Source organism: Pseudomonas sp. S2_C11, assembly GCF_054668395.1.
Window position 1 is genome coordinate 3,547,844 of record NZ_CP162765.1, and the last position, 57,671, is coordinate 3,605,514.

Below are 57,671 nucleotides of genomic sequence, written 5' to 3' on the forward strand. Positions count from 1 at the left end.
TCGTCTACGCATTCGGTAACACGACCCTGCACTTGAGCGAAGCACCCAGCATCCAGGCACGCCAGGCCCTGGAGCAGCTCATTAAAAAACGCCGCGCGCACAAACTGACCCGAGCCAGCGCACCGTTATCGTCCTGTGAAACACCACTATTTGCCAAGGTCCAGCCATTGGACACGTTCAAGGCAAAGGTGCGGGTGAGCCTGAACAAACCGCAACGCAACGGGCGCTTCGACTGGCCTCTCGAAGAGCTGATGAATTCCCTCGAAGCTCAGCGCCGGGGCGTGGAGATGCCTCCACTGAAGGGCTATGGCTATACCCGCAGCAGACTCGGCCTGACCGAGGAGTTCTTCCTGCTGACTCACCTGCTCGAAGGCTATATTGATGGGGCCGAGTGCATCAGACGCAATCCCGAAAACATCGAAGCCTTTATCCTCGACGCGTTTCAACTGCTCAGCTCGCTCGCCAGCAAGAACATCACCCACATGGATTTCTGGGTGGGCAACATCATGGTGCCCGAGCAAACGCAAAGGCCACTCAAAGCCATCGACTTTGAAAACTGCTTCGCAGGCCCGACCGCGCACGCAAGTGAAACCCTCGGTTTTCAACTCGGCTTCTTCTATCGTCGGGATATCTACAAATTCATCACCGAAGCCGCCTACGATCGCCTGGTCGATCAATATCTCAGCGCGCTGCCCGGTCTGTCGAGAGACAGGTTCGAGGCTGTCTATCAGTTGAGCAAACATGAATACGTCGGTCGCAAGCAACGCCGTGAAGTCTTCCTCTCTGGCAGATTGATCACCGGTTGACGCCCTCCCTGGCAACACTTTGAAGCAAGTGCCCGGCCTGCAAATCAGCGGAGCAATACGGTAAACTCGCGCCCCCCGCCGTATGGAGCCGCTTATGCGCGAAGCCTTCCCCCCTGGAAAAAGTACCGCACCAGCTGCTCTACCTGATCTATGGCGACAAAGACGTTTATCGGCGCGAGGCGAAATTCAGCATCCTCACCGCCCTTGCACAGCTGCAGCCAGATGAATCGTTGTGCATCCGAGTGCTGACCGATCGTCCGCAGGACTATGCCGGCTGGCCGGTCGATACCGTCACTTTGAGCGAGCAGACCCTGATCCAGTGGCAGGGCGAAAACGGCTACCACCACCGCCGCAAAGCGTGCGCCATTGCGCTGGGCCTGACACTCGCCGAAAAAACCCTGTTCGTCGACACCGACACGCTGTTTCTCGATTCGCCGCACCGGCTGTTCAGCATGATCACGCCCGGCCGTTACGTGATGGACCGCTTCGAATATGACTGGAGTTACGTCTGTAACCGGGCGGACTACGAAAAACTCGCGCGCTGCCTGCAAGTCCACGGCATCTCGTCGACGAACAGCTTCAAGCTCTACAACAGCGGCTTGTGCGGCGTCACCGATGGCGATGCAGCGCTGCTGGAGAAATCGGTCCGGCTGATCGATGAGTGGACGCAGGGTTCGTTCGACATCCATACGATCGAACAGATTGCACTGTCTTTTGCCATGCGCGACCAGCCGATCCAGGAAGCGAAGAAATTCGTCTATCACTACTTCGCCGACAAAAACTTCTTCCACGCCATGCAGAAACATTTTTTCGCCCGTTACGGCGAGGCCTTCCACCCCGAACTGCCAGAGCTGTGCTCCGAGGTTCCGCGCAGCAAACCCGTTCCCTCAACCTGGGACCGTCTGCGCATCAAGTGGAAGCTGCGCAAAAAGCGCGGCGGCATGAAGAAAGTCGGCCGGGCGTTGCTGTTCGGCAGTGCTGCACCTGCCCATCCGTATTACGAGATCTGCCGTCACGAATGGTGGGAATCGGCGTCGCGGGAAATCCTGCGTTGGGACAGCGTCACGCAAAAGGCCTTCTTCGGCAGCGGCAAGGGCTGGCCGAAGCACCTGCCGAAACCCGCCAGAAAGGATGATCAACAAGCCATCATTGCCTACCTGCGCAAGCGCATCGATCAGCACTCCTGAGCGTGCTTGCGCAAACCACTTGCCCAATGGCGCTGAGTGATGCGTTAAACTGCCGCCCATTGCTGTCTGGAGTTTCTTATGCGCGCAGAGTTGAACCAGGGCCTGATCGACTTTCTCAAGGCCTCCCCTACCCCGTTCCACGCCACCGCCAGCCTCGTGCAGCGTCTGGAGGCCGCCGGTTATGTGCGCCTCGACGAGCGCGAGCCATGGTCCACCGAGGCCAACGGCCGCTATTACGTCACCCGTAACGACTCCTCGATCGTCGCGATCAAAATGGGCCGCAACTCGCCACTGCACGACGGTATCCGTCTGGTCGGCGCTCACACCGACAGCCCGTGTCTGCGGGTCAAGCCGCAACCGGAACTGCAACGTCAGGGCTTCTGGCAACTGGGCGTCGAAGTCTACGGCGGCGCACTGCTGGCGCCGTGGTTCGACCGCGATCTGTCGCTGGCCGGCCGCGTGACCTTCCGCCGTGACGGCAAGGTCGAGAGTCAGTTGATCGACTTCAAGGCACCCATCGCGATCATTCCCAACCTGGCCATTCACCTCAACCGTGAAGCCAACCTGGGCTGGGCGATCAACGCGCAGACCGAACTACCGCCGATCCTGGCGCAATTCGCCGGTGACGAGCGCGTCGATTTCCGCGCCGTGCTCACCGACCAACTGGCCCGCGAACACGGTTTGAACGCCGATGTGGTGCTGGATTACGAGCTGAGTTTCTACGATACGCAAAGTGCTGCAGTGATCGGTCTGAACGGTGATTTCATTGCCGGTGCGCGTCTGGACAACCTGCTGTCGTGCTACGCCGGCCTTCAAGCGTTGCTCACCGCCGAAACCGACGAGACCTGCGTGCTGGTCTGTAACGACCACGAAGAAGTCGGCTCGTGCTCGGCATGCGGTGCCGACGGCCCGATGCTCGAACAGACCCTGCGCCGCCTGCTGCCGGAAGGCGACGAGTTCGTCCGCACGATTCAGAAATCCCTGCTGGTCTCCGCCGACAACGCCCACGGCGTGCATCCCAACTACGCAGACAAGCACGACGCCAACCACGGCCCGAAACTCAACGCCGGCCCGGTGATCAAGGTCAACAGCAACCAGCGCTACGCCACCAACAGCGAAACCGCCGGTTTCTTCCGCCACCTGTGCATGGCCGAAGAAGTCCCGGTGCAAAGCTTCGTGGTGCGCAGCGACATGGGCTGCGGCTCGACCATCGGCCCGATCACCGCCAGCCATCTGGGCGTGCGCACCGTCGACATCGGCCTGCCGACCTTCGCCATGCATTCGATTCGCGAGCTGTGCGGCAGCCATGACCTGGCGCATCTGGTCAAAGTGCTCAGTGCGTTCTATGCCAGTCGCGAATTGCCATAAAGGCTGAAAAGCTTCGCGAGCAGGCTCGCTCCCACAATTGAACTGCATTTCATTGTGGGAGCCAGTCATCTCCCCTTGGAATGCAAATCAACCTGTGGGAGCTAGCCTGCTCGCGAAATCGCCTGTGCAGACAGCAGAATCCTCCCGGCCTGATGCATTCCTGAGCCACATCACACCCCGCCTCGAAAACCCGCCTAGACTGCAAACATCCCCCACAGACAAGGCAGTCTTCATGATCTCGATGTCCTCCTTCCACGCCATGCTCATTCCCATCCTCAGCGGAATGATCCTGCTGGCCATCGGCTTCAACTTCCGCGACAAGAACGCCGGGGTGTTCGCCATGTGGATCGGTATGCTGATGATCCTCGCCACGGTGGTCTACAAGATCCTCGCCAAACTCAACGAATGACCGCGCCCGGCTCGCATTGAGCCAAAGGGCCTCGTACACTCCAGCGCATCCGCCTATCGCGAGGTTGTCTTCTGGTGTTCGCTCGTCTTTTTGCTTTGCCCGGTCTGCTGCTTGTCTGCCTGATGACGCTGCTGCCGCTGGCGCCCGCCCAAGCGGTCGGTCTGCCCGGCCTGCTCAACACTTCCAAACCGCAGCCTGAAGCCGTGGAACCCCTCGGCCAGTCACTGGACGAAGTGATCAAGTCGCTGGAAAACGACAAGCAACGCGCGCAGTTGCTCAGCGATCTGAAGAAGCTGCGCGACGCTACGAAGAAAGCTCAAGCCACCCCGGAAGAAGGCGTACTGGGCCTGATCGGCGGCACCCTCGCCAGCTTCGAAAAACAGTTTTCCGGCGCCGACAGCCCGCTCACCCGCTGGTCCAACGAATTCGATCTGGCCAAGGACGAACTGACCAGCAAGCTGCTGCCGGCCAATGAATGGCTGCCGATCATCTTCGGTTTCGCAGTGATCCTGATGGTCTGGAGCCTGCTCGCCGCCGCGCTGATCTGGCTCAGCCACCGCGTGCGTCTGCGCTTCGGCCTCACCGAAGAACTGCCGCAACACCCCAAGGCCCTCGACATGCTGCGCTTTGCCCTGCGCAAGCTCGGGCCGTGGCTGATCGCGTTGGTAATGACGGTGTACATGAGCTACGTGCTGCCGTCTTCCCTGGGCAAAAGCCTGGCGATGGTGCTGGCCTATGCCTTGGTGGTCGGCACCTGTTTCTCGGCGATCTGCGTGATCGCCTTCTCCCTGCTCGACGGCCCGCATCGCCATCGCGCGCTGTACATCCTGCGTCATCAGGCGTTTCGGCCGCTGTGGCTGATCGGCAGCTTCGCCGCGTTCGGTGAAGCGCTGAGCGATCCGCGTCTGGTCGAGAGCCTGGGCGTACATCTGGCGCACACCGCCGCGACCACGGCCAATGTGCTTGCGGCGCTGTCGACCGGCCTGTTCATTCTGCGATTCCGCCGACCGATCGCGCACCTGATCCGCAACCAACCGCTGTCGCGGCGCCTGACCCGCCGCGCCCTCAGCGACACCATCGAAATCCTCGGCACCTTCTGGTACGTGCCGGCACTGGTGCTGGTCGGCATCTCGCTGTTCGCCACGTTTGTCTCCGCCGGCGACACCAGCACCGCGCTGCGCCAGTCGCTGATCTGCACGGTGCTGCTGGTGTTGTGCATGGTTATCAACGGCCTCGTGCGCCGCCATTCGCTGAAACCGCAACGCGGGCCGAAACGCCATGCGCTGTATTCGGAGCGACTGAAAAACTTCTTCTACACCCTGACGCATTTGCTGGTGTGGCTGATCTTCATCGAACTGGGCCTGCGCGTCTGGGGCCATTCGCTGATCGCGTTCGCCGAAGGCGATGGCCATGACATCAGCGTCAAACTGTTCAGCCTGATCGGCACGCTGATTTTCTCCTGGCTGATCTGGATCCTCGCCGACACCGCCGTGCACCACGCCCTCACCCGCTCGCGCAAAGGCCTGGCGAATGCACGGGCGCAGACGATGATGCCGTTGATCCGCAACGTGCTGTTCGTGGCGATTTTCATCATCGCGCTGATCGTCGCGTTGGCGAACATGGGCATGAACGTCACACCGCTGCTGGCCGGTGCCGGCGTGATCGGTCTGGCCATCGGCTTCGGCGCGCAGTCGCTCGTCGCTGACCTGATCACCGGCCTGTTCATCATCATCGAAGACTCGCTGGCCATCGACGACTACGTCGACGTTGGCGGCCACCTCGGCACCGTCGAAGGCCTGACCATCCGCACCGTACGCCTGCGCGATATCGACGGCATCGTCCACACCATCCCGTTCAGCGAAATCAAAAGCATCAAGAACTACTCGCGGGAATTCGGCTACGCGATCTTCCGCGTCGCCGTGCCATACAACATGGAAATCGACGACGCGATCAAACTGATGCGCGACGTCGGCCAGAAGATGCGCAGCGATCCGTTGCAGCGCCGCAATATTTGGTCGCCGCTGGAGATTCAGGGTGTGGAAAGTTTCGAGTCCGGCAGCGCGATTTTGCGCGCACGGTTCAAGACTGCGCCGATCAAGCAGTGGGAAGTTTCCCGGGCGTTCAATTTGTCGCTGAAAAGGCAACTGGATGAGGCGGGGCTGGATCTGGCGACGCCAAGGATGAGTGTGCAGGTGATTACGCCTGGGGTGGAAATCAAAAAGGAAAGCTGAACAGAGATGGCCCCCTATTGGCAGGTAATACCAATAGGGGGCTAGTTTTATCTGGCTTTGAAACCAGGTTTTCCTTCGGCGGCCCGCCACCTTTTGACTTCCGCCACAATATTTTCCGGACCGCTTTTTCCCGATTCTGGGTAGTAGATTAAATCGGAACCCGCTGGATGTTCGCTCAGTCGTTCAAACTCCATTACAGCTGAGGTTTGCCCCTTCTCAGTCGCGTAATCCGATTGGTATATCTTTTGTACGAAATGCAAGAATTGCTCTTCGGACATTTCATTGATCATTAATTTTTTCATTACTCGCCTCCCTTATGAACTGCCAAATGCTGTTTCGGAGTTAGCAACCGCAGGTTGTCAATATCGTACAACTGCCCACCATCCGATAACGATGAGACGTGGTGCAACTCAAACTTCACTCGTTTACCAACCCGATCGCCCGCTTTCACATACGGTGATCGGCCTTTGCTCATTGCACTGAGACTACCTGGATCAAACGACATCGCCAGTTCCGCATCAGCGCTCACCGCTTTCCAGAAAGTCTCCCTGAATGCCCTGAAATCCTTGAAATTCTTGCCTCGCAATTGATCTGCAATTTTTGAGGGAATTGCCGCCCCCTCACCTTGCGTAGCCGCCTCCAGCCATCCACCCGCAACCGGCGCTCCATGACCACTCGCCACCCCTGGATCATTGCGTCGATCCCGGAACATGACGTACTGCGGTGGCAGGCCCGATTCCGACGGGAAGACCAGAATGAAGTCGTCGAAACGAATGCTGCCCCGCCCTGGGTGAGCGTCGATCCGTCCTTCAATCGGTACGAGGTTGCCGCCGATATATCGCGGTGGGGACGGATTCTCGATGGGGAACAGCGTTGAACTGTCTGCCGGCGTTACTGCGGGAGTCCAGACCGCGGTTGTCGGCGGGATGTCAGTGAGGGTCGCGCTGTAAGTGTTGTTCCCTGCGTTGAAATCAGCTGCAACCACGCGAACGCCGGAAGGCCGTTTTGTCCCCGCTACCGGAACGACAAGCAGTTCGGCGAGAGAGCCCGTCAGCGGCCGGGCGCTCAAACGTACCGGCAGATTCAGTCGTGCTCTTTCGCTTGCCAGCTTGCCCAGATCAGGCAGTTGACCGGGCAGCAGATCTGCCAGTGGGAGGCTGAGCAGAAAGCGTTCAGGCAATTCCCCATTACCCAACACCGGGGAGTAGACAAACGCACTTACCCCCACCATCAGACCGGACGCCGTGCCGGCAGCCAGCCCCGATAAACCGGCCACCGCCGCGCGAATCGAAGCGGTAAAACCCGCCATCAGGTTGTCGGCAATCGCGACCGCACCAGCGGACGTCGCAAATACCAATTGGGCGTGGCTGGTATTGCCCTGAAAGCGCAACAGGCTACTGTGCCCACCGGAGGTGTCCTGCCGGCGCTTTTCCTCAGCAACCCTGCGTGCTTCGGCCTCAGCCTCAAGCGCTGCCTGTTCCTCGGCACGCTTGCGCTCTAGTGCCTCAGCCGCCAAACGGGCCTGTTCCTCTTCGAGCCGCCTGATTTCATCGGCCGCGGCCTGCCACGCCAGCTCCTCCGCCTGCCGCCGCGCCTGCTCCTGAGCGACGCGGGCCTGTTCCTGTGCAACCTGCCTGGCGTATTCCGCCGCCAACCGCGCCTGCTCCTGAGCGATCCGCTCGGCTTCCTGCGCTTGCACCACGGCAATCATGCCCTTGACCGTGGCCGACTGGCTGTTCAACACGCCAAAGCCTTCAACCAGTAACTTGGCGTTGAACAGAGCGCTATAAGCCTGCCGTACGCTGACGCTGGCGCTTCGCCGATTGACTTGCGGTAAGCGGCCTCCGTTGAAAAAGGTTTCAACCTGGGCGTGGCCGAAACGTTCGATGGCCACGTCCTTGGCCACCAAAAGCGCACCAAACTTCCTGGCGATCAGGGAATCCCTGAATTGCATCTCCCGCGCCAGCGCATCCAAAGGCGGCAAGACACTTTGATCACCTGCTGCCCGCACTTCTGCCAGTTCATTTTCAATGACCTGAGCAATATTCCTGGAAGTATCTTTATAGATACTTTCCATATCGAGTATTTCACCCAACGGCGCAAAGTTAATGCCTGGTCCCGAGCCGTCCCCTGCACCTAAATAATGTAAATATTCATCTTGTTTATCCGGACGCACAACAATCGGCGGAAGCGTTATTCCATTACGCTGCATTTATAAGTCCTCCATGGACAATAGTTTTGTCGCACTGACCCGTTACCCTCAAACAGCCAATAACGTGACCGGCACCTGGAGAAATTTATGGAAATAGATGTTGTGCGGTGCGGTACATGGTTATCGCCCGCGTTTTATCTGTCACGCCGGACGAAACTGATAAAGCGGTAGGAGTTTTCGCTGATAACTTATGCTCAAACGTAAATCTGTCGGAGCGCATAGCGCTTTCCGGACCCGATCGCACTTGCGTGCAAAGCCTTTGTCACAGGCAAGGAAGCCAACAACAATAATCAAGGAGAAGCCCATGCAACTGACGCGTATTGCCCAGACCCTTTTGCTCACCCTGGTCGCCAGCCACGCCAGCGCCGCGACGATGGACAGCGCTCGCACGCGCATCGCCGAGCAGGCGCAGAAGCTCGAACCGGAGCTGCTGGAAACCCGCCGCGACCTTCACGCTCATCCGGAGCTCGGCAACACCGAAAAACGCACCGCTGAACTGGTCGCCAAACAGCTGCAAGCCATGGGCCTGGAGGTCAAAACCGACGTCGCCCGCACCGGCGTCGTGGCTGTCCTCAAGGGCGCCCTGCCCGGCCCGACCGTGGCCCTGCGCGCCGACATGGACGCGCTGCCGGTCAAGGAAGTCTCCGACTTGCCGTTCGCTTCGAAAGCCAAAGGCACGTATCTGGACAAGGAAGTCGACGTCATGCACGCCTGCGGCCACGACGCCCACACCGCCATCCTGCTCAGCGCAGCGAAAATTCTGACGGGCATGCGCGACACCCTGCCCGGCACCGTCGTCTTCTACTTCCAGCCCGCCGAAGAAGGCCCGAGCGACTTCATTCCCGACGGCAAAAACACCTGGGGCGCGAAGATGATGGTCGAGGAAGGCGTAATGAAATCGCCGAAACCAGACGCGGTGTTCGGGCTGCACGTCTGGGCCGGCGTCCCCGCCGGCCAGATCGCCTACCGCCCCGGCCCGACCCTGGCCAGCTCCGACGACCTGCGCATCAAGATCCATGGCAAACAAACTCACGCCGGCCGCCCCTGGGATGGCATCGACCCGATCACCGTCGGCGCACAAACCATCGTCGGCCTGCAAACCGTGGTCAGCCGCCGCACCGACATTTCCTCTTACCCGTCGGTGGTCAGCATCGGCACCATCAACGGCGGCACCCGCTACAACATCATCCCCGAATCACTCGACATGACCGGCACCATCCGCTCCTACGACTACGGCATCCGCCAGAAACTGCACAGCGACGTACGCCAGACCATCGAGAAAATCGCCGAAAGCGGCGGCGCCAAAGCCGACGTCACCATCATCGAAAAATACGACCCGACGATTAACAACCCTGCACTGACCGAGAAAATGCTGCCGACATTGAAGTGGGCGGCCAAGGATGATGTGGTGCAGGGACCGCTGGTGGGTGGGGCGGAAGATTTCTCGTTCTTCGCCAAAGAGGCGCCGGGATTGTTTGTGTTTCTCGGGGTTACGCCGCGGGATCAGGACATGAGCAAGGCCGCGCCGAATCACAATCCGGGGTTCTTTGTGGATGAGTCGGCGCTGGTGGTTGGGGTGAGAACATTGGCGTCGTTGGCGACGGATTATCTGTATGGGAATGCGGCGGTGGGCAAGTAGGAAGGGGTGACTGTGGGGGCGCTTTCGCGAGCAGACTCGCTCCCACAGGGATTAAGTACATCCGACAGAGATTGGTCGGCTGACAGGCCGCCTTCGCGAGCAGGCTCGCTTCCCACAGAAAAGCGAAAGCAAAAACAAAAGATCGCAGCCTTCGGCAGCTCCTACACACGATGAGCGTTAGCTCGAGCACCGCTTTTGATCTTGATCTCGGAGCCCGTCGGCAGGCTGAGTGGAGGGATTGATCCGGGCGTGGGAGCGCAGCGACCGTACGACGCAGTCGTACACAGCGAGTGTAGGTGCAGCGAAGCAAACCGGAGCCGCTGCGCCAGGATCGATCCCGCAGCGAAGGAACCCCGAGCCCCAGCGAGCGGGCCGAACGTCAGGGCGCAGCCTTTTGGTTACTTTTTGGCGTTTGAAAAAGTGACCCGCCGTAAGGGCGGAACCATAAGAAGCCGTTACCGCAGCAACGGATATTCACCCAAACCCCCAAAACCTGGTCGGCCCAAAGGCCGCCAAGGTCAATAAAGATCAAACCACATCAACCCCTACGTGAATCGCATCATGCCGCCAAAACTCCAGATCACAATCAATCAGCCGCCCATGCTGATCATAATTGACCCGAGCAATCCTCAATCCCGGACTCCCCACCGACACCCGCAAAGCCGCCGCCGCATCGACAGATAAAGACGTAGGCACAATCTCAAACCGCACCCGCCCATAGTGCAAATCGAAATGCCGCGCATACAACTCAGTGATCGACTGATTCAAATCGAACTCAAGAATCCCCGGAAAAAACTGCGGATTCAGATAGTGCTCCACATACAACACCAGTCGCCCATCAATGCGCCGCGAGCGGCAAATCTGAATCACGCTCGACAAAGCCGGCAGTTGCAACCACGCACACACCGCCGCCGAAGCCGGCTGCAACCGCGCCGAAATCACCTCGGTCGAAGGTTCGCGCCCCTGCGTACTGACCATGGCGTGAAAGTGACTGCGCTGCATCAGGTTGTACGCCAGACGCGGCGGCGACACGAACCAGCCGCGCCGCTCCTCACGATAAATCTGCCCTTGCGCCTCCAATTGCAACAGCGCTTCACGCACAGTGATCCGCGTCGTCCCGAACAACTCGCTGAGCTTGCGTTCAGCGGGCAACTTGCTCCCGGCCGCCAGCAAACCATGATTGATCTGCTCCTGCAGCACCTGACCAATCGCTGTCACCGCTTTCGTTGCCTCATCGCGCATCAACGTTACCTATCTGGACTAGACCAGCACTGTTTCAGGGCAAATCCGGGCGCTGCTCAGAGCGCTTTCGTGTGTTGCAAGCCTAGGCAGTGCAGATGACCGACAGATGACAAAAACTACCCAACGGTCGTTTTCACGGCTTGCAATACATCGGCCAAGTCCCTTGCGTATCGGGCCTGCGTCATGGTCTACGCTTGTTTGGCAACGGCCAATCCCGGGCGGAGAAAAGATCAGCCACAAGGCCATCGACATCAAAATGTCATCCAGCCCGCCTAAATTGGCTCAGGTATTGCTGACCTAGACCAACCCAACCGCAATCGCAGCGTTGAACACGACCAAGGAGCTTCGGAATGAAACAGCTTTTCCTGGCAACACTGTTAGGCTCGACCATTGCAATGTGCAGCGCCGCCATGGCGGCCGACACCGATCTGAAAACCCTCGAAGCCGCTGCGAAAGCGGAAGGCGCCGTCAATAGCGTCGGCATGCCCGACAACTGGGCCAACTGGAAAGGCACCTGGGATGATCTGGCTGCGAATTACGGCTTGAAACACATCGACACCGATATGAGTTCGGCTCAGGAAATCGCCAAGTTCGCCGCTGAAAAAGACAACGCCACCGCCGATATCGGCGACGTCGGTGCTGCCTTCGGCCCGATCGCGGTCAAGCAAGGCGTGGTGCAACCGTACAAGCCAAGCACTTGGGATCAGATTCCGGACTGGGCCAAGGACAAGGACGGCAACTGGGCACTGGCCTACACCGGCACCATCGCCTTCATCGTCAACAAGAAGCTGCTGAACGGCTCCGACGTGCCGACCAAATGGGCTGACCTGAAAACCGGTAAATACAAAGTCTCCATCGGCGACGTGAGCACTGCTGCCCAGGCCGCCAACGGTGTCCTCGCTGCCGCACTGGCCAATGGCGGTGACGAGAAAAACATCAAGCCTGCACTGCTGTTGTTCGCCGACCTCGCCAAACAGGGTCGTCTGTCGATGGCCAACCCGACCATCGCCACTATGGAAAAAGGCGAGATTGAAGTCGGCGTGGTCTGGGACTTCAATGGCCTGAGCTACAAAGCCAAGATGGCCAACCCGGATGATTACGTAGTGCTGATTCCATCCGACGGCTCGGTGATTTCCGGCTACACCACGATCATCAACAAGTACGCGAAAAACCCCAATGCCGCCAAGCTGACGCGCGAATATATCTTCAGCGACGCCGGCCAGACCAACCTCGCCCGCGGCAACGCCCGGCCGATCCGCGCCGAACACCTGCAACTGCCGGAAGACGTGAAAGCCAAGCTGCTGCCGAACGAGCAATACAAAAACGTTACGCCAGTCAAGGACGCCGACGCGTGGGAAAAGACCTCCAAAGCCCTGCCGCAGCAGTGGAACGAAGAAGTCATCGTAGAGATGAAGTAATCCTGTGATCCCCCTGTTCGGGATCCGCTGAAGATCCGAATGTGGGAGCGAGCCTGCTCGCGAAGGCGGCGCGTCAGTCGACATCACTGTTGAATGATGTATTGCATTCGCGAGCGGGTTCGCTCCCACAGGGGATCGGGTTGATTTCGGAATATCTGAATTTCGCGGAGTTCTTGCCCCTATGAAGCACAACGTCATCCTTGTCGTGCTCGACGGCCTCAACTACGAGGTTGCGTGTCACGCCATGGGGCATCTGCAGGCTTATGTTGGCGCAGGACGCGCGGCGCTCTATCAACTGGAGTGCGAATTGCCCGCCCTGTCCCGACCGCTTTACGAATGTATCCTCACCGGCGTGCCACCGATCGGCAGCGGCATCGTCCACAACAATGTCTCGCGCTTGTCCAACCAGCGCAGCATCTATCACTACGCCCGCGATGCCGGGCTGAAAACCGCCGCTGCGGCGTATCACTGGGTCAGCGAGTTGTATAACCGCTCACCGTTCGTGGCTGCGCGCGACCGCCACACCGACGATCCGACATTGCCGATCCAGCACGGGCATTTCTACTGGAACGACCATTATCCGGATTCGCACCTGTTCGCCGACGCGGAGAACCTGCGCCTGCGTCATGCGCCGGATTTCCTCCTGATCCACCCGATGAACATCGACGACGCCGGGCACAAGCACGGCCTCGACAGCTCGCAATACCGCAACAGCGCGCGCTCGGCTGACGTCATCCTCGCCGACTATCTGCAGACCTGGCTCGACGCTGGTTATCAGGTGCTGGTGACCGCCGACCACGGCATGAACAACGATCGCTCGCACAACGGCCTGCTGGCGGAAGAACGTCAGGTGCCGCTGTTCGTCCTCGGCGAGGCGTTCAGCCTCAACCCTGATGTCACACCGAAGCAGACCGAGCTCTGCGGCACGGTTTGCGAGCTGCTCGGCGTGCCCCACGACAAACCTGTGTGCCGGGAGCTGCTCAAGTGAATGCCATGACTCGCGGCAAATGGCTCGCGGCGCTGTGTCTGGTGCCTTTCGCGCTGTTCTTTATCGTCTTCGAAATCGCCCCGCTGGTCTGGGTGATGATCAACAGCCTGGAATCGGAAGAGTCCGGGTGGGGCCTGGCCAATTTCAGCAAGATCTTCGGTTCGAAGTTCTATCGGCAGGCAATCCAGTACAGCCTGGAGATCAGTTTCTGGTCGAGCGTATTCGGCATCATCATCGCCGTGCTTGGTGCGTATTCACTACGCCGCGTCGATTCGAAGCTGCGCAACTTCGTGAATGCCTTCGCCAACATGACCAGCAATTTTGCCGGCGTGCCGCTGGCGTTCGCGTTCATCATCCTGCTCGGTTTCAACGGCAGCATCACCATCATGCTCAAGCAGTCGGGGATCATTCAGGACTTCAACCTGTATTCGAAAACCGGCCTGATCATCCTCTACACCTACTTCCAGATACCCCTTGGCGTGCTGCTGCTCTACCCGGCGTTCGACGCTCTGCGTGAAGACTGGCGCGAGTCCGCCGCACTGCTCGGCGCCAACGGCTGGCAGTTCTGGCGGCACATCGGCCTGCCAGTATTGACCCCGGCGTTGCTCGGCACGTTCGTGATCCTGCTGGCCAACGCCCTCGGCGCCTACGCCACGGTTTATGCGCTGACCACCGGCAACTTCAACGTTCTGCCGATCCGTATTGCGGCGATGGTCTCCGGCGACATTTCCCTTGATCCGAACCTGGCCAGCGCCCTGGCCGTGGTGCTCGTGGCGCTGATGACCATCGTCACCGTCGTGCATCAATTGCTGTTGAAGAGGAGCTACCATGTCTCGCGCTGAATCCGGCCCGGCCGGCGTCTACCACCGCGTCGTGGTCTATCTGCTGTTCGCCATTCTGCTGTTGCCGCTGCTGGGCACGCTGCTCTATTCGATCGCCAGCAGTTGGTCGGCGACCATTCTGCCGAGCGGCTTCACCTTCAAGTGGTACATCCAGCTGTGGAGCGATCCGCGCTTTCTCCACGCATTCGGGCAGTCGCTGATCGTCTGCGTCGGCGCGCTGGTGTTATCGGTGGTGCTGATCCTGCCGCTGCTGTTTGTCGTGCATTACTACTTTCCGAAACTCGATGCGCTGATGAACATCCTCATCCTGCTGCCCTTCGCGGTGCCGCCGGTGGTGTCCTCGGTGGGGCTGCTGCAGCTCTACGGTTCCGGGCCGATGGCGATGGTCGGCACACCATGGATTCTGATCGGCTGCTACTTCACCGTGGCGCTGCCGTTCATGTACCGCGCGATCACCAACAACCTGCAAGCGATCAACCTGCGCGACCTGATGGACGCCGCTCAACTGCTTGGCGCCAGCACTTTTCAAGCGGCGTTTCTGGTGGTGCTGCCGAACTTGCGCAAAGGCCTGATGGTGGCGCTGCTACTGTCTTTCTCGTTCCTCTTCGGTGAGTTCGTGTTCGCCAACATCCTCGTCGGCACGCGCTACGAAACCTTGCAGGTGTACCTGAACAACATGCGCAACAGCAGCGGTCACTTCACCAGTGCGCTGGTCATTTCGTATTTCTTTTTCGTGCTGGTCCTGACCTGGATCGCCAACATCTTGAACAAGGACAAAAGCGAATGAGCTACGTCAGCGTCCAACACCTGCAGAAAAGTTATGCCGGCACCACGGTGTTCAGCGACATCGATTGCGAAATCAACAAAGGCGAGTTCGTCACCCTGCTCGGCCCGTCCGGGTGCGGCAAGTCGACTTTGCTGCGTTGCATCGCCGGCCTGACCCCGGTGGATGGCGGCAAGATCCTCCTCGACGGTGTCGACCTCGTGCCGTTGAGCCCACAGAAACGTGGCATCGGTATGGTCTTTCAAAGCTACGCGCTATTCCCCAACATGACCGTCGAACAGAACGTCGCCTTCGGCCTGCGCATGCAAAAGGTCAACGCCGATGACAGCCACAAGCGCGTCTCTGAAGTGTTGAAACTGGTTGAACTGCACGACTTCGCCAGCCGCTATCCGCATCAACTGTCAGGTGGGCAGTGCCAGCGTGTCGCCCTCGCCCGGTCGCTGGTCACCCGCCCGCGCTTGTTGCTGCTCGATGAGCCGCTGTCGGCGCTCGACGCACGGATTCGCAAACACCTGCGCGAACAGATTCGTCAGATCCAGCGCGAACTCGGCCTGACCACGATCTTCGTCACCCACGATCAGGAAGAAGCGCTGACCATGTCGGACCGGATTTTCCTGATGAATCAGGGCAAGATCGTCCAGAGCGGCGACGCCGAAACCCTCTACACCGCGCCGGTCGATGTGTTCGCCGCCGGCTTCATCGGCAACTACAACCTGCTCGACGCAGATGCCGCCTCGAAGCTGTTGCAACGGCCGGTCAACCATCGCATCGCCATCCGCCCAGAGGCCATCGAACTGAGCCTTGACGGCGAACTCGACGCGCAGATCCGCAGCCACAGCCTGCTCGGCAACGTCATTCGCTATCGCGTCGAAGCACGCGGCGTGGAACTGGTGGTCGACGTACTCAACCGCTCCGCCGCCGATCTGCATCCCGACGGACAACGCCTGGCACTTTCCATCGATCCGACGGCCCTGTGTGAGGTAGCCTGATGACTTTGCTGACGTTGAAGAGAGAACTGCACTGATGGCCCTGGCAATTTTTGATCTGGACGAAACGTTGATCCACGGCGACTGCGCCACCCTCTGGAGCGAGCAGATGGGGCGCCTGGGCTGGGTCGATCCCGAGTCGTTCATGCGCAAGAACAACGAACTGATGGACGCCTACAGCCATGGCAAATTACGCATGGAAGATTACATGGCGTTCAGCCTCGAACCGCTGATCGGCCGTACGCCAGAAGAAGTCGAGCACCTGGTCGGGCCGTGGGTTGAAGACTTTATCGAACCGATCATCTTCAGCGACGCGACCAAAACCATCGCCGCGCACCGCAAGGCCGGCGACCGGATTCTGGTGATCTCGGCGTCGGGCACGCACCTGGTCAGACCGATTGCCGATCGACTCGGCATCGACGAGATTCTAGGGATTGAACTGGAAGTCGCGCACGGCGTTTACAGCGGCCATACCGTGGGCACGTTGACCTACCGCGAAGGCAAGATCACTCGCCTGCTGGAATGGCTGGACGCCGAAGAAGAAAACCTAGAGGGCGCGAGTTTCTATTCCGATTCGCGCAATGACTTGCCGCTGCTGTTGAAAGTGGATTTTCCACACGTGGTCAATCCGGATCCGGTGCTACTCGAGCACGCGGAAAAATCCGGCTGGCCGATCCACTTCTGGAAATAAAAGCAAAAGATCGCAGCCTTCGGCAGCTCCTACTTTTGGAATGCGTGCCTCTGTAGGAGCTGCCGAAGGCTGCGATCTTTTGACCTTGCTTTGCTGTCAGCTCAAACCCTCATTGATCACCAGCACCAACTTGCCCGCCACCGTATTGCTCGCCAGTTCGGCAAACGCTGCTTCGGCATCCTTCACCGCAAAGGCTCTGGCCAATTGCGGACGCAAGCGGCCCTCGGCAAACAGCGGCCACACATGCTGGCCCAGATCACTGAGCAGATCGGCCTTGAATTGATCGCTACGGCTGCGCAACGTCGAGCCGAGCAGTTGCACACGCTTGGCCAACACCTGCGCCAGATCCAGTTTCGCCTCGCGCCCGCCCATCAAACCGATCAGCACCCAACGTCCGTCCAGCGCCATCAGCTTGAGGTTCAGCGCCGCATAATTGCCGCCCACCGGGTCGAGAATCACATCGAACGGCCCGAAGTCGCGCAGGCTTTCAATTTCATCGGTGCGCACCACGCCGCCCTGCGCACCCAACGCTTCGCAGTAAGCCAGGCGTTCGGCGGAACCGACGCTGACCCAGCACGGGTTGCCGAAGGCTTTGCACAGCTGAATGGCGGCTGAACCGATTCCACTTGCGCCGGCGTGCAGGAGAATTTTCTCACCGGGTTTCAGCGCTGCAAGTTGAAACACATTCAGCCAGACGGTGGCGTACACCTCGGGCAATGCCGCCGCCTCGATCAGCGAAACACCTTCGGGCACGGGCAGCACATGCCGTCCGTCGACGACCACCTCTTCGGCCATGCCGCCCCCGGCCAGCAAGGCGCAGACCCGGTCACCGACTTGCCAGGACGAGCCCGCGCCGACCTCGCTGATCACCCCGGAGCACTCAAGACCAAGCACTTGGCTGACCCCGGGTGGTGGCGGATAAAGCCCCACTTTCTGTAATAAATCGGCGCGATTGAGGCCGGCTGCCGCCACCCGGATGCGGACTTGTCCTACATCGCACGTCGGACTCGGCTCTTCAACCCATGCCACTTGACCTTCAACGCCTTGCAATGCCTTCACACTGCCTCCATAGTGAGTCTGGACTGAGCCCGAAGCTGTAGCGCCGGGCTTTTTGCATTATGCGACCGGCTCTCAAAGAACCGGCGACTTCAAAGACGGCCTAATATGCGTTATCAATTGTCCCCGCGTCGAATCAGCATGAAGCATCTGCTCCCCAGCACCGCCCTCGCTCTTTTCATCGGTATCGGCCTGTTGCCGGTGTCGGGCACCACATTCGCAGCCAACAGCTGGGACAAGTTGCAGCCTGATCGCGATGAAGTCATCGCCAGCCTGAACGTCGTCGAGTTGCTCAAGCGTCACCACTACAGCAAGCCGCCGCTCGATGATGCGCGCTCGGTGATCATCTACGACAGCTACATCAAGCTGCTCGACCCGTCGCGCAGCTATTTCATGGCCAGCGACATCGCCGAATTCGACAAGTGGAAGACCCAGTTCGACGACTTCCTCAAAAGCGGCGACCTCAACGCCGGGTTCACCATCTACAAGCGCTACCTGGACCGCGTCAAAGCGCGTCTGGACTTCGCCCTTGCCGAGCTGAACAAAGGCGTCGACAAGATGGACTTCAACACCAAGGAGACCTTGCTGATCGATCGCAAGGACGCGCCTTGGCTCAAGTCCACCGCGGAACTCGACGACCTCTGGCGCAAACGCGTCAAGGACGAAGTGCTGCGCCAGAAGATCGCCGGCAAAGACCCGAAGCAGATCCAGGAAACCCTGACCAAGCGCTACAAGAATCAGCTGGCGCGCCTCGACCAGACCCGTGCCGAGGACATTTTCCAGGCGTACATCAACACCTTCGCCATGTCCTACGACCCGCACACCAACTATCTGTCGCCGGATAACGCGGAAAACTTCGACATCAACATGAGTCTGTCCCTTGAGGGCATCGGTGCCGTGTTGCAGAGCGACAATGATCAAGTGAAGGTCGTGCGTCTGGTGCCGGCTGGCCCGGCGGACAAGACCAAGCAAGTCGCTCCGGCCGACAAGATCATCGGCGTTGCCCAGGGCAACAAGGAAATGGTCGACGTGGTCGGCTGGCGTCTGGACGAAGTGGTCAAATTGATTCGCGGTCCTAAAGGCACCGTGGTGCGTCTGGAAGTCATTCCGGCGAGCAATGCGCCGAACGACCAGACCACCAAGATCGTGCCGATCACCCGTGAAGCGGTGAAGCTCGAAGATCAGGCCGTGAAGAAGTCGATTCTCAGCCTGAAACAGGACGGCAAGGACTACAAACTTGGCGTGATCGAGATCCCGGCCTTCTACCTCGACTTCAAGGCATTCCGTGCCGGCGATCCGGACTACAAGAGCACCACTCGCGACGTCAAGAAGCTGCTGACCGAGCTGCAGAAGGACAAAGTCGACGGCGTGGTCATCGACCTGCGCAACAACGGCGGCGGCTCCCTGCAGGAAGCCACCGAGCTGACCAGCCTGTTCATCGACAAAGGTCCGACCGTACTCGTGCGTAACGCCGACGGCCGTGTCGACGTGCTCGAAGATGAAAACCCGGGCGCGTTCTACAAAGGCCCGATGGCGCTGTTGGTCAACCGCCTGTCCGCCTCGGCCTCGGAGATCTTCGCCGGCGCCATGCAGGACTACCATCGCGCATTGATCATCGGCGGCCAGACTTTCGGTAAAGGCACTGTGCAAACCATTCAGCCGCTGAACCACGGCGAACTGAAACTGACCCTGGCCAAGTTCTACCGTGTCTCCGGGCAGAGCACCCAGCATCAGGGTGTACTGCCGGACATCGACTACCCGTCGCTGATCGACACCAAGGAAATCGGCGAAAGTGCCCTGCCGGAAGCCATGCCGTGGGACACCATTCGCGCGGCGATCAAGCCGGCGGCCGATCCGTTCAAGCCGTTCCTCGCCCAGTTGAAGTCCGAACATGACTCGCGCACCAACAAGGATGCCGAGTTCGTGTTCATCCGCGACAAGCTGGCCCTGGCGCAGAAACTGATGGAAGAAAAAACCGTCAGCCTCAACGAAGCCGATCGTCGTGCCCAGCACGCCGACATCGACGCCAAGCAACTGGCGATGGAGAACATCCGTCGCAAGGCCAAAGGCGAAGAACCGCTCAAAGAGCTGAAGAAAGAAGACGAAGACGCACTGGCCGCTGCCGAGCCGGACAAGGTCAAACCGGAAGACGATGCCTACCTGAGCGAAACCGGGCGCGTACTGCTGGATTACCTGAAACTGAGCAATCAGGTGGCCAAGAAGTAAGTGATGGCAATTTAGTGCTGGCGATCCACGGATCGTCATCAAACAGTCATCATTCTGTCGTGCAATAAAGGACCGGGAGCAAGCGCTCCCGGTCCTTTTTTTATCGCCAGAGACTGCCATGACCACGACCGAACAGCTGAGCGCCTTGAGCTCGATCCTGACTCAAAGCGGTTTGCACAGTCTGTTCCAGCCGATCATCTGTCTCTCCGAACGCCGCATTCTCGGTTACGAAGCCCTCACCCGTGGGCCGTCCAACAGCCCTCTTCACTCGCCGATTGCCCTGTTCGCCGTTGCACGACAGGCTGGTCGATTGAGTGAACTGGAAATCGCCTGCCGACAAAGCGCCTGCCGCCGCTTCAACGAACAGCAACTGCCGGGCAAGCTGTTCCTTAACGTGTCTCCAGAATCCTTGCTCGAAGCCGCGCACCAACCCGGGCGTACGTTGCAACTGCTGCAGGACTTGGGCATTGCGCCGAGCCAAGTGGTCATCGAGCTCACCGAGCAGACGCCAATCGATGACTTCCAGTTGCTGCAAACCGCCCTGCATCACTACCGGGCGATGGGTTTTTCCATTGCGCTGGACGACTTGGGCGCAGGGTATTCGAGCCTGCGCCTGTGGTCGGAATTGCGTCCGGATTACGTGAAGATCGACCGGCACTTCATTGATGGCATTCATCAGGATGCGTTGAAAAGAGAGTTTGTCGGTTCGATTCTGCAAATTGCCAAAGCCTCGCGCGCGCAAGTCATCGCCGAGGGCATCGAGCTACCGGAAGAACTCGCGGTGCTGACTGAAATGGGCGTCGACCTGGTGCAGGGCTACCTGCTCGGCCGCCCTCAGGAACATCCGTCCCGCGACGCTCGCGCGATGATGCCCAAACACGACAGCAGCGCCGTCGCGCTGAATGACGAAGGCAGCGACCTCAGCGCCCTGCTCAACGACCAGCCCGCCGTGCAACGCGATACGCCCACCGCGACGGTACTGGAAGCCTTCCGCCGCCAGGCCAACCTCAATTCGCTCGCGGTGCTCGACGAACAAGGCCAGCCCTGCGGCATCGTCCATCGCCACTCGCTGTCGGACGCACTGCTCAAACCGTTTGCCACCGATCTGTTCGCGCGCAAACCGATCAGCCGCCTGATGAACGATGATTTCCTCGCCGTGGAAATCAGCCAGTCGCTGCAGCAAGTCAGCCGCCTGATCACCAGCCGCGCCCGCCAGCGCATCGAAGAAGACTTCATCATCACCCTCAACGGCGGTTATCTAGGCCTCGGCCGGGTGATCGACGTGCTGAAACTGATCACCGAACTGAAAATCCAACAGGCGCGCTACGCCAATCCCCTCACCCTGCTGCCGGGCAACGTACCGATCCAGCAGTGCCTCACCCGCCTGCTGCAACAGGCCCGCGAATCGATCATCTGCTACGTCGACATTGACAGCTTCAAACCCTTCAACGACATCTACGGCTACGGTCGCGGCGACGAAGTCCTGCTCTGCCTCGCCCAATGCCTCAACGAACGCATCGACCCCACCCGCGACTTTGTCGGTCACATAGGCGGCGACGACTTCCTCCTCGTCCTCGGCCCCGAAGACTGGCGCAAACGCCTCAACCAACTGCTCGACGATTTCCAAAGCCAATGCCGCCGGTTCTATCGGCCTGAACACCTTGAGGCGGGATGTTTTATTGCGCCGAATCGCCAGGGTGTGCGGCAGGAGTTTGCGTTGTTGTCGTTATCGATCGGGGTGGTGCATTTGCGACCTGAAGCTTGTGCAGCGCTTGATGCCAGCCAGCTTGCGGAGATGGCTTCGCAGGCTAAGCATCATGCGAAGGGGGTTGTGGGGTTTAGTGTGTATTTGCTCGATGCTATAGCGCCTCCGGCCCAGACATCACAGCTAGTTGGTTAAACCCCAGCACAGTAGCGCATCATGAACTCCATGTAGTTCACAATCATAATCTAGCGATCACATGCCCCTCTTTCAAGACACGGAAGGGTAGTAAGTAGTCACGACTAATTCTCAATCTATCGGATAGTCGCAAGCCCAAGGGGGAACGAACAACTCTGGATTGATCCCATTCAATTCAAGAAAGGCATTTATTTCGTCCTCCGTCTCCATTTTTTTCAGTTTTGTAATTGTGGTATCGCTAGCACCAAAACCATCTCTGGTTTCCAAAATATGAACTGGCACGGTGAACTCAATGAAGACGAACTTAGAGCTCTTGGAATCCTCAAAGAAGTCGTAATAGCGTTCTCCTGGGTGCCTATCCATAAAATTCAAGTGATACACAGCATAAATGGCAGCCCATTTCCGAAGCGAACGATCATGCGAAGGCATCTCTTGGGCTATCTCTGTGTAATTTCTAGCTTCCAGCCCCCACCATACTTTTCTAGAAATCACTTTGTAAATGCTCATTTTTCCGTTTGATGAGGCTCGCCCCATATTACTCTCGTGTGAATTCGTTAGTTCACAGACTCCATCAACATCGCGTTGTGTGCTCTACGCCGGCGGTGGCAATGGACTAATCAAATCGGATACCCGCACCGCCATGGGGGGCAGAATAATTCCGGATTGATCGCGAGCCGTTCCAAAACCGTATAGATATCCTCCTCAGAATTAACGGGCACAAAGTTTAATATCACGACATCCCGATCATCAATACCATCGCTGGAGCCAATTTCTTTAATAGCCAAAGTAAACACTACAATCGAAAACCTAAACCCTTTCGATTTATGAATAAAATCGTAATATTGATGCGGATCGCCTGAGAAAGAATATTTGTATATAGCATATATTGAGACCCATTTTCGACTTGAGTGATCTTTGCACGGAAGTTCTTGTGCAATATTGTCGTAGCTCGTCCCTTCGAGTCCATACCATACGCTACGAGCGATTTTCTTCTGCTGTTTCATTTTTGAAGTGAAAATGAGTTTGGCCAGTAAAACATGGAGTATCGGATCGGTAGACTATGGCTTGAAATATTTCTTGCTTATTAAAACTCGTCCCCACCAAGTCGTCCCAACATTGTAAGAGCGTGAAAAATTTAAGCAGCAGCTAATTTATCAATTCTGAGCAACCGCCTAACTTGCCGCCCCTTTCACCAACAGACTATAACCCTCACATTCTAATGGCAATCACCATGTAGACCTATCTTCGCGAGCAGCCTTATCAATATCCTCCCTCCAAACTTCAGCAGCCAAACGGTACACATCCGAAAAAAAACAGCGGGGACTCTCCAACGAATACCATTCTGCCCTAGGCCAACTGCAGGTTTCGCTTTCATCAATATCGAATAAGCTTTCAAAGTCATAGGCCGAATCGCTTAGCGCTTCTTCTAACGCCTCGAACAAAACAAACTTATGCCTGTATGAAAGATAGGGCAAGTTCAAACAATACTTCCTTATTAGCCTCTCTCTATCCTCTGATATATCTGGGTTATATGCGCCCAGCTCCATGCCGAGAGTTTCCTCCCGATCATAAACGTCCAAGACACCAACAAACCAAGTAAACCTTGGCTTGAAAAGCTCGTCCAAATACGGATCTTTAATCATATTTTCTTCTCCGAGGGATAACCCGTGAATGGCTCTTGGGTGTTGATTTTATCGAATTTAACCTCAAACCAATTCATATTTTCATTCAAAATCGGGTTTTCAGGATCGTTCCTATTCGGCTTCCAGCCACGCCCTGCGCCGGGCAACTCCAACCTGACAATTGGAGTCTCATTGTGATCTTTACCAGTATGTCTGATTAAGCCATGTTTATCTTTCGTCATCGCCTTGTTCAATGCTCCCAAATGCATGCGCCAGTTATGAAACTGTGAGCTGGGATTTCCCCTTGGAGGAAATGGAGTGATTCCAGTGTGAGGATCAGTGCCATCGATAGCGCGCTGTTTTAGAGCATGATCAGGAATTTCGGGACCGTGTTTCCTTACCGTGTGCATGTCATAACGTTCTTCGTACTCATAAACGCGCCGTTTCGCATTCTCCTCAGCCACTTCATCAATCCTCGCCCGTCGTTCCTGCGCCGTCATCTTTGGCAGCGGGGGCGCTCCCTCTTCGACGACCACGCGACCAGCCTCGTACCGCATAGGACGTCGCGGCGCTGACGGTGGACAAATGCAACTCAACCCCAACGGATCAACCCACCCCGTCGGATTCGGCACGTACTGGTACTGGTTCAACCCACCCGCGAGCTTCACCGGATCCGGCGTCAGGTACCGTCCCAATCTCGGGTCGTAATACCGATGGCGGTTGTAGTGCAATCCGCTTTCCGCATCGAAATACTGCCCCTGAAACCGCAGCGGTTGGTCGAGGTAATCCTCGCCAGCGAGGGTGACGGCGGCGACTTTGCCGTAGGCGTCGTATTGCGCGGACCAGACGATTTCGCCGCTGTAGTCGGTGAGTTCCTGCGGGGTGCCGAGGTGGTCGAGTTGGTAGTAGAAGGGGCAGGCTTTTTTCGGGCCTTTGCCGTCGAGCATCGCCAGTGGGCGGAAGGTGCCGGGTTCGTAGAGGAAGCTGCGGTATTGCGTGGCGCTGCTTTCGGCGACGAGGTGTTCGCCTTGCCAGAAAAATTCGGTGACGGCGCCGTCGATTGTTTTGCGGATGCGCCGGCCGAAGGCGTCGTAGTGATAAGTGGCGGTCTGGCCGTCGGGGCGGGTCAGGCCGATCAGGCGGTGCTGGCAGTCGTAGCGGTATTCGGTGACCAGGGTCTGGCCGTGGCCTCGGCGTTCGCGGATCAGGTTGCCGAAGGCGTCGTAGTCGTAATGGCGGTCGCCTTGCATCAGCAGGCGGTTGCCCTTGATCTGCGCGGGACCGGGGCGGTCCTGCATCAGCAGGTTGCCCGCCGGGTCGTGGGCGAAGGATTCGGGCAGTTCGTCGCGTGAGTGACGTACGCGGATCAACCGGTCAAGGGCGTCATAGCCGTAGGTGCGCTGGCCGTGGCGACTGTCGGCGATGTGCTCGAGATTGCCATTGGCGCTGTAGGCATAATCGCGGCGGTACAGCGAGGCGTGGCGATGGCCTACAGCGTGGGCGAGCAAGCGGCCCTGATTGTCGTAGGAGTATTCGCTGAGCAGCAAACCTTGCTGGCGTTGCTGTTCGCGACCGGACTGGTAGACGTGGCGCGTGAGCGGCGTGCCATTGAGGTCGATGGCTGACAGCGCACCGCCCTTGGCGTAGTGATAATCGAGCTTGCTGTTGTCCGGCAGACGCAGGCGTTTGAGCTGACCGCAGGCGTCATAGGCGTAGCGCAAGGTGCCCCAGCCCTGATGCTCGGTGATCAGCCGATCCTGACGGTCGTACTCGAAGGCCAGTGGATGGTTCTGCCCGTCATCAACGGCAACCAAGCGCCCGAGGCGGTCGTAGTCGTAGCGGATCTTGGCGCCATCGGGCAGGGTTTTGACCAGCAAACGCCCGGCCTTGTCGCGCTCATAGTGGGTAACCAGACTGGGGCCGAAATCACCAAACTCGGTCTTCTCCAGCAGGTGCCCGTTGAGGTCGTAGGCATACGCCGTGCGCCGCCCATCAAACCCGGTTTCCTGTCGGATCAATCCGGTCGGCGTGTAATCCAGTCGGTACTTTTCTCCGGACTCGTTTTCAATCTCGGTCAGCAACAGCCGCGCATGGTCATAGCGGTACTGCACGCGGGTGCCGTCAGGATTGATCCGCCGCGAGACCAGGTGCAGGTCGTCGTCATATTCGTAGCGGGTGATGCGCCCGAGCTCGTCGCGCTCAGCGGTGATCTGGCCGTAGGCGCCGTAGCTGTAGGCGCGCGTGCTGCCCGTAGGAGAAGTCGTCAGGATCAGTCGGCCGGCCGCGTCCCACTGCTGACGACTGACAACACCAAATTCGTCCTGGGTGGTAATCCGCCGTCCCAGCGCATCGTAGGAAAAGCGCCGCACGCCGCCATCGGGCAGGGTTTCTTCGATGAGCTGACCGAGCTCGTTCCACACCCAGCGGTGGCGGCTGCTGTCCGGATAACGCAGCGACAGCAATTGCCCGCGCAGGTTGTAGTAGTAATGGGTGACCTGGCCGTCGGGATCGACCGCTTCGGTGACGGCGCCTTCAGCGTTGCGCCGGTAGATCCACACCGCATCACCACGGCAACGCTTGTAGAGAAAACCGTTGCGGTACTCGTAGGACGTTGGTGCATCGTCCGGCGGAATCAGCGCGATCAGCCGTCCGACCTCGTCGTAGCGGTATTCGGTAACCGCGCCCAACGCATCCTGCTCGGCGATCAACCGGCCCTGCTGGTCATAGGCCTTGAGCTGCTCGCCACCATCGGCCGCGACCTGCCGCACCAGCCGTGCGCGCTCGTCGTGGACGTAGACTTCTTCGGTACCGTCGACGTAATGCACGGTCACGCTGGCGTCGTCATCGTTCCAGACGTAACGGGTGTTCATCTGCGAGAACGACGCCCAGTGCCTCACGCAGCGCGCCGCTTTGCCCTCGCGCTGCCACTCCCAGAAGAAGCTCGCGCCGCCGGTCAGCTGGCGCTGGAGGATGACGTGATGGTCGTCGTAGTCGTAGCGTTCGCTGTCGCCGACCGCGTTGGTCGCGGTCAGCAGGCGTTGCCGGGCATCGAAGCTGTAGGTGGCAAGGGTTTGCTCGGTGGTCCACTCGCCCTGGACGAACACCTGATAATCAATCGCCACCAGCTGCGCGCGGTCATAACGCAACAGCAATGAGCGGCCGGCGCCGTTGTCCAGACGCTGAATGCGGTCGGAGCGATCGCGTTGCAGGGTCAGACGATTGCCGTAGACATCGCTGATCGCCGTCAGCCGGCCGGCGCGAAAGTGATAAAAGCGCGCGCTGTCGCCGGCCAAAACCAGAATCAGTTCTTCCGGCTCATCGCCGAGAAAGATCGCCGCCCGCGACAGGCTGTTGTGAATGGCTGGGCGCGCGACGTTGGGCAGGGGAAAACGGGTGCGGCGGTTTTCGTGGTCGATCCAGATCACGCCATCGCCGTCGAAGGCCAGGCGATGGGCCAGCGTGTGGCTCCAGCCGAAACCCAGGCCGATGTCGATCTCGACCGCGCTGCTGCGGTACAAGCGGGTGAACTCGAAGGGCAGCACGCCGTCGAGCACGGCGTCGGTCAGGGTCAGCAGTTCTTCGCCGGTGACCATCGACACCGGGCAGCCGTTTTTGCAAGTATTGGGCACGCAATCGGCGGCATCGCCGTTGGGGTTTTTCGCCTGGTCGGGGACGTCGTAGTGCTGTTCGTCTTTCTTCAACATGGCGTTGCGCTTGGCATCCCAGCGCAACTGCAACCGGCCCTTTTTCACCCCGGCGGCGATGCCCCGAGCGGCAACGGCTTTGTAGCGGTCGACGTATTCAATGAAGGCGCTGACGATGCTGAACAGCGCCTTGACCAGACGCCTAGTGACGTTGAACAGCTGCGTTGCGCGGTCAGCCAGACGCAGCGTCAGATAAGCGATCCCCGCCCCCGCTCCGACAAACGTCAGCACCACGCTGATCAGCACATCGATGATCAGTTGCACGATCATCATCGACGCCACTTCAGCAGATTTGCCGGCAATCTCGCTGGGCGGCAGCATGTCCAGCCACAGGCTTGCCGACCGCAGCAGCAAGCACATCGCCGCTTCGTCACTGACCAGCAACTGCAGCTTTTCCATGAGATTTGGCGCGGTCTGTGCCAGCTCGATCAGCTCAGCCGCGCCACTGCCCAAACGCTCGGCGAACTTGCCGGGTTCCTGAAGAATTTCCGAGAGCAGTCCGAGGCTGTCCCATACCCCCTCGATGGCCGCCCAACTGCCGGCGAGCATGCCGTTGCTGGCTGCGGCCGCTACCGACTGTGACCACTGCGGCTTGAAACCTTGCCACTCGCTACGCAGCCAGCCGTCCAGCTCGCCGGTCAAACCGTCATAGGATTCGAACAGCTTCGCGACTTGATTGGAGGTGACAGCGCTGTGCACAAGAACGCGGTAGAACTTGCCCTCTTCACCTCTGAATTCGCCCTTGCCCTGCTGATCAAGGGTGACCGGCGCGGTCTTGCCGCTATCCACGTCGACCACATCGACGGAAATGTTGCCCAGCGGGATGTCGTAGACCGATTCGAACTTGCTCTCGATCTGCATGAGCCCGCCCTGCGGGCACTGGACAACGCTGGAAGAAAACTCCTCGTCGCTGCTACTGACCGCCGTGCTGCTATCGCCGAAGCGGATGATCCGCTCCATGCCCACCAGCGATGGCAGGTCTGCTGCCTCGCTGATCTGGTCCACCCTGCGACTGAGCCAGTGATCAAGCTGTTTGCGGTAGAGGCTGAGCGTTTGCGGAAAGCTGTCGAGTTCCTGCTCGATGCGCGCGATGGCTTCCATCAGCACACGCGAGCAAACAAGGTGGACTGAAAAACGGGCTGAAGCATGAGCGGTCCCTCGCGCAAGAAATTAGTCGCGGGAACTGTGCGGGGGATCAAAGAGGAAAGAAGTCAGGCGAGTAGGCAAAGGATGTAGGACTAATCTGCAATCCAGCATCAAGCGAAAAACGTGCAGGCAGAAACGTAAACGCGGCGTGAGGAAAACCTCACGCCGCGTTTACTTAGAAGACATACATGGAATTACTGCGTTGAATCACCAGCCTTCAGCTGTTGCAGCTTCAGCTCGGCCAACGGATGCCCGGCCTTGGCGGCCATGCTCCACCAACGAGCGGCCTCAACGGGATCCGGCGCCTTGCTCGGGGTACCGGCGAGGCTGATGACGCCGACTTGATACGCCGCTTTACCGTCGCCGGCAAACGCCGCCAGACGCAGTAAACGCACACCCTCTTCACGCGCGCCCAACCCGACGCCGCGAAAAGTCAGAATGTGCCCATAAAAGCTTTGAGCATCGACATCGCCGAGGTTGGCCATGCGCGCGAACTGGCCTTCAAGCCAGCGCCAGCCACGCGGCTGGCGAACGAACCACGACCAACGAAACAGCCGGCGGGCCAGCCAATAACCGGCCCGCGCCTTGAGGCGCAGAAACACTCAAGCCTCCGCCGATTCCGGGTATTCGTATTCGAAGACGCGCACCACTTCCGACGCATGCCAGGACGCCGCTGCAACGCCATCCGACGGCCCGGAAAAGCGCCCCAGACGCTCGACACATTCAAAAAAACCGGTACGCGGCAAACGACTGGCGCCCTGACTGATGACCAGCGAACTGCGCAACGGCTGCTCGGCTTTGGCATCCAGTGCGGCCAGATGCTCCAGCGCAGCCGTCAGTGTCTGCATCGCCGGCGTCGGCAGCTGCAAACGCTCAAGCAAGGCTCGATAAGTGAGAAGATGGCGCTGACGACGCGCCTGGTCCAGTTCCCCCAGCAATCCGTCCCAATGTTGACGACTGATGCGTACGCTCACGATTCGTCCCTCCAACCCGGCACCGTCAGTTCCCAGGCCAGGCTGCGGCGAATCGCGGCGTCGGGCTGACGCTCACCACTTTCGATCATGGCCAGATAAGACGGGCTGATACCTACCGTGCGGGCCAGCGCCTCGATGGCGATGCCCTTCCCTTCGCGCAAACTGCGTAATTGATCCAGACCCGGAAGAATCGGCTCCGGCGAGGCGGCGAGCGGCGCTGCTGGCTGCTGCACCGGTGTTGCGTTGATCCCTGCTGCTTTCAGTAAAGCCTGATATTGAGCCCACGGCAGAACCGCGTATTCGGGTTCGCCATCGCGTGCAATTATCTGAATATCCATGACTACCCCGTAGGACAACACCACTTAGCGAGTCGGCACTTTTCCCTAGAAGTGTAATCCTAACAGCGGCCAAGGTCGCGAGTGGTATCTATCTGTAGGCAGTCTTCGTCAGTCAGGGCTTTTTCGGGCCTTGCAGCTGCAATTGTTCAGGGGTATCAGGAAGGCGCTCAACCACCGCCAGCTTCTCGGGTTGCTGGCGCTTGCGCCACAGGCGGAAGGCGTTGAGCTCGTCATCGAGGGTTTTCATCAGCCAGGCGAGGACAGCGATGTCATCGAGCATGCCGAACATGGGAATGAAATCCGGAATGGCATCCACCGGGCTGAGGAAATACATCAGGCCCGCCACCACCGAAATCAGCGACTTGGCACTGATCGCGCGATACTCGCCACGCCAGTAGGCCAGGCACAGCGACTGCAGCAAGCGCAGATCATCCTTGAGTTTGCCCAGGCGATTGCCTTGCGCGGCGCCTTTGCTGGCCACGGCAAACAACAGGGTCGGCAGGCGTCCACGGGCCAGCAGGCGACCGGCCAACGGCAGGAATCGAGCGAAATTCCACGGAGCTTTCATCTATTCTTCCCGTTGAAATGTTATCCACACAAATTGTGGATAACCTTGTGAACAGAGCTGCATTTCAGCGCTGAGAGCCCCGTTTCATAAGGGCTGCGCTCAGATCGGGCGTTTTTTACTCACATAAAAAAGCCCAATATTTCATTGACTTGGCAGCTCAGGGCGTCTAGCGCGGGCAGCCTCAAAGCTATGACTGTGCTGATCGCTGTCAGTTCGCTCTGTTTACCTTCCCTGACCTGCAGATGCAACAACGCCCCGCATGTGCGAGGCGTTGTTTTCGAGCCGTTGCGTGTTACTTGGCAGCGGCGTCTTCTTTGGCTGGATCCTTGATGGCCAGCAGTTCCAGGTCGAAAACCAGAACCGAGTTGGCCGGGATTGCCGGGCTTGGCGACTGAGCGCCGTAAGCCAGATCGCTAGGGATGTACAGTTTGTACTTCTCGCCAACGTGCATCAGTTGCAGACCTTCAACCCAACCCGGGATCACGCCACTGACTGGCAGATCGATCGGGCTGCCGCGCTCTACGGAGCTGTCGAACACGGTGCCGTTGGTCAGCTTGCCGGTGTAGTGAACAGTTACGACGTCGGTCGGCTTAGGCTGTGGGCCGTCGGCTTTCTTCACTACTTCGTACTGCAGGCCGGAAGCGGTGGTGGTCACACCGGCTTTCTTGCCGTTCTCTTCGAGGAATTTCTTGCCGGCGGCTGCCGACTCTTCACTCATCTTGGCCATACGCTCTTCAGCACGTTTTTGCAGCGAGGCGAAGGCTTCGACCAGTTCTTCATCTTTCAGCTTCTGTTCTTTCTTGCCAACGGCATCTTCGATGCCCTGGGCTACCGCTTTGGAGTCCAGATCATCCATGCCTTCCTGGGCAAGGCTTTTGCCCATGTTCAGGCCGATGCCGTAGGAAGCTTTTTGCGCCGGGGTTTTCAGCTCTACGCTGGTCTGCGAGTCACAACCCGCGAGTACCAGGCTAACCAGGGCTACCGCCGCCGCCAACCGATGCTGTTTCATGCTATTTCCTTGTTCATGCGCCGAATGGGCAATCGAGTAAAGCCGCGAGCTTATCAGGCCGCCACGACCAATGGCTACCGGCATGAGAGCAGGAATCTTCCGATAAGTTCAGGGATTAAAACGCATTTGGGCAACGGCTGGATGAAGCTTCTGTCATCCACGGACGACAAGCGTCATCGGAGCTTGCCTCAGCGTCTGGCGTAATGGCCACTTGCCCAGCAGTCATGGCTCAGGCATAACAGCGCAACAATTCGACAAGGATGTTTAACTTGCGCCTTCTATTCCGCGTTCTCACTCTGGTGATCGTGCTGGCGATAATCGCCCTCGCGGTGATCGTCTATTACGTCGCCAGTCCGAAATTGCCCTTCTACACCCCGCCGCAACAGGTACGTTACCTGGATCAATGGAGCGAAGAGCAACGGCAGACCTACTACTTCACGCCCCAAGGTACGCAAGTCAAAGGCCTGCGTTACGAGTGGTTTCAGGCATTGGAATTGCCCTTCTCCGAGCAGCGCTTCGCCTCCCCTGAATATCTCGCCCGTTTCGGCTTCCTGGTCGACCCGCAGCAGAAAGCGAGCGCGAACAACCCCGGCAACCTTCCCGTCGGTTTTGCCCGGCACCAGAATCCCGGCAACGCCTCGGAGCATTATCTGGACATCACCTGCGCCGCTTGCCACACCGGCGAGTTGCGCGTCAAAGGCCAGGCCGTACGTATCGATGGCGGCAGCGCACAGCACGTGCTGCCTTCCAGCGTTCCTACGTTGCGCGGTGGCAGTTTCGGACAGGCCCTGGTCGCCAGTCTCGCCTCGACTTACTACAACCCGTGGAAGTTCGAGCGCTTCGCCCGCCAGGTGCTCGGAGATGATTACGAAGCGCGCCGCGAACAATTGCGCAGCGAGTTCAAGACCTCGCTGAACACCTTCATCAAAGTGGCGTGGAACGACACCCATCGCGGCCTGTACCCGACCGAGGAAGGCCCGGGGCGCACCGATGCGTTCGGCCGGATTGCCAACGCGACGTTTGGCGATGCGATTTCCCCTGCCAACTACCGCGTAGCCGATGCCCCGGTGGATTATCCGCAGCTGTGGGACATGTGGACGTTCGATTGGGTGCAGTGGAATGGCTCGGCCCAGCAGCCGATGGCGCGCAATATCGGCGAAGCGCTCGGCGTCGGAGCCACATTGAATTTCTTCGACGGCAACGGCCAGCCGCTGCAAGGTGCTGAGCGCTACCCCTCCAGCGTGCGCGTGCGCGATCTGCACGCCATCGAAGAAACCTTGCAGCAGTTGAAGCCGCCGACCTGGCCGGAAGATCTGTTCGGTGCGATCGACAAGCCGCTGGCCGCCAAAGGCCGCGCGCTGTTCGCGGAAAACTGCGTCGGCTGCCATGTCCCGCGCCAATCGCAGGAAGGCGAACGCTGGGTGCAGCACTTGCACATGCTGCCCGTAGACGTGATCGGTACCGATCCCAATGCGGCCAACAACGTTGCCAGCCATCGTTTCGACCTGAGCGCGCTGCAATGGGATGTCAAAGAGTTGGAAAAAATGGACGTCAGACTGCACCCCGAACCTAAAGCGCCGCTTGATCTGAGCCAATTGTCGGTGGCCAAGGGCCTGGCTTACGTCACCGCGTTCGTGGAAAACCGTGCCTATCGCGACGCGCAGATCACGCCGGAAGAAAAACCGCGCATGGACGGTTTCGGCCTGCCGATCGGCGTGCGCGAGAAGGTCGCTTACAAGGCTCGACCGCTGGCTGGCGTGTGGGCGACTGCGCCGTTTCTGCACAACGGTTCGGTGCCAAGCATCTATCAGTTGCTGTCACCGCAGGATGAGCGCGCCACCACCTTCTATAAAGGCACGCTCGAATACGACCCGCGCCACCTCGGCTATCGCACCGAACCTTTCACCAACGGTTTTCTGTTCGACACGCGCATCAGCGGCAACCATAACAGCGGCCACGAATTCCGCGCCGGCGCTCGCGGCAACGGGGTGATCGGCCGCCTCCTGCAACCCGAGGAGCGCTGGGCGCTGCTCGAATACCTGAAAGTGCTGGGCGGACCACTGGAGGCGCAGTTGCCATGATCATGCCGACATTCAAAAAAGAACTGCCGCCACTGGCTCGCTTCTGGCTCTGGTTGGGGCGTTTGCTTGGCAAGACGCTGCTGATCCTGCTGATCATCGGCCTGCTCGGCTGGGCCATCGCCGCCGCGTGGTTCGCTTGGCAGCATCGTGGGCCGGTGTCGGCGCAGGAACAGATTCCACCAGGCGAAGCGGCGATGACCCAGGACATCATTCAAACCGCTGTGCGCATCGTCGACCAGCATCGCGAAAGCACGCGTTATCTGCGCGATGCCCACGCCAAGGCGCATGGCTGCGTGAAGGCGCAAGTGCAAGTGTTACCGGAACTGGCGCAATCGCTGCGGCAGGGGGTGTTCAGCGAGCCGGGCAAGACCTGGCAGGCGCTGATCCGGTTGTCCAACGGTAATGCCTACCCGCAATTCGACAGCATTCGCGACGCGCGCGGGATGGCAATCAAGCTGTTCGAGGTTCCTGGCAAGCAACTGCTCGGCAACCGCCAGGACCAGCATGAACAGGATTTCGTGATGTTCAGCCATCCGAATTTCTTTGTCAGCGATGTCGCCGAGTATCGTCAGAATGTAGCGGCGCAGGCTGACGGCAAGAAGGTCATGGCGTTTTTTCCGACGTGGGATCCGCGCACCTGGCAGGTCCGCCATCTATTCATCGCGTTGGCAACCCTGTCAGCGCCGCCGGACAGTCCGACCGAGACTACATATTTCTCTGTATCACCCTACAAGTTCGGTGAGGCCAATGCGAAATTCCGCGTCGTGCCGGATCCGGAGCGTTGCCCGGCGTATACCTTGCCCAAACAGAATCACGACTTGCCGAATTTTCTGCGCAGTGCACTGAATCAACAGTTATCCACGGATCGGGTGCCGGCGTGTTTCGCCTTGCAGATCCAGCGCCAGGACGCGAACAAGTACATGCCGATCGAAGACACCAGCATTGAGTGGCGTGAGCAGGATGCGCCGTTTGCAACGGTGGCGCGGATCACCCTGCCCGCACAGGACTTCGATACGCCGGCGCTGAATCTGCAATGCGACAACCTGTCGTTCAACCCGTGGTTCGGCATTGAGGCGCATCGGCCGATTGGCGGGATCAATCGCTTGCGCAGGGCGGTGTATGAGGCGGTGAGCGATTATCGGCATGCCCGCAATGCGGCGCAGTAGCGCGGCGATTTCATAAATCGCAGACAGCAAAAAGCCCGCACAAGGCGGGCTTTTTGTGGTGTCTGGCGTTCAGTTCCAGATACCGAATATGGCGCAGCGGACGGGACTCGAACCCGCGACCCCCGGCGTGACAGGCCGGTATTCTAACCGACTGAACTACCGCTGCGCGAAACGCTTGAAACGAATGGTGGGTGATGACGGGATCGAACCGCCGACATTCTGCTTGTAAGGCAGACGCTCTCCCAGCTGAGCTAATCACCCTTCGCTTCGTTACGGGGCGCATTATGCCACAAGTTTTCGTAAAGTGTTGATTTAATTGAATATTTTTCAAAAAAATCTGAAAACCGGTGAAACGATACATCCCGCGGGTACAACCTTGAGACAGAAAAAAACCCGCATCAGCGGGTTTTTCCGTGGTTACCTGGCGTTCAGTGGTCCAGGTTACCGAATATGGCGCAGCGGACGGGACTCGAACCCGCGACCCCCGGCGTGACAGGCCGGTATTCTAACCGACTGAACTACCGCTGCGCTAAACACTTGAAACGAATGGTGGGTGATGACGGGATCGAACCGCCGACATTCTGCTTGTAAGGCAGACGCTCTCCCAGCTGAGCTAATCACCCTTCGCTTCGGTGTGGCGCGCATTCTACGGAGCACCCCAACCTCTGGCAAGCACTTTTTTAAATAATTTTCCGAGGCCTTCCAAAGGCTTAGAGAAGGGTTGGCCTATGCCCCGGCGAAGACAATAATGCCCCCCTTTGTATAAAGGAGTGACTCGCCCCATGTGGTTCAAGAACCTGCTGATCTATCGCCTGACCCAAGACCTGCCTGTCGATGCCGAGGCGCTGGAAACTGCACTGGCGACCAAACTGGCGCGGCCGTGTGCAAGCCAGGAGCTGACCACTTACGGTTTCGTCGCACCATTCGGCAAGGGCGAAGATGCGCCGCTGGTGCATGTCAGCGGCGATTTCCTGCTGATCTCTGCGCGTAAAGAAGAACGTATTCTGCCGGGCAGCGTTGTGCGTGACGCGGTCAAGGAAAAGGTCGAAGAGATCGAAGCCGAGCAGATGCGCAAGGTCTATAAGAAGGAACGCGACCAGATCAAGGATGAAATTATCCAGGCGTTTCTGCCGCGCGCGTTCATCCGTCGTTCGTCGACCTTCGCCGCGATCGCGCCGAAACAGGGCCTGATCCTGGTCAACTCGGCCAGCCCGAAACGCGCCGAAGACCTGCTGTCGACGCTGCGCGAAGTGATCGGCACCCTGCCCGTGCGTCCGCTGACCGTGAAAATGGCACCGACTGCGGTGATGACCGAGTGGGTCACCACACAGAAAGCCGCCGACGATTTCTATGTACTGGACGAGTGCGAACTGCGCGACACCCACGAAGACGGCGGCATCGTCCGCTGCAAGCGCCAGGACCTGACCAGCGAGGAAATCCAGCTGCACCTGAGCACCGGCAAAGTCGTCACTCAGCTGTCGCTGGCCTGGCAGGACAAACTGTCGTTCATGCTCGACGACAAGATGACCGTGAAGCGCCTGAAATTCGAGGATCTGCTGCAGGATCAGGCGGAACAGGACGGTGGTGATGAAGCCCTGGGCCAACTGGATGCCAGCTTCACCCTGATGATGCTGACCTTCGGCGACTTCCTGCCGGCACTGGTTGAAGCGTTGGGTGGGGAAGAGATGCCGCAGGGGATCTGACTCTGACGAGCATCTAACCTGTGGGAGCGAGCCTGCTCGCGAATGCGGTGCGCCAGCAACATTAATGTATCTGGCTCACCGCTTTCGCGAGCAGGCTCGCTCCCACAATGTTTTGTGGTGTAACCAATAATAAGGATCAAGCCATGCGCGCACTGGCTGCACTCAGCCGCTTTGTCGGCAATACCTTCGCTTACTGGGTTCTGATATTCGCCGTCGTGGCCTTCCTGCAACCGGCGTGGTTCATTGGCCTGAAAAGCGCGATCGTACCGCTGCTGGGTCTGGTGATGTTCGGCATGGGCCTGACCCTCAAGCTCGACGACTTCGCTGCCGTCGCTCGCCATCCGTGGCGGGTGGCGCTGGGCGTGGTTGCACATTTCGTGATCATGCCCGGTGTGGCGTGGTTGCTTTGCCAGGTGTTTCACCTGCCGCCGGAAATCGCCGTCGGGGTGATTCTGGTCGGCTGCTGCCCGAGCGGCACCTCTTCGAACGTGATGACCTGGCTGGCACGCGGTGATCTGGCGCTTTCAGTGGCGATTGCCGCGGTCACTACCCTCCTCGCCCCACTGTTGACCCCGGCACTGATCTGGCTGCTGGCCTCGGCGTGGCTGCCGGTATCGTTCATGGAGCTGTTCTGGTCAATCCTGCAAGTGGTGCTGTTGCCGATCGTTCTCGGCGTGGTCGCGCAGCGTTTGCTCGGCGACAAGGTGCGGCATGCGGTGGATGTGTTACCGCTGGTGTCGGTGGTCAGCATCGTGATTATCGTCACAGCCGTGGTCGCGGCGAGTCAGGCGAAAATCGCCGAGTCCGGCCTGCTGATCATGGCCGTGGTGATGCTGCACAACAGCTTCGGTTATCTGCTCGGCTACTTCACCGGACGCCTGTTCGGCTTGCCTCTGGCTCAGCGCAAGTCGCTGGCACTGGAGGTCGGCATGCAGAATTCGGGACTGGGCGCGGCATTGGCCAGTGCGCACTTTTCGCCACTGGCGGCGGTGCCGAGCGCGCTGTTCAGCGTTTGGCACAATATTTCCGGAGCACTGCTATCGACGTACTTCCGGCGCATGAGCGAAAAGGAAGACCGCGACAACCTCGCGCAACGGGCTGCCGATTGAGGCTGAAAACTTGATCCCCGGGTTAATGCTCGTCAGTATATTGCGCAACGCGGGGACGACCCTGCGGCTCGATCGAGTCATTCATCTGGGGACGACCCCGTCAATCGATGGAGGTCCTGCATGTCCTGGATCATTCTGTTTTGCGCCGGCCTGTTCGAAGTCGGCTGGGCCGTTGGCCTGAAATACACCGACGGCTTCACCCGCCCGCTTCCCACCGCCCTGACCGTTGCCGCCATGGCCATCAGTCTGGGTCTATTGGGCTTGGCGATGAAGGAATTGCCATTGGGTACGGCTTATGCGATCTGGACCGGCGTAGGTGCGGTGGGCACGGTGATCGCCGGGATCATTTTGTTTGGCGAATCAATGGCGCTGATTCGACTGGTCAGTGTGGCGTTGATCGTTACCGGGTTGATCGGGCTCAAGGTCAGCGCTTAAGCCACCGGCCCCATCGCTGGCAAGCCAGCTCCCACAAGATTGGTGTACACCATCGAACCTGTGGGAGCTGGCTTGCCAGCGATGAGGGCCGTCCAGTCAACAACTATCTGACGGATCCGCGCAACTCCCCCACCAACACCTGCAACTTCGCCGGCTCGGTCCCTTCGGTAATAGCCGGCCCCGCCACCAGCGTCACCCGCGACCACAAGCGATGGAACAAGCCCTTGTTCGGATCGCGACTGAAGAAACTCCCCCACAATCCTTGCAGCGCCAGCGGAATCACCGGCACCGGGGTCTCTTCGAGAATCCGCGTCACGCCGCCGCGAAACTCGTTGATCTCGCCATCGGCGGTCAATTTGCCTTCCGGGAAAATGCACACCAGCTCACCGTCCTTCAGATACTGAGCGATGCGTGTGAAGGCTTTTTCGTAGATCTGGATATCTTCCTGGCGTCCGGCAATCGGAATAGCGCCCGCCGTGCGGAAGATAAAGTTCAGTACCGGCAAGTTGTAGATCTTGTAGTACATGACAAAGCGAATCGGCCTACGCACGGCGCCGCCGATGAGCAAGGCGTCAACGAACGACACGTGGTTGCACACCAGCAGCGCCGCGCCCTCGTCCGGGATCGCTTCAAGGTTGCGATGTTCGACGCGGTACATGGAATGGCTGAGCAGCCAGATCATGAAGCGCATGCTGAATTCCGGAACGATCTTGAAGATGTAGGCGTTGACGCCGATGTTCAGCAGCGACACCACCAGGAACAGTTGCGGGATCGACAGCTTGGCGACGCTCAGCAAAACGATCGAAACAATCGCCGACACCACCATGAACAACGCGTTGAGAATGTTGTTGGCGGCAATCACCCGCGCCCGTTCGTTTTCAGCCGTACGCGACTGGATCAGCGCGTACAGCGGGACAATATAGAAGCCACCGAAAATGCCGAGGCCAAGGATGTCGATCAACACCGCCCAGGTGTGCACGAAGCCCAGCACAGCAATCCAGCTATGGCCGGTGACGCTGTCCGGGATCCCACCGGAATGCCACCACAGCAACAGGCCGAACACGGTCAGGCCAAACGAGCCAAACGGCACCAGACCGATCTCGACTTTGCGCCCTGAGAGCTTCTCGCAGAGCATCGAACCCAGCGCGATGCCCACCGAGAACACGGTCAGGATCAGCGTGACCACGGTTTCGTCACCGTGCATCCATTCCTTGGCGTAGGCCGGGATCTGCGTCAGGTAGATCGCCCCGACGAACCAGAACCACGAGTTGCCGACAATCGAGCGTGACACCGCTGGCGTCTGGCCCAGACCGAGTTTCAGCGTCGCCCAGGACTGGCTGAAGATGTTCCAGTTCAGGCGCATTTCCGGCGACGATGCCGCCGCACGCGGAATACTGCGGCTGGCCAGATAACCCAGCACGGCAATGCCGACGATCGCGGCGGAGACTACCGGCGCGTAGTGCTCGGTCGACATCATGATCCCGGCGCCGATGGTGCCGGCGAGAATTGCCAGAAACGTGCCCATTTCCACCAGACCGTTGCCGCCGACCAGTTCATCGTCGCGCAAGGCCTGCGGCAGGATCGAATACTTCACCGGGCCGAACAGCGACGAATGCGTGCCCATGGCGAACAACGCCACCAGCATCAACGACAGATGATCGAAGAGAAAGCCGATCGATCCTACGGCCATGATGGCGATTTCCGCGAGCTTGATCAGACGGATCAGCGCGTCCTTGGCGAATTTTTCCCCGAACTGCCCGGCCAGCGCCGAGAACAGGAAAAACGGCAGGATAAACAGCAGCGCGCAGAGGTTGACCCAGATTGAGCGATCGCCCTCGATGGTCAGCCGATAGAGGATGGCGAGGATCAACGACTGCTTGAACACGTTGTCGTTAAACGCGCCGAGCGACTGGGTAATAAAGAAGGGCAAAAAGCGCCGGGTGCGCAACAGGTTGAACTGTGAGGGGTGACTCATCTTCCGTGTTTCCTGATGTTAGGTAGTGAGGCCTGGGTGCTTGTTATTGGAATCCCGCACCACGATCCAGGCCACACCTTACCTAAACTTTTCGGATTATTTCTTCAAACCTGCGATACACGGCGAGACAAACAGCTCGCCACGCCACGCGCCCTGCACGGTGCGCTTGCCGACGATCAGCCACATTGCCGCCAACAAAATCACCAGCGCCGTACCGAATACACTGAAAAATGTCAGGTTGAGGATACTTGCCAGTTTCAGCGTCGCCAGCGAATACACGCCCAATGGGAAGGTGAAGCCCCACCAGCCGAGGTTGAACGGAATGCCGTCACGCAGATAACGCACGGTGATCAGCAGCGCCATCAACATCCACCACAGACCAAAACCCCACAGCGTAATCCCCGCCACCAGGCCCAGGCCCGCAGCGATTTCACCGACGCCTGCCAGGCCATTGGCGGCAAAAATCGCTGGCGCCTCACCGCCCAACAGCAACATGCCCAGCGCACCGGTGCCGATCGGACCGAGGGCGAGCCAACTCGACGCGGCCATGTTTTCGTGAGGTAGCTTGTGCAGAGCCATACGCAACAACAGGATGGTCAGAATGCTGAACGCCACCGGCAGGGAGAAAGCCCAGAGCACATAGCTGGTGGTCAGTACGACGAGTTGCCCATGGGCGTCGGTCAGATGCGGGGCGAGCAAACCGCCGCTGGCCGCTGCTACTTCCGCCGCCACCACCGGCAGCAACCAGACCGCAGTCATCTGATCGATGCTGTGTTCCTGACGGGTAAACATCATGTACGGAATCAACACACCGCAGGCCAGCGACATCGCTACATCGATCCACCACAACACTTCAACGAGCTGAATGACACCGTCGCCCCAGCGCGGCAGCCCGAACAACAGAAAGCCGTTGATGATCGTCGCCAGGCCCATGGGAATGGTGCCGAAGAACATCGACACAGTGGAATGACCGAAAATCCGCCGCGCCTCGTCAAAGAACAAAATCCAGCGCGCGGCGTAGGCAGCAGTAAACAAGCTGAACAACAGAATGTTGAACAGCCACAGCCCCTCGGCCACGACGCGTAATCCGGGAATGGCCAGCGGCAACTGGGCCAGCGCCAATGCCAGCACACCGGTGCCCATGGTCGCGGCGAACCAGTTCGGCGTGAACTGGCGGATCACTTCACGCGGATGCTGAAGCTGGCTGAAAGGTTTGTAGCCGGGGGTGACACTGTTGGGGCAAATCATCATGAACTCCTGTCCTCTGGTGAGGTGGAGTCCATGGTAGATCCGAATCGAATATCGATATAACGGGTAATATCTCTAAATGTTATCTGTTTTGCAGATAAGTATCTACACGCGCTTAAGGAGCGCTGCAAACTCTGCCTGTCTGCGGACGCAGACTGAGCAGCAGCGCAGCCACGGCCAGCACGATCAATACAACGCCGTAACCATCAGTGGTCGCCAGCAACCCGAAACTGCGCGCCAGGTGCCCGGCAAGCAATGCCGGCAAACAGAACGCCAGATAACTGAGCACGTAATACGCCGACATCAACCCGGCTCGCTCGTGTGGCGAGGCCAGCGACACCAGACTGCGCACCGCACCGAGGAAACCGGAACCGAAGCCGCAACCGGCGACCAGGGTGCCAAAGAAAAACAGCGACAGACTGGCGCCATGCACACCGAGCAGAATCAGCACTAGCCCGATCGGCAGCAAGCTCGCGCCCAGCCGCAACGCCTGAGCGGCCGGACGATTGCGCATCATGAAAATCATCAACGCTCCGGTCACGGTGAGCGCCGCGACCGTAGCGCCGCCGATCAGATTGGAGGTAGAGCCAGTGGCCGTGCGCACCAACGACGGTGCCAGCGAGGCATAAAAACCTCCGAGCGCCCAGGTTGCGGTGTTCAGCGGCAGCACTCGCCACAACGTTGAACGCGCTTGCACCGGCACGTGCAGGGTCGGCCGCAACGACGCCAGCGCCCCACCTTGCCGCGAGACACTTTCCGGCAGGCGCCAGACATACACGCCTTGCAACACAAACAGTGCCAACAGTAACCAATAGGTCTGCTGCAACGGCGCTGGTGCGAATTCTGCCAGCAAGCCACAGCCCAAACCGCCCAAAGCCATCCCGAGTAACGGCGCGACACTGTTGATCAGCGGCCCCTGCTGACGGTCGGTGTCGAGCAGCGTTGCACTCAATACGGCAGTGGCCATGCCGGTGGCGAAACCTTGCAGCACCCGTGCGCTGATCAACCACGACACGCTGTCGGCATAAATGAACAGCAGCATCGCCAGCGCATTGAGCAGCACTGCACTGAAGATCACCGGTTTGCGTCCGAGATGGTCGGAAAGCGAACCAACCGTCAGCAACGCCGCCAACAGACTGAAAGCGTAAACGGCGAAGATCAGCGTCAACATCGCTGCCGAGAAATGCAGCTGATCCTGATACAAGTGATACAACGGCGTCGGAGCGGTGGAAGCGGCGAGAAAACTGAGTAAGGTGATCGCCAGAAACCACAAGCTGGACCGGTGGGAAGCGACACTATTCAAGGGGCTGGTCATGGGCACACTCCGCAAAAGCTAATTTTTTGCTTTTGCGGAGTGTGCTACCGCCCAGCGCTTAAAGCAAATTCTTTGTGTTAAGGTCTGCCGCATGGCTATTAAAGAAGGTTTACGCCCCGGTGGCCGCAGTGCCCGGGTGCAGGAGTCGATTCATTCGGCGGTCAATGCGCTGCTGCAAGAGCAGGAACGTTCCACCGTGACCGTCCCGCAGATTGCCGCCCGCGCGGGGGTTACGCCGTCGACGATCTACCGCCGCTGGGGTGATCTGGCGGCGTTGCTGGCGGACGTCGCCCTCGCCCGCATGCGCCCGGACAGCGAGCCGGCGAACACTGGCAGCCTGCGCGGCGATATCCGCGCCTGGGCCGAGCAATATCTCGACGAGATGAGCTCGGAGGTCGGGCGCAACATGATGCGCGACGTGCAGGCCAGCGCTACGCCCGGCTATTGCGTGGCGATCATCGGTGCGCAGTTGCAGACCATTGTCGATCGCTATCCGGATGAAAACACACCGAGTGTCGACCGCTTGATCAATCTGGTGGTGGCGCCGGTGGTGTTCCGGATTCTGTTTTCGGCCACGGCGCTGGAGGTGGATGAGTTGCATCGGTTGATCGATATTGCATTGCGGCAGGACTGACGCCTTCGCGAGCAGGCTCGCTCCCACAAGGGAATGCATTCCAGAAAGTGGGAGCGAGCCTGCTCGCGAAGAGGCCCGCCCGGGCACCACAAAAACCACCCGGTACCCCGCCTGCGACACCCCGCCACGCCACGACCTTGGTCGACACTGACTAACCGCCGCGCGCGTGCGAGACTGTCCGCCCGGGCAGGAGTGCCGGGGAGTCTTTTGTCGGGAGTGCTGCATGTCGTTGTCCACCGGGCTGATCGCCGTCGTTGCCCTGGCCTACATGGCCATCATGTTCGCCATCGCCTTCTACGGCGACCGTCGCAGCACGCCGTTGCCGCCACGGGTGCGCGCTTGGGTGTACAGCCTGTCGCTGGCGGTTTACTGCACCAGTTGGACGTTCTTCGGCGCGGTCGGTCAGGCGGCGGAACAACTGTGGTCATTCCTGCCGATCTACCTCGGGCCGATCCTGCTGCTGGTCGGCGCGCCGTGGGTCCTGCAGAAAATGGTGATGATCAGCAAACAGGAGAACATCACCTCCATCGCCGACTTCATCGCCGCGCGCTACGGCAAATCACAATCGCTGGCGGTGGTTGTGGCGCTGATCTGTCTGGTCGGCGTGTTGCCCTATATTGCCCTGCAACTCAAAGGCATTGTCCTTGGCGTGAACCTGCTGATCGGCGCCGGCGCCGATGCCATGGGCACCCGCGCTCAAGACACGGCGCTGATCGTGTCGCTGGTGCTGGCGTTGTTCACCATCGTTTTCGGCACGCGCAACCTCGACGCCACCGAACACCACCGTGGCATGGTGCTGGCGATCGCGTTCGAATCGCTGGTCAAGCTGTTCGCCTTTCTCGCCGTCGGCGCCTTCGTCACGTACGGCCTGTATGACGGTTTCGACGACCTGTTCAATCAGGCGATGCTCGCCCCGCGCCTTGAGGCGTACTGGAAGGAAACCATCAACTGGCCATCGATGGTGGTGCAGACCGGCGTGGCGATGATGGCGATCATCTGCCTGCCCCGGCAATTTCACGTCACCGTGGTGGAGAACATCGACCCACAGGATCTGCGACTGGCGAAATGGGTGTTCCCCGCCTATCTGGCTTTGGCCGCACTGTTTGTAGTCCCGATCGCCCTTGCCGGTCAGATGATGCTGCCCAGCGATGTGCTGCCCGACTCGTTCGTGATCAGCCTGCCGCTGGCCCAGGCCCATCCGGCGCTGGCGATGCTGGCGTTTATCGGTGGCGCATCGGCAGCGACCGGCATGGTGATTGTCGCCAGCGTCGCACTGTCGACCATGGTCTCCAACGACATGCTGCTGCCGTGGCTGTTGCGCCGCAACAACGCCGAGCGCCCGTTCGAGGTGTTCCGCCAGTGGATGCTCTCGGTGCGCCGAGTGAGCATCGTGGTGATTCTCCTGCTGGCCTACGTCAGTTATCGCTTGCTTGGCTCGACCGCGAGCCTGGCGACCATCGGCCAGATCGCCTTCGCCGCGGTAACGCAACTGGCGCCGGCGATGCTTGGTGCGCTGTACTGGAAACAGGCCAACCGCCGGGGCGTGTTCGCCGGCCTCGCCACCGGCACCTTCCTCTGGTTCTACACATTGGTATTGCCGATTGCCGCGCACAGTCTCGGCTGGTCGCTGGCGAGTTTTCCGGGGTTGGCGTGGCTGCATAGTAATCCGCTGAACCTGCCGATTACGCCGCTGACCCAAGGCGTGGTGTTGTCGCTGGCGGGTAATTTCACCCTGTTCGCCTGGGTCTCGGTGCTCTCGCGCACGCGGGTTTCGGAACACTGGCAGGCCGGGCGTTTTATCGGTCAGGAAATCAGCGCGCGGCCTAATGCTCGTTCAATGCTGGCGGTGCAGATCGACGATCTGCTGCAACTGGCGGCGCGTTTCGTCGGCGAAGAACGCGCGCGGCAGAGCTTCATTCGCTTCGCCTACCGTCAGGGCAAGGGTTTCAACCCCAACCAGAACGCCGACAGTGAATGGATCGCCCATACCGAACGTTTGCTGGCCGGTGTCCTCGGCGCCTCTTCGACGCGCGCCGTAGTAAAGGCCGCCATCGAAGGTCGGGAAATGCAGTTGGAGGACGTAGTCCGAATCGCTGACGAAGCCTCGGAAGTGCTGCAGTTCAACCGCGCCCTGCTGCAAGGCGCGATCGAGAACATCACCCAGGGCATCAGCGTGGTCGACCAGTCGCTGAAACTGGTGGCGTGGAACCGGCGTTATCTGGAGCTGTTCAACTACCCCGACGGCCTGATCAGCGTCGGCCGGCCGATTGCCGACATCATTCGCTACAACGCCGAACGCGGTTTGTGCGGCCCTGGCGAAGCGGAAGTGCACGTCGCGCGACGCTTGCACTGGATGCGTCAGGGCCGCGCACACACTTCCGAACGGCTGTTCCCCAATGGCCGGGTGATCGAGCTGATCGGCAACCCGATGCCCGGCGGCGGATTTGTCATGAGCTTCACCGACATTACCGCGTTCCGCGAAGCCGAACAGGCGCTGACCGAGGCCAACGAAGGGCTGGAACAACGGGTCAGCGAGCGCACCCAGGAACTGTCGCAACTCAACGTCGCGCTCACCGAAGCCAAGGGCAATGCCGAGGCGGCCAACCAGTCGAAAACCCGCTTCCTCGCCGCCGTCAGCCACGACTTGATGCAACCGCTGAACGCCGCGCGACTGTTCTCCGCCGCCCTCTCCCACCAGAACGAAGGCTTGAGCGCAGAGGCGCAGCAGCTGGTGCAACACCTCGACAGCTCGTTGCGTTCGGCGGAAGACCTGATCAGCGATCTACTGGACATATCGCGCCTGGAAAACGGCAAGATCAACCCGGACCGCAAAGCGTTCGTCGTCAATGAACTGTTCGACACCCTAGGCGCGGAGTTCAAGGCGCTGGCCCAAGAGCAAAAGCTCACGTTCCGGGTGCGCGGCAGTCAATTGCGCATCGACAGCGACATCAAACTGTTGCGGCGAATCCTGCAAAACTTCCTCACCAACGCTTTCCGCTATGCCAAAGGCCCGGTGCTGCTGGGCGTGCGTCGGCGCAGTGGCGAGTTATGTCTGGAAGTCTGGGATCGCGGCCCGGGGATTCCGGAAGACAAACAACAAGTGATTTTCGAAGAATTCAAACGCCTCGACAGCCACCAGACCCGCGCCGAAAAAGGTCTGGGCCTGGGTCTGGCGATCGCCGACGGCTTGTGCCGCGTGCTCGGGCACACCCTGCGCGTTCGCTCCTGGCCGGGGCGCGGCAGTGTATTCAGCGTGACGGTACCGCTGGCGCGCACGCAAACGCCTGCGGCGAGCGCCACGGTCGAGCCAAACAGCAAAATGCTCAGCGGCGCGCAGGTGCTGTGCATCGATAACGAAGACAGCATCCTGATCGGCATGAACAGCCTGCTGAGCCGCTGGGGCTGCCAAGTGTGGACGGCGCGCAATCGCGAAGAATGCGCAGCGATATTGAATGAAGGCGTGCGGCCGCAACTGGCGCTGGTCGACTATCACCTCGACCACGGCGATACCGGCACAGAGCTGATGGCGTGGTTGCGCACGCGCCTGGGCGAGCCGGTACCCGGCGTGGTCATCAGCGCGGATGGACGCCCGGAGACCGTAGCGCAAGTGCATGCTGCGGGCCTGGATTACCTGGCCAAACCGGTGAAGCCGGCAGCGTTGCGGGCACTGTTGAGTCGGTATTTGCCGTTGTAGAAGGTGACCTTGCAGAAGCCTTCGCGAGCAGGCTCGCTCCCACAGAACAGCAAAAGCAAGAGCAAGAGCAAGAGCAAGAGCAAGAGCAAGAGCAAGAGCAAGAGCAAGAGCAAGAGCAAGAGCAAGAGCAAGAGCAAGAGCAAGAGCAAGAGCAAAAGATCGCAGCCTTCGGCAGCTCCTACAGTTGGACCGTCGATATCTGAGTGAAATGGTTGGTCGGCAGATTGCCTTCGCGAGCAGGCTCGCTCCCACAAAAGCAAAAGCAAGGCAGCGCAGCTGCCCGCGGCGAAGCCGCCCCACTCAACAATGAGCGCAAGCTCGAGTGCTTTTGATCTTGATCCACCGGCGACGTCGGAAGGCTGAGCGGAGGGATTGATCCGGGCGTGGGAGCGCAGCGACCGTCTGGCGCAGCCAGACACAGCGGAAGGAGGTGCAGCGAAGCAAACCGTAGCCGCTGCGCCCGGATCGATCCCGCAGCGAAGGAACCCGAGCCTGCGAGGGCCGAACGTAGGAGCAAGCCTTTTGGGTTACCTTTTTGGCGTTTGAAAAAGGTGACTCGCCGTAAGGGCGAAACCGCCAGCCGCCATCACCGCAGCAACGGATATGCCCCCAAAATCAGCCCAAAACGACGCCTACTCAGGCAACTCAACCAACCCATCAACATCCGTCATCGCCCGCTCCAGCAAATCCGCCGGCAAGCTCTTGCTCGCCCGCGCACCGAGCAACTTCAACTGCTCACTGCGGCTGACCAGATTACCGCGCCCCTCTGTCAGCTTGTTGCGCGCTGAGCTGTAAGCCTTGTCCAGTTGCTGCAGACGATTGCCCACTTCGTCCAGATCCTGAATAAACAACACGAACTTGTCGTACAGCCAACCCGCCCGCTCAGCGATTTCCCGGGCATTCTGGCTCTGCCGTTCCTGCTTCCACAGACTGTCAATCACCCGCAGCGTGGCCAACAGCGTAGTCGGACTGACGATCACGATATTGCGGTCGAAAGCATCCTGAAACAGCGAAGGCTCAGCCTGCAACGCAGCGGAAAATGCCGCTTCGATCGGTACGAACAACAAAACGAAATCGAGGCTGTGCAGGCCTTCCAGACGCTTGTAATCCTTGCCGGCCAAACCTTTGACATGATTGCGCAGCGACAATACATGCTGCTTGATCGCGATCTGTCCGAGGGTGTCGTCATCGGCCGCAACATATTGTTGATAGGCCGTGAGGCTGACTTTCGAGTCGACCACGACTTGCTTGTCGCCGGGCAGATAAATGATCACATCGGGCTGGAAGCGTTCACCGTCCGGGCCTTTGAGATTGACCTGGGTCTGGTACTCGCGGCCCTTCTCCAGACCTGCATGCTCAAGAACGCGCTCGAGGATCAGTTCGCCCCAATTGCCTTGGGTTTTCTGGCCCTTGAGCGCGCGAGTCAGGTTGGTCGCTTCGTCGCTCAGGCGCAGGTTCAACGCCTGCAAACGCTCCAGCTCCTTGGCCAGCGAGAAGCGCTCGCGGGCTTCGGCCTGATAGCTTTCTTCCACGCGTTTTTCAAAGGACTGGATGCGTTCTTTCAACGGATCGAGTAACTGCCCGAGCCGCTGCTGGCTGGTTTCGGCAAAGCGCTGCTCACGCTCATCGAAGATCTTGCCGGCCAGCTCGGCGAACTGCGCACGCAGCTCATCACGCGAGCCTTGCAGGTCGTTGAGACGTTGTTGATGGCTTTCCTGTTGTTCGCGCAGTTCGGCACTCAGCGAGGCAGCGTGGGCGTCGAGGCGGCGCAACTCAGCGTCCTTGTTGGCGCGTTCGAGGTTCCAGGCGTGGGAGGCATCGCGGGCGTCATCGCGCTCGATCTGCAGCAATTCGACTTCGCGGCGCAGGGCGGCGAGGTCTGCCTGTTTGGCGGCATTGGCCTGGCCGAGATCGGCGATTTCATCGCGGCTCGCTTCAAGCTGCGCGGTGAGGCCGTCCTGGGCCAGTTGCGCCATCGCCAGGCGCTCCTCGAGCAAGGCCAGATCGGCCTGGGCATTGCTGGCCCGGCGTTGCAGTTGCCAGGCCAGCGCCAGCAGCGGCACCCCTGCTGCCGCAAGACCAAGCAATATGCTGGTCAAGTCCATAGCCATAGCGACTCCTGCCAATCGGATAAAGCCTGAAGGTTAACCAAGGTGTCTGGGCTTGGACAGCTCAGTCTTCGATCAGACCGAGTTCCTGCTGTGCGCGACGGTCACCGGCGCGGGCGGCCTGACGCAGCAGCTCCTGACCGATACGCCGGTCACGGGCATTGCCGCACTCACGGCAGATCAATTGGCCGAGACGGCTTTGCGCAGCGACTACACCTTCACGGGCCGGTTGCTTGAGCAGGCGGCCCGCGAGGTGTTTGGCGCTGGGGCTGTCGCTCAGGCGCGGCGCATCGAGCAGCCACTCAGCCACACGTACGGAAAAACGCTTGGGAGCGGTAACAGAGGTCGGATTGGAGGTAACAGAGTCTGATACTGAGCGAAACTTCATAAAGCACTGCGGGACAGATCGGAAGGCGCGCCACTTTACTCTCTTTTTCTTACAGGTAAAGTCGAAAAAAACCCGGCACGCCCGTCCTAGAGCAAGCGCTAGGGACAATCCACAGAAGCTGTGGATAAGTCAGTGGACAACCGCTCTGTGATCCTCGCAAAGCCTTATGGAATGGGGCTCGCAGTCAAACTGACGATTTTTTCACCAACAAAAAAAGACGATATTTTTCATTGACTTAAACTTTTGATACAGGCAGCGACTGGAGTCAGGATCGATGTGACAGTTGCGTTACGCTTTGCGCAACTAATGTGCACAAGTACCTGTGCGCCGGTTATATGCGTGCGCTTTTTGGGGTCATTTTGCGCAGCTGCGAACGACCGAAAGGCTCTGCGAAAAGCATGCACGCCGACGGACGGTGTGACACGACCATTCCGTGCGAAGCTTTTTTCGTCATGGGGTTTGCTTCGCCCGAACGGATCCGTTACTATCCGCGGCGTTAGTACCAAGCTGAAAGTCAATTCCGGTCGAACATCTCCCACGGTCAACTTCCAACAGGAAGACACTGCCGAAAAAAGCGGGAACGACCCCTCGATGGTTTCCAGGTAACTCTTGCGACGACGCTGCCTTTGAACGAAAGCAAAGGGCGTTGCGAAGAACACTTACTCTGACCGAACCAACCTGCAAATTGATCAGGATCTTCACCCCGGGCCCAGAACCTTTGCCCTCGCTGTGATGCCTGTCCTCCTAAGTACCTACCTGCCAGCCCAAGCGCGCTCACTTATCAGCGCTTCAAACTGGCTGCTTTGTTCCAGTCGGGTTCTTCGTTCGATCAATGGTGATCAACGTTACTGGAACGTTTTAACGTTGCACGGTTCTTATCCGTGTCATTTGTAGGAACACCTAATAACTATGTCTACTCAAATCCAGACTCAGGATGCCATTCGCACCCTAACCAACGCTTTTGCTCCAATGAACTGCCTGATCATGGCCGCTCGCAAAGGCTGCTTCAGCTTCACCGTAGTCAATGAACACGGTATCGCTCGTCACAGCGAGCGTCTGTACCCCGATCAATACTCCAGCGCCGAACCGCTGCAGGCCGTGATCGAGCGTACCCGTCAGGCACTGGTTGCCTGAAAGCCGGACAGGCTGCGAAAGCAAAGCCCTGCTGAAAAGCGGGGCTTTTTATTGCCTGATATTTCACTTTTAGCGCAACGCTTCTAAGCATGTTCCGATCTAACGCCCGGTATGCGATGGCGGAAATATTTTAAAAACAGTCCTTTACACGCTGAATATGACACTACACTTCAACTCAAGCGGCTTGACCCGCTTGCGGCGAGCCTGATTCGATCCACTGCTGCCAAAGCCCCTTCAGGACTCGCCCTCAACAACAAGAACCGAGGGTGTTATGGGTATCGCTGCCAGCGAACTGTGCCGCTATGTGATCCGTCCCACATTGATCTATCTGGGACGCCACTGCGCAACCGCCGAATCCCTGCTGCTGGGTATCGCTGCCAGCCAATCCGCCCTCGGCTCTGCCCTGCACGACCGCCGTGGCCACGGCCTCTACCGGATTGCCGAGCATCGGCATCAGGCGCTCTGGGACGATTATCTGGCGCTCGACCCGGAGCGCGCCAGCCTGGTGCGCGGCCTCGCCAGTCAGCATGCATTCCTCAGCGGTCCGCATCTGGAACTGACCGTGAACCTGCGTTACGCCACGGCCATCGCCTGGCTGCTGGTGGAAGAACAGAACCCCACCCTCCCCGCTCCGACCGATCTGCTCGGCATGGCGCGTATCTGGCGCCAGACCTTTCAACCGCAAGGCCGTTTGCGCGACTTTACCTGCGCTTGGCAAACCTGTGTTTCACCGTTGAATCAGGTCGCTTGCTGACCGGGCGGTTTCACAAGTTCTCGCAACAAGTCGCCATTTTGGTCGGATTGTCCTACAAAACCGCTCTAACTCAAGGCTTACAAGCTATAGCGCTGGGACGAAAATGTTGGTAATTTTCGCCCCGGTGATCACCAGGAGTTCTAATAATGAAAAAAGTCATGCTCAAAACCACCCTTAGCCTCGCCGTTACCCTTGCCTCCACACAAATCTTCGCGGCAGGTTTTGCCCTCAACGAACAAAGCATCAGTGGGATGGGGACTGGTTTTGCCGGGCGATCTTCTTCTGCCGACGACGCAAGCACTGTTTATGGCAACCCGGCCGGCATGGCGCGCATCAAGCGCGAACAAGTCACCGGCGGCGTCGCCCTGGTCGACGCGCATACCGATATCAGCGATACCAGCTCCAGCCCTAATGGCGGCAGCAACAAGGGCGACATGGTGCCCCTCACTGCCGTACCGATGGGCTTCTATGTAAAACCGATCGATGATCACTGGGCATTCGGCCTCGGTGTGTACGTACCGTTCGGTCTGATCACGGATTACGAAAACGGCTTCGCCGGTCGTTACTTCGGCAGCAAGTCCGAAGTGCAAGTCATCACTTTCCAGCCAACCGTCAGCTACGCCTTCAACGACAAGGTGTCGATCGGTTTCGGCCCGACCATCAACCGCATCGACGGCTCGCTGGAATCCAACCTGTCGATCACCCAGGCACTGCCGGACGGCAAGGTCAAGATCAAGGGTGACGACACCGCGCTGGGCTACAACGTCGGCTTGCTGGTCCAGGCCACCGACACCACCCGTGTCGGCCTGACCTATCACTCCAAGGTCGACTACAAGCTCGAAGGCGACACCAAGGTCAACTACAACGCTCTGGCGCTGGTGGGCGTTGGCGCCAACCAGAAGTACGACGCTTCGTTGAAGATCACCACGCCGGAATCCGTGGACCTGTCGGTCACCCAGGCGATCAACGATCGCTGGAACGTCTACGCCGGCACCACCTGGACCCGCTGGAGCCAACTGGACAAGATCACCGTGAAGAACTCCGGCGTGCAGCCTCTGCTGGCCGGTCAGTTCGGTTCGATCAACGAAGACCAGAACTGGCATGACTCCTGGGCCTATGCCGTGGGTACCTCGTACCAGTTGAACAAGGAATGGGTACTGCGTACCGGTCTGACCTTCGACCAGTCGCCAACCAATAACGAAGACCGCTCGCCGCGTATCCCGACTGGCGACCGCACCATCTTCAGTATCGGTGCCGGCTGGAGCCCGACCGACGACCTGACCATCGACGTCGCGTACTCGTACCTCAAAGAAGAGTCGGTCAACATCCGCAACGAAAACGCGCGCGGCCAGACTTACGATGCCAAGTATGAAAACTCGGCAAACGGCTTCGGTGTCGGCGCGACATACCGCTTCTGATGCACCGTGGCGAGGCTAAACCCTCGTCCACGAAAAAGCCCCGCTCTCTTTACAGAGGCGGGGCTTTTTCATGCCTGGGCATCGAACAAACCGGTAGGAGCTGACGAGTGCAACGAGGCTGCGATCTTTTGATCTTGAATTCGAGGATCAAAAGATCGCAGCCTCGTTGCACTCGTCAGCTCCTACAGGATCATCACAAGGCTTCAGGGCTTCAGGGCTTCAGCGGTTTGGAGGCAATTGCCTTTTCGATCGCCGCAATAAATTCCGGATCATCCGGTTTGGTCAAACTGGAAAAACTCGCCACGACCTTGCCCTGCCGGTCGACCACATACTTGTAGAAGTTCCACTTCGGCGCATTGCTCTGCGCGGCCAGCACCTGAAACAGATGCGTGGCGTCATCGCCGCGGACCTTCTGCGGCTCGGTCATGTTGAAGGTCACGCCATAATTGGCGTAGCAGACCTTGGCGGTTTCCGCGCTGTCCTTGGACTCCTGCTTGAAGTCATTCGACGGCACGCCAAGCATTTCCAGCCCCTGATCCTTATAGCGCTTGTTCAGCGCCTCGAGGCCTTCGAACTGCGGGGCGAAACCGCAGAAGCTGGCGGTATTGACCACCACCAGCGGTTTGTCGGCGTACTGCTTGCACAGATCGATGGATTCCTTGGCGCGCAGCTTGGGCAGCGAGCCTTGCAGCAGCTCAGGACAGTCGGCGGCCTGGGCCAGGCCAGTCAACGCCATCAGCAACGCGGGAACAGCACACCAGCGCATCAACATGTCGAACTTCCTTGGGCAGTCATCAGGCTTCGACGTTACTCGCCACGCTGCGATCTAGCAAATGCTCATGCCCAACTGCATCAGCGCCAGACCGCCGCGTTGCCAGCCCCACCACACCAGCGCCAACAGCGCTGCAGCCAGTGCGGTCAGCGCGAATCGCGCGCAGATCCGGCTCATGCTGCGCTCGCCGCGGCTTGCAGGCGCGCCACCGGACGCTCGCGCACCGGCCAGTTCAACGCCGCCGCGAGCAGGCTCAAGAGAACCGCCACTTGCCAGATCAAGTCATAACTCCCGGTTCGGTCGTACACCACCCCGCCCAGCCAGCCGCCAAGGAACGAACCGAGCTGATGGAACAGAAAGACGATGCCACCGAGCATGGACAAATTGCGCACACCGAACAAAGTCGCCACCGTACCGTTGGTCAACGGCACCGTCGACAGCCACAGAAAGCCCATGGCCATGCCGAACAGATACGCTGTGGTGGTGGTCACCGGCAACCACAGGAACAGCACGATCACCACCGCGCGCAGTAGATACAACGCCGTCAGCAGACGCGGTTTGGACATGCGGCCACCGAGCCAACCAGCGGTGTAAGTGCCGAAAATGTTGAACAGCCCGATCAATGCCAGCACCGTGGTGCCGACGCTCGCTGGCAGATGCTGATCGACCAGATACGCCGGCAAGTGCACGCCAATGAACACCACTTGAAACCCGCAGACAAAAAAGCCGAACGCCAACAGCCAGAATCCCGAATGCGAGCAGGCCTCACGCAGCGCTTCGGAGAGGGTTTGTTCGTGGCCGAGAACCGGCAGTGGCTTGTCTTTTAACATGCTCACCAGCGGCACGATCATCGCCACCAGCAGGCCCAGCACCAACAGCGCGGCCGACCAGCCGAGCCAGCCGATCAGGCCCAGCGTGCCCGGCAACATCGCAAACTGGCCGAAAGAACCGGCGGCGCTGGCGATACCCATGCCCATGCTGCGTTTCTCTGGCGGCACAGCGCGACCCACAACACCAAGAATGACCGAAAACGAAGTGCCCGAAAGACCGATACCGATCAGCAGACCGGCACTGAGTGACAGAGTCACTGCCGAATCAGACAGGCCCATGCACACCAGGCCCGCCGCGTAGAGGATCCCACCGACCAGCACCACTTTCGCCGCGCCGAAGCGGTCAGCCAGCGCGCCGGTGAACGGCTGCGCCAGGCCCCAGATCAGGTTTTGCAGGGCGATGGCGAAGGCAAACACTTCGCGGCCCCAGCCGAACTGCGCGCTCATCGGCGACAGGAACAGACCGAACCCGTGGCGCACGCCCAATGACAACGCCAGGATCAGCGCACTCCCCAGCAACACCCAACCGCACGTACGCCACATCGATGTCATTGTTATTCTCCAGTCGCGGGTATATACCCGCTTGAGCGCGAAAAAACCGCCGTCAGGCCAGTTCGTCGAGCAGTTTGAGCAAGGTTTCGCGCTTCTCGGCACCGAGACGGTCGATCAGTCGCTGTTGCGCCGCTTCCCACGCCGGCAGTGCCGCTGCCAGCCGCTGCACGCCGGTTTCAGTGAGGCGCACGATGCGGTTGCGCATGTCCTCGCCTTCGGCCAGCGCCACCAGACCTTCGCCCTCCAGCACACGTAGATTGCGTCCGAGCGTGCTGCGATCCAGGCCCATGGCCTCAGCCAGTTCGGAAATGCTCGGTTGCTCCAGCCGCTGCAGATTGCACAGCAGAGAATACTGGGCAACGTTGATCCCGAAGCCATCGAGAGCGCCGTCGTAATGCCTGCTGACGCCACGCGCGGCGCGACGCAGGTTGGTGCACAAACACTGAGAAGGAAGCATGATGCGTGTATATACCCGCGAGTGTGTTAAATCAAGTTACAGATCAGTTTACTCTGAACATCATTGTTGCCGGTGAGGCCCCTTCGCGAGCAGGCTCGCTCCCACAGGGGATTGCATTTCGAAGGTGGGAGCGAGCCTGCTCGCGAAGGGGCCGGCATCATCTCCGCAAATCCTTCAGACCAAAGCGAGCCCCACCAACACCCCCATCTCCAGCAATTCCAGCATCGCCCCTGCCGTATCCCCGGTAGTCCCACCCAACCGCCGCATCATCAGTCGCCGCAGCCAGACAAACCCAACCAGCGAAATCAGCACCGCGCCGATACCCGCGATCAACACGCATCCCAGCGCACTCACCCCCAGCACCCACCACCCGGCCTTGCGCGGCAGATGATCGGCCAGCGCCTGACCCAAGCCACCCGCACGCACATACGGCGTAGTCAGAAACAACCCCAACAGCGCCGCCCGCCCGAGCACCGGGACGATGATCAGCGCCAGGGTATGCCCTTGCTCGATCAGCGCCAGCAGCGCGGCGAATTTCAGCAACAACACCAGCACCAGCGTGACCACCGCGATCGGCCCGCTGCGCGGATCTTTCATGATCGTCAGCGTACGTTCACGATCACCAAAACCGCCGAGCCAGGCATCGGCGCTGTCCGCCAAGCCATCGAGATGCAGCGCGCCGCTGAGCAATACCCACACGGTCAGCAACAGTGCCGCATGGAGCAACATCGGCGCGCTGGCCAACAACAGATTCAACGCATAGAGGATCAACCCGAACAGCAATCCCACCAGCGGATAAAACAGCAGCGAACGGCCAAGCTGTTGCGGCTCAGGCATGCCCGGCAGACGAATCGGCAGGCTGCTGAGAAACTGCAAGGCGATCCACAGCGGTAACATCTCAGTGACCTTCCTTGAGCGCGCCGTCCGCCGCGACGGTCAGCGCGAACAGCGCACCGTGGCCGACTTCGACATTGAGCAATTGTTCACGCGGCAGACCTCGTGCCTGCGCGAGCAACAAGCGCATCACCCCGCCGTGGCTGACCAGCAGAATTCGTTCGCCGGCGTAAGCCGCCTGCAACCGCGCGACCGCCGCCAACACCCGCGCGGAAAACGCGCTGACTGGCTCGCCTTGCGGCGGCGTGAAGCCATAGGGATCAGCCCAGAACAGCCCCAGCGCTTCGGCGTCCGTTTCCATCAACGCCGCCGCGCTCTGCCCTTCCCACGCGCCGAAATGCAGCTCTTGCAGATCCTTGTCCAGATGCACGGACAGGTTCAATTGCTCGCCGAGTTCAGCGGCGAAGCGCGCGCAGCGCTGCAATGGCGAACTGACAATTCGATCCCACGGCCCGCCGTCGACCACCGCTGCACGCATCTGCGTCCAGCCGTTTGCGGTCAGCGCATCGTCGAGGCTGCCGCGCAAGCCGCCGCCGAGTTCCGTTTCGCCGTGGCGCAGCAGATCCAGGCGCAGACTCATGCCGGGCGATCCGCCACGGCTGCTTCGGCGAACGTCGCCATTTGTCCGTGCAGGTCACAGGCCAGGCGCAACAACGGCACCGCCAACGCCGCGCCACTGCCCTCGCCAAGGCGCAGGTCGAGTTCCAGCAACGGTTCGGCGCTCAAGGTTTCCAGCACATGACGATGGCCCGGCTCGGCACCGCGATGGCCGAACAACAGCCACTCGCGACAGGCCGGATTCAAGCGCACCGCGACCAGCGCGGCGACAGTGCAGATGAAGCCGTCGACCAGCACCGCAATGCCTTCCTGCGCGCAGGCCAGATAGGCGCCGACCAACGCGGCAATCTCGAAACCGCCGAGATTGAACAGTGTCTGCAAGGCATCGCCACGCTGTGTGGCATGCAGCGCCAGCGCGCGTTCGATGACTTGCGCCTTGTGGCTGACGCCAGCGGCATTCAGCCCGGTACCGGGGCCGGTCAGGTGCGCTACCGGGCAATCGAGCAAGGCACAGGCCAGCGCACTGGCCGCCGTGGTGTTGCCGATGCCCATTTCGCCGCCGATAAATAACTGGGTGCCGGCGGCTTTCGCGCGCGATACGCTTTCGCGACCGGCCTGCAAGGCCGATTCGCCCTGCGCCTGAGTCATCGCTGCGCCCTGAGCGAAGTTCGCCGTTCCCGCGCCGATGTTCAGATGGCGCACGCCGGGCAGATTCAGCGTCGGATTCACCGTGCCCAGATCGACCACTTCCAGCTGCGCACCGAGCTGACGCGCCAGCACGCTGATCGCCGCGCCGCCGCTGACAAAGTTGAGCAGCATCTGCCCGGTAACTTCCTGCGGATAAGCCGATACGCCTTCGGCTACCACGCCATGGTCGCCAGCGAAAATCGCGATCCAGACTTGATCCAGCGTTGGCTTGAGCTGACCTTGCAGACCGGCCAGTTGCACGGCCACCGATTCAAGGCGGCCCAACGAACCGGCCGGTTTGGTCAGTTGCTGCTGGCGCTCGGTCGCTTGCGCGATGATGTCCGAGTTCACGGTTTTGCACGGGTTCAGCCACCAGGTTGGGCTCATAACGCAGGTCCTTTCAAAGTCAGGGG

49 protein-coding genes and 4 tRNA genes (2 of these 53 running past the window's edge) are annotated in these 57,671 nt (G+C 59.5%); 24 read left to right on the forward strand and 29 right to left on the reverse strand.

Annotation, left to right across the window (positions count from 1 at the left end; translation table 11 throughout):
* The 5 genes from AB4N48_RS16005 to AB4N48_RS16025 form a co-directional block, all read left to right on the forward strand.
* Positions 1–806, forward strand: partial view of a protein kinase family protein gene (locus AB4N48_RS16005; RefSeq protein ID WP_460093925.1) — the 3' portion only. It extends 37 nt beyond the left edge of the window; the window shows 806 of its 843 coding nt (coding positions 38–843); the start codon falls outside the window, past its left edge; its stop codon occupies positions 804–806.
* Between the two features lie 113 nt (positions 807–919).
* Positions 920–1,993: a hypothetical protein gene (locus AB4N48_RS16010; RefSeq protein WP_460095566.1), complete on the forward strand. Its 1,074-nt coding sequence runs from the start codon at positions 920–922 to the stop codon at positions 1,991–1,993.
* Positions 1,994–2,071: 78 nt separating this feature from the next.
* On the forward strand, positions 2,072–3,361 hold the full coding sequence (locus AB4N48_RS16015) for a M18 family aminopeptidase (RefSeq protein WP_460093927.1): 1,290 nt from the start codon (positions 2,072–2,074) through the stop codon (positions 3,359–3,361).
* 232 nt (positions 3,362–3,593) lie between these two features.
* Complete coding sequence (locus tag AB4N48_RS16020; protein ID WP_016773747.1) at positions 3,594–3,770, forward strand: hypothetical protein; 177 nt, start codon at positions 3,594–3,596, stop codon at positions 3,768–3,770.
* Between the two features lie 74 nt (positions 3,771–3,844).
* Positions 3,845–6,001 (forward strand): mechanosensitive ion channel family protein, encoded by a 2,157-nt coding sequence (locus tag AB4N48_RS16025; RefSeq protein WP_041479310.1) that lies wholly within the window; start codon positions 3,845–3,847, stop codon positions 5,999–6,001.
* 47 nt (positions 6,002–6,048) lie between these two features.
* On the opposite strand, the gene AB4N48_RS16030 is transcribed toward AB4N48_RS16025, so the two are convergent.
* On the reverse strand, positions 6,049–6,303 hold the full coding sequence (locus tag AB4N48_RS16030; protein ID WP_076566779.1) for a bacteriocin immunity protein: 255 nt from the start codon (positions 6,301–6,303) through the stop codon (positions 6,049–6,051).
* A complete protein-coding gene (locus AB4N48_RS16035) occupies positions 6,303–8,213 on the reverse strand; it encodes an S-type pyocin domain-containing protein (RefSeq protein WP_460093929.1) in 1,911 nt (636 codons plus the stop codon). Before AB4N48_RS16035 ends, AB4N48_RS16030 begins: the two co-directional genes overlap by 1 nt.
* Before the next feature lie 304 nt (positions 8,214–8,517).
* Here AB4N48_RS16035 and AB4N48_RS16040 point away from each other — a divergent pair, with 304 nt between their 5' ends.
* Complete coding sequence (locus tag AB4N48_RS16040; RefSeq protein ID WP_460093931.1) at positions 8,518–9,852, forward strand: amidohydrolase; 1,335 nt, start codon at positions 8,518–8,520, stop codon at positions 9,850–9,852.
* Between the two features lie 528 nt (positions 9,853–10,380).
* Here the strand turns inward: AB4N48_RS16040 and phnR are convergent.
* Positions 10,381–11,094 (reverse strand): phosphonate utilization transcriptional regulator PhnR, encoded by a 714-nt coding sequence (gene phnR, locus AB4N48_RS16045; RefSeq protein ID WP_460093934.1) that lies wholly within the window; start codon positions 11,092–11,094, stop codon positions 10,381–10,383.
* Positions 11,095–11,444: 350 nt separating this feature from the next.
* Between phnR and AB4N48_RS16050 the strand changes: the two genes are divergently transcribed.
* The 6 genes from AB4N48_RS16050 (at position 11,445) to AB4N48_RS16075 (ending at position 16,803) form a co-directional block, all read left to right on the forward strand.
* The gene (locus AB4N48_RS16050) at positions 11,445–12,512 is read left to right on the forward strand and encodes an ABC transporter substrate-binding protein (RefSeq protein ID WP_041479304.1); all 1,068 of its coding nucleotides are present in this window, start codon (positions 11,445–11,447) and stop codon (positions 12,510–12,512) included.
* 181 nt (positions 12,513–12,693) lie between these two features.
* Positions 12,694–13,500, forward strand: a complete 807-nt coding sequence (locus AB4N48_RS16055) for an alkaline phosphatase family protein (RefSeq protein WP_150638736.1) — start codon at positions 12,694–12,696, stop codon at positions 13,498–13,500.
* A 5-nt stretch (positions 13,501–13,505) separates the two neighbouring features.
* Positions 13,506–14,342, forward strand: a complete 837-nt coding sequence (locus AB4N48_RS16060) for an ABC transporter permease (RefSeq protein WP_191637016.1) — start codon at positions 13,506–13,508, stop codon at positions 14,340–14,342.
* The gene (locus AB4N48_RS16065) at positions 14,329–15,129 is read left to right on the forward strand and encodes an ABC transporter permease (RefSeq protein WP_460093937.1); all 801 of its coding nucleotides are present in this window, start codon (positions 14,329–14,331) and stop codon (positions 15,127–15,129) included. Before AB4N48_RS16060 ends, AB4N48_RS16065 begins: the two co-directional genes overlap by 14 nt.
* Positions 15,126–16,115, forward strand: a complete 990-nt coding sequence (locus AB4N48_RS16070) for an ABC transporter ATP-binding protein (protein WP_073472631.1) — start codon at positions 15,126–15,128, stop codon at positions 16,113–16,115. The genes AB4N48_RS16065 and AB4N48_RS16070 overlap by 4 nt, the downstream gene beginning before the upstream one ends.
* A 34-nt stretch (positions 16,116–16,149) precedes the next feature.
* Positions 16,150–16,803, forward strand: a complete 654-nt coding sequence (locus AB4N48_RS16075; protein ID WP_056783998.1) for an HAD family hydrolase — start codon at positions 16,150–16,152, stop codon at positions 16,801–16,803.
* Between the two features lie 96 nt (positions 16,804–16,899).
* Here AB4N48_RS16075 and AB4N48_RS16080 read toward each other — a convergent pair whose 3' ends face one another.
* On the reverse strand, positions 16,900–17,862 hold the full coding sequence (locus AB4N48_RS16080; RefSeq protein WP_460093938.1) for a zinc-binding dehydrogenase: 963 nt from the start codon (positions 17,860–17,862) through the stop codon (positions 16,900–16,902).
* Between the two features lie 138 nt (positions 17,863–18,000).
* Here AB4N48_RS16080 and AB4N48_RS16085 point away from each other — a divergent pair, with 138 nt between their 5' ends.
* On the forward strand, positions 18,001–20,085 hold the full coding sequence (locus tag AB4N48_RS16085; protein WP_177434207.1) for a carboxy terminal-processing peptidase: 2,085 nt from the start codon (positions 18,001–18,003) through the stop codon (positions 20,083–20,085).
* A gap of 118 nt (positions 20,086–20,203) precedes the next feature.
* The gene (locus AB4N48_RS16090) at positions 20,204–21,985 is read left to right on the forward strand and encodes a bifunctional diguanylate cyclase/phosphodiesterase (RefSeq protein WP_423522851.1); all 1,782 of its coding nucleotides are present in this window, start codon (positions 20,204–20,206) and stop codon (positions 21,983–21,985) included.
* 111 nt (positions 21,986–22,096) lie between these two features.
* On the opposite strand, the gene AB4N48_RS16095 is transcribed toward AB4N48_RS16090, so the two are convergent.
* The 8 genes from AB4N48_RS16095 to AB4N48_RS16130 form a co-directional block, all read right to left on the reverse strand.
* Positions 22,097–22,492: a hypothetical protein gene (locus tag AB4N48_RS16095; RefSeq protein WP_460093939.1), complete on the reverse strand. Its 396-nt coding sequence runs from the start codon at positions 22,490–22,492 to the stop codon at positions 22,097–22,099.
* Positions 22,493–23,211: 719 nt separating this feature from the next.
* Positions 23,212–23,628, reverse strand: a complete 417-nt coding sequence (locus AB4N48_RS16100) for a hypothetical protein (RefSeq protein WP_460093941.1) — start codon at positions 23,626–23,628, stop codon at positions 23,212–23,214.
* Positions 23,625–28,412, reverse strand: coding sequence for an RHS repeat-associated core domain-containing protein (locus tag AB4N48_RS16105; RefSeq protein WP_460093942.1), 4,788 nt, complete (start codon positions 28,410–28,412; stop codon positions 23,625–23,627). The genes AB4N48_RS16100 and AB4N48_RS16105 overlap by 4 nt, the downstream gene beginning before the upstream one ends.
* 239 nt (positions 28,413–28,651) lie before the next feature.
* Positions 28,652–29,059: an SEL1-like repeat protein gene (locus AB4N48_RS16110; protein ID WP_460093944.1), complete on the reverse strand. Its 408-nt coding sequence runs from the start codon at positions 29,057–29,059 to the stop codon at positions 28,652–28,654.
* On the reverse strand, positions 29,060–29,431 hold the full coding sequence (locus tag AB4N48_RS16115; RefSeq protein ID WP_003223109.1) for a hypothetical protein: 372 nt from the start codon (positions 29,429–29,431) through the stop codon (positions 29,060–29,062).
* Positions 29,428–29,769, reverse strand: a complete 342-nt coding sequence (locus tag AB4N48_RS16120) for a helix-turn-helix domain-containing protein (protein ID WP_056783977.1) — start codon at positions 29,767–29,769, stop codon at positions 29,428–29,430. Before AB4N48_RS16120 ends, AB4N48_RS16115 begins: the two co-directional genes overlap by 4 nt.
* 112 nt (positions 29,770–29,881) lie before the next feature.
* Complete coding sequence (locus AB4N48_RS16125) at positions 29,882–30,337, reverse strand: YkvA family protein (RefSeq protein ID WP_016773733.1); 456 nt, start codon at positions 30,335–30,337, stop codon at positions 29,882–29,884.
* A 292-nt stretch (positions 30,338–30,629) separates the two neighbouring features.
* Positions 30,630–31,346, reverse strand: coding sequence for an FKBP-type peptidyl-prolyl cis-trans isomerase (locus AB4N48_RS16130; RefSeq protein ID WP_016773732.1), 717 nt, complete (start codon positions 31,344–31,346; stop codon positions 30,630–30,632).
* Positions 31,347–31,615: 269 nt separating this feature from the next.
* On the opposite strand from AB4N48_RS16130, the gene AB4N48_RS16135 reads away from it, so the two are divergent.
* Together AB4N48_RS16135 and AB4N48_RS16140 are read left to right on the forward strand one after the other, a co-directional pair.
* Entirely contained in the window at positions 31,616–33,427 is a 1,812-nt protein-coding gene (locus AB4N48_RS16135) for a di-heme-cytochrome C peroxidase (RefSeq protein ID WP_460093946.1), read from the forward strand.
* Complete coding sequence (locus AB4N48_RS16140) at positions 33,424–34,593, forward strand: catalase family protein (RefSeq protein WP_460093948.1); 1,170 nt, start codon at positions 33,424–33,426, stop codon at positions 34,591–34,593. The genes AB4N48_RS16135 and AB4N48_RS16140 overlap by 4 nt, the downstream gene beginning before the upstream one ends.
* A gap of 89 nt (positions 34,594–34,682) precedes the next feature.
* Here the strand turns inward: AB4N48_RS16140 and AB4N48_RS16145 are convergent.
* The 4 genes from AB4N48_RS16145 to AB4N48_RS16160 form a co-directional block, all read right to left on the reverse strand.
* Positions 34,683–34,759, reverse strand: a tRNA-Asp gene (locus AB4N48_RS16145).
* A gap of 19 nt (positions 34,760–34,778) precedes the next feature.
* Positions 34,779–34,854, reverse strand: a tRNA-Val gene (locus tag AB4N48_RS16150).
* Between the two features lie 190 nt (positions 34,855–35,044).
* Positions 35,045–35,121, reverse strand: a tRNA-Asp gene (locus AB4N48_RS16155).
* A gap of 19 nt (positions 35,122–35,140) precedes the next feature.
* A tRNA-Val gene (locus tag AB4N48_RS16160) sits at positions 35,141–35,216 on the reverse strand.
* Positions 35,217–35,375: 159 nt separating this feature from the next.
* Between AB4N48_RS16160 and rdgC the strand changes: the two genes are divergently transcribed.
* The 3 genes from rdgC (at position 35,376) to sugE (ending at position 37,840) form a co-directional block, all read left to right on the forward strand.
* Positions 35,376–36,296, forward strand: a complete 921-nt coding sequence (gene rdgC, locus AB4N48_RS16165) for a recombination-associated protein RdgC (protein ID WP_024012190.1) — start codon at positions 35,376–35,378, stop codon at positions 36,294–36,296.
* Positions 36,297–36,439: 143 nt separating this feature from the next.
* A complete protein-coding gene (locus tag AB4N48_RS16170; protein ID WP_041479525.1) occupies positions 36,440–37,405 on the forward strand; it encodes a bile acid:sodium symporter family protein in 966 nt (321 codons plus the stop codon).
* Between the two features lie 120 nt (positions 37,406–37,525).
* Positions 37,526–37,840, forward strand: coding sequence for a quaternary ammonium compound efflux SMR transporter SugE (gene sugE / locus AB4N48_RS16175; protein WP_024012188.1), 315 nt, complete (start codon positions 37,526–37,528; stop codon positions 37,838–37,840).
* 103 nt (positions 37,841–37,943) lie between these two features.
* Here the strand turns inward: sugE and AB4N48_RS16180 are convergent, their stop codons facing one another.
* The 3 genes from AB4N48_RS16180 to AB4N48_RS16190 all read right to left on the reverse strand — a co-directional run bounded on the left by AB4N48_RS16180 (position 37,944) and on the right by AB4N48_RS16190 (position 42,366).
* On the reverse strand, positions 37,944–39,815 hold the full coding sequence (locus AB4N48_RS16180; protein ID WP_460093950.1) for an MFS transporter: 1,872 nt from the start codon (positions 39,813–39,815) through the stop codon (positions 37,944–37,946).
* A gap of 96 nt (positions 39,816–39,911) precedes the next feature.
* A complete protein-coding gene (locus AB4N48_RS16185; RefSeq protein ID WP_252877717.1) occupies positions 39,912–41,063 on the reverse strand; it encodes a TDT family transporter in 1,152 nt (383 codons plus the stop codon).
* 115 nt (positions 41,064–41,178) lie between these two features.
* On the reverse strand, positions 41,179–42,366 hold the full coding sequence (locus AB4N48_RS16190) for an MFS transporter (protein WP_460095567.1): 1,188 nt from the start codon (positions 42,364–42,366) through the stop codon (positions 41,179–41,181).
* 103 nt (positions 42,367–42,469) lie between these two features.
* On the opposite strand from AB4N48_RS16190, the gene AB4N48_RS16195 reads away from it, so the two are divergent.
* Positions 42,470–43,012, forward strand: coding sequence for a TetR/AcrR family transcriptional regulator (locus AB4N48_RS16195; RefSeq protein WP_236169115.1), 543 nt, complete (start codon positions 42,470–42,472; stop codon positions 43,010–43,012).
* A gap of 223 nt (positions 43,013–43,235) precedes the next feature.
* Entirely contained in the window at positions 43,236–46,706 is a 3,471-nt protein-coding gene (locus AB4N48_RS16200; protein ID WP_460093951.1) for a hybrid sensor histidine kinase/response regulator, read from the forward strand.
* Between the two features lie 632 nt (positions 46,707–47,338).
* On the opposite strand, the gene AB4N48_RS16205 is transcribed toward AB4N48_RS16200, so the two are convergent.
* Together AB4N48_RS16205 and AB4N48_RS16210 are read right to left on the reverse strand one after the other, a co-directional pair.
* Positions 47,339–48,703: a DNA recombination protein RmuC gene (locus tag AB4N48_RS16205; protein WP_163012219.1), complete on the reverse strand. Its 1,365-nt coding sequence runs from the start codon at positions 48,701–48,703 to the stop codon at positions 47,339–47,341.
* A gap of 175 nt (positions 48,704–48,878) precedes the next feature.
* Positions 48,879–49,202 (reverse strand): SEL1-like repeat protein, encoded by a 324-nt coding sequence (locus AB4N48_RS16210; protein ID WP_024012181.1) that lies wholly within the window; start codon positions 49,200–49,202, stop codon positions 48,879–48,881.
* Positions 49,203–50,111: 909 nt separating this feature from the next.
* Here AB4N48_RS16210 and AB4N48_RS16215 point away from each other — a divergent pair.
* The 3 genes from AB4N48_RS16215 (at position 50,112) to AB4N48_RS16225 (ending at position 52,508) form a co-directional block, all read left to right on the forward strand.
* On the forward strand, positions 50,112–50,336 hold the full coding sequence (locus AB4N48_RS16215) for a hypothetical protein (protein ID WP_016773719.1): 225 nt from the start codon (positions 50,112–50,114) through the stop codon (positions 50,334–50,336).
* A gap of 271 nt (positions 50,337–50,607) precedes the next feature.
* Positions 50,608–51,090: a hypothetical protein gene (locus AB4N48_RS16220; protein ID WP_041479533.1), complete on the forward strand. Its 483-nt coding sequence runs from the start codon at positions 50,608–50,610 to the stop codon at positions 51,088–51,090.
* A gap of 146 nt (positions 51,091–51,236) precedes the next feature.
* A complete protein-coding gene (locus AB4N48_RS16225) occupies positions 51,237–52,508 on the forward strand; it encodes an OmpP1/FadL family transporter (protein ID WP_056783953.1) in 1,272 nt (423 codons plus the stop codon).
* Positions 52,509–52,719: 211 nt separating this feature from the next.
* Here AB4N48_RS16225 and AB4N48_RS16230 read toward each other — a convergent pair whose 3' ends face one another.
* The 8 genes from AB4N48_RS16230 to cobU form a co-directional block, all read right to left on the reverse strand.
* Positions 52,720–53,280 carry a glutathione peroxidase gene (locus AB4N48_RS16230; protein ID WP_041479535.1) on the reverse strand — a complete coding sequence of 187 codons (561 nt, stop codon included), beginning with the start codon at positions 53,278–53,280 and terminating at the stop codon, positions 52,720–52,722.
* A 54-nt stretch (positions 53,281–53,334) separates the two neighbouring features.
* On the reverse strand, positions 53,335–53,457 hold the full coding sequence (locus AB4N48_RS16235) for a hypothetical protein (protein WP_256584315.1): 123 nt from the start codon (positions 53,455–53,457) through the stop codon (positions 53,335–53,337).
* Positions 53,454–54,662, reverse strand: coding sequence for an MFS transporter (locus AB4N48_RS16240; protein WP_056783951.1), 1,209 nt, complete (start codon positions 54,660–54,662; stop codon positions 53,454–53,456). Before AB4N48_RS16240 ends, AB4N48_RS16235 begins: the two co-directional genes overlap by 4 nt.
* A 52-nt stretch (positions 54,663–54,714) precedes the next feature.
* Positions 54,715–55,119, reverse strand: coding sequence for a MarR family winged helix-turn-helix transcriptional regulator (locus tag AB4N48_RS16245; protein WP_016773714.1), 405 nt, complete (start codon positions 55,117–55,119; stop codon positions 54,715–54,717).
* Between the two features lie 174 nt (positions 55,120–55,293).
* Positions 55,294–56,016 carry an adenosylcobinamide-GDP ribazoletransferase gene (locus AB4N48_RS16250; protein WP_460093952.1) on the reverse strand — a complete coding sequence of 241 codons (723 nt, stop codon included), beginning with the start codon at positions 56,014–56,016 and terminating at the stop codon, positions 55,294–55,296.
* 1 nt (position 56,017) lies between these two features.
* A complete protein-coding gene (cobC, locus tag AB4N48_RS16255; protein WP_076566721.1) occupies positions 56,018–56,593 on the reverse strand; it encodes an alpha-ribazole phosphatase family protein in 576 nt (191 codons plus the stop codon).
* Positions 56,590–57,645, reverse strand: coding sequence for a nicotinate-nucleotide--dimethylbenzimidazole phosphoribosyltransferase (gene cobT / locus AB4N48_RS16260; RefSeq protein ID WP_460093953.1), 1,056 nt, complete (start codon positions 57,643–57,645; stop codon positions 56,590–56,592). The genes cobC and cobT overlap by 4 nt, the downstream gene beginning before the upstream one ends.
* Positions 57,642–57,671: the final stretch of a bifunctional adenosylcobinamide kinase/adenosylcobinamide-phosphate guanylyltransferase gene (gene cobU / locus AB4N48_RS16265; RefSeq protein WP_039763697.1), read on the reverse strand. The gene runs 492 nt beyond the window's last position; the window shows 30 of its 522 coding nt (coding positions 493–522); its start codon lies beyond the right edge, outside the window; the stop codon is at positions 57,642–57,644. The genes cobT and cobU overlap by 4 nt, the downstream gene beginning before the upstream one ends.

Bases quoted from the DNA above. Each gene is read 5' to 3' on its own strand.
- AB4N48_RS16015 (WP_460093927.1), top strand. From the start codon at position 2,072: ATGCGCGCAGAGTTGAACCAGGGCCTGATCGACTTTCTCAAGGCCTCC.
- AB4N48_RS16020 (WP_016773747.1), top strand. From the start codon at position 3,594: ATGATCTCGATGTCCTCCTTCCACGCCATGCTCATTCCCATCCTCAGC.
- AB4N48_RS16030 (WP_076566779.1), bottom strand. From the start codon at position 6,303: ATGAAAAAATTAATGATCAATGAAATGTCCGAAGAGCAATTCTTGCAT.
- AB4N48_RS16035 (WP_460093929.1), bottom strand. From the start codon at position 8,213: ATGCAGCGTAATGGAATAACGCTTCCGCCGATTGTTGTGCGTCCGGAT.
- AB4N48_RS16040 (WP_460093931.1), top strand. From the start codon at position 8,518: ATGCAACTGACGCGTATTGCCCAGACCCTTTTGCTCACCCTGGTCGCC.
- phnR (WP_460093934.1), bottom strand. From the start codon at position 11,094: ATGCGCGATGAGGCAACGAAAGCGGTGACAGCGATTGGTCAGGTGCTG.
- AB4N48_RS16050 (WP_041479304.1), top strand. From the start codon at position 11,445: ATGAAACAGCTTTTCCTGGCAACACTGTTAGGCTCGACCATTGCAATG.
- AB4N48_RS16055 (WP_150638736.1), top strand. From the start codon at position 12,694: ATGAAGCACAACGTCATCCTTGTCGTGCTCGACGGCCTCAACTACGAG.
- AB4N48_RS16060 (WP_191637016.1), top strand. From the start codon at position 13,506: ATGACTCGCGGCAAATGGCTCGCGGCGCTGTGTCTGGTGCCTTTCGCG.
- AB4N48_RS16065 (WP_460093937.1), top strand. From the start codon at position 14,329: ATGTCTCGCGCTGAATCCGGCCCGGCCGGCGTCTACCACCGCGTCGTG.
- AB4N48_RS16070 (WP_073472631.1), top strand. From the start codon at position 15,126: ATGAGCTACGTCAGCGTCCAACACCTGCAGAAAAGTTATGCCGGCACC.
- AB4N48_RS16075 (WP_056783998.1), top strand. From the start codon at position 16,150: ATGGCCCTGGCAATTTTTGATCTGGACGAAACGTTGATCCACGGCGAC.
- AB4N48_RS16085 (WP_177434207.1), top strand. From the start codon at position 18,001: ATGAAGCATCTGCTCCCCAGCACCGCCCTCGCTCTTTTCATCGGTATC.
- AB4N48_RS16090 (WP_423522851.1), top strand. From the start codon at position 20,204: ATGACCACGACCGAACAGCTGAGCGCCTTGAGCTCGATCCTGACTCAA.
- AB4N48_RS16095 (WP_460093939.1), bottom strand. From the start codon at position 22,492: ATGAGCATTTACAAAGTGATTTCTAGAAAAGTATGGTGGGGGCTGGAA.
- AB4N48_RS16100 (WP_460093941.1), bottom strand. From the start codon at position 23,628: ATGATTAAAGATCCGTATTTGGACGAGCTTTTCAAGCCAAGGTTTACT.
- AB4N48_RS16105 (WP_460093942.1), bottom strand. From the start codon at position 28,412: ATGGAAGCCATCGCGCGCATCGAGCAGGAACTCGACAGCTTTCCGCAA.
- AB4N48_RS16120 (WP_056783977.1), bottom strand. From the start codon at position 29,769: ATGGATATTCAGATAATTGCACGCGATGGCGAACCCGAATACGCGGTT.
- AB4N48_RS16125 (WP_016773733.1), bottom strand. From the start codon at position 30,337: ATGAAAGCTCCGTGGAATTTCGCTCGATTCCTGCCGTTGGCCGGTCGC.
- AB4N48_RS16130 (WP_016773732.1), bottom strand. From the start codon at position 31,346: ATGAAACAGCATCGGTTGGCGGCGGCGGTAGCCCTGGTTAGCCTGGTA.
- AB4N48_RS16140 (WP_460093948.1), top strand. From the start codon at position 33,424: ATGATCATGCCGACATTCAAAAAAGAACTGCCGCCACTGGCTCGCTTC.
- rdgC (WP_024012190.1), top strand. From the start codon at position 35,376: ATGTGGTTCAAGAACCTGCTGATCTATCGCCTGACCCAAGACCTGCCT.
- AB4N48_RS16170 (WP_041479525.1), top strand. From the start codon at position 36,440: ATGCGCGCACTGGCTGCACTCAGCCGCTTTGTCGGCAATACCTTCGCT.
- sugE (WP_024012188.1), top strand. From the start codon at position 37,526: ATGTCCTGGATCATTCTGTTTTGCGCCGGCCTGTTCGAAGTCGGCTGG.
- AB4N48_RS16180 (WP_460093950.1), bottom strand. From the start codon at position 39,815: ATGAGTCACCCCTCACAGTTCAACCTGTTGCGCACCCGGCGCTTTTTG.
- AB4N48_RS16185 (WP_252877717.1), bottom strand. From the start codon at position 41,063: ATGATTTGCCCCAACAGTGTCACCCCCGGCTACAAACCTTTCAGCCAG.
- AB4N48_RS16195 (WP_236169115.1), top strand. From the start codon at position 42,470: ATGGCTATTAAAGAAGGTTTACGCCCCGGTGGCCGCAGTGCCCGGGTG.
- AB4N48_RS16200 (WP_460093951.1), top strand. From the start codon at position 43,236: ATGTCGTTGTCCACCGGGCTGATCGCCGTCGTTGCCCTGGCCTACATG.
- AB4N48_RS16210 (WP_024012181.1), bottom strand. From the start codon at position 49,202: ATGAAGTTTCGCTCAGTATCAGACTCTGTTACCTCCAATCCGACCTCT.
- AB4N48_RS16215 (WP_016773719.1), top strand. From the start codon at position 50,112: ATGTCTACTCAAATCCAGACTCAGGATGCCATTCGCACCCTAACCAAC.
- AB4N48_RS16220 (WP_041479533.1), top strand. From the start codon at position 50,608: ATGGGTATCGCTGCCAGCGAACTGTGCCGCTATGTGATCCGTCCCACA.
- AB4N48_RS16225 (WP_056783953.1), top strand. From the start codon at position 51,237: ATGAAAAAAGTCATGCTCAAAACCACCCTTAGCCTCGCCGTTACCCTT.
- AB4N48_RS16230 (WP_041479535.1), bottom strand. From the start codon at position 53,280: ATGTTGATGCGCTGGTGTGCTGTTCCCGCGTTGCTGATGGCGTTGACT.
- AB4N48_RS16235 (WP_256584315.1), bottom strand. From the start codon at position 53,457: ATGAGCCGGATCTGCGCGCGATTCGCGCTGACCGCACTGGCTGCAGCG.
- AB4N48_RS16240 (WP_056783951.1), bottom strand. From the start codon at position 54,662: ATGACATCGATGTGGCGTACGTGCGGTTGGGTGTTGCTGGGGAGTGCG.
- AB4N48_RS16245 (WP_016773714.1), bottom strand. From the start codon at position 55,119: ATGCTTCCTTCTCAGTGTTTGTGCACCAACCTGCGTCGCGCCGCGCGT.
- AB4N48_RS16250 (WP_460093952.1), bottom strand. From the start codon at position 56,016: ATGTTACCGCTGTGGATCGCCTTGCAGTTTCTCAGCAGCCTGCCGATT.
- cobC (WP_076566721.1), bottom strand. From the start codon at position 56,593: ATGAGTCTGCGCCTGGATCTGCTGCGCCACGGCGAAACGGAACTCGGC.
- cobT (WP_460093953.1), bottom strand. From the start codon at position 57,645: ATGAGCCCAACCTGGTGGCTGAACCCGTGCAAAACCGTGAACTCGGAC.